The sequence below is a fragment of the Kordia sp. SMS9 genome, assembly GCF_003352465.1.
GTDB lineage: Bacteria > Bacteroidota > Bacteroidia > Flavobacteriales > Flavobacteriaceae > Kordia.
Window position 1 is genome coordinate 57,672 of record NZ_CP031153.1, and the last position, 55,992, is coordinate 113,663.

66 protein-coding genes (2 of these 66 running past the window's edge) are annotated in these 55,992 nt (G+C 36.3%); 16 read left to right on the plus strand and 50 right to left on the minus strand.

Annotated features, from left to right (window positions below; all coding sequences use genetic code 11):
• The 4 genes from KORDIASMS9_RS00195 to KORDIASMS9_RS00210 form a co-directional block, all read right to left on the minus strand.
• Positions 1-482, minus strand: the start of a protein-coding gene (locus KORDIASMS9_RS00195) for a leucine-rich repeat domain-containing protein (RefSeq protein WP_114900920.1). 6,838 nt of this gene lie to the left of the window's left edge; only the first 482 of its 7,320 coding nucleotides appear in the window; it begins with the start codon at positions 480-482; the stop codon falls past the left edge of the window.
• Positions 483-765: 283 nt separating this feature from the next.
• Positions 766-3,396 (minus strand): glycoside hydrolase family 9 protein, encoded by a 2,631-nt coding sequence (locus tag KORDIASMS9_RS00200; protein ID WP_114900921.1) that lies wholly within the window; start codon positions 3,394-3,396, stop codon positions 766-768.
• 178 nt (positions 3,397-3,574) lie between these two features.
• Positions 3,575-4,096, minus strand: coding sequence for a DUF350 domain-containing protein (locus KORDIASMS9_RS00205; protein ID WP_114900922.1), 522 nt, complete (start codon positions 4,094-4,096; stop codon positions 3,575-3,577).
• Between the two features lie 5 nt (positions 4,097-4,101).
• Complete coding sequence (locus KORDIASMS9_RS00210; RefSeq protein WP_162819690.1) at positions 4,102-5,148, minus strand: hypothetical protein; 1,047 nt, start codon at positions 5,146-5,148, stop codon at positions 4,102-4,104.
• Between the two features lie 192 nt (positions 5,149-5,340).
• Here KORDIASMS9_RS00210 and KORDIASMS9_RS00215 point away from each other — a divergent pair, with 192 nt between their 5' ends.
• A complete protein-coding gene (locus KORDIASMS9_RS00215) occupies positions 5,341-5,607 on the plus strand; it encodes a hypothetical protein (RefSeq protein WP_114900924.1) in 267 nt (88 codons plus the stop codon).
• A 64-nt stretch (positions 5,608-5,671) separates the two neighbouring features.
• Here the strand turns inward: KORDIASMS9_RS00215 and eno are convergent, their stop codons facing one another.
• The 35 genes from eno to rpsL form a co-directional block, all read right to left on the minus strand.
• Positions 5,672-6,961, minus strand: coding sequence for a phosphopyruvate hydratase (eno, locus tag KORDIASMS9_RS00220; RefSeq protein WP_114900925.1), 1,290 nt, complete (start codon positions 6,959-6,961; stop codon positions 5,672-5,674).
• Between the two features lie 154 nt (positions 6,962-7,115).
• Complete coding sequence (locus tag KORDIASMS9_RS00225) at positions 7,116-7,718, minus strand: hypothetical protein (RefSeq protein ID WP_162819691.1); 603 nt, start codon at positions 7,716-7,718, stop codon at positions 7,116-7,118.
• Between the two features lie 14 nt (positions 7,719-7,732).
• Positions 7,733-8,845 carry a glutamine-hydrolyzing carbamoyl-phosphate synthase small subunit gene (gene carA / locus KORDIASMS9_RS00230; protein ID WP_114900927.1) on the minus strand — a complete coding sequence of 371 codons (1,113 nt, stop codon included), beginning with the start codon at positions 8,843-8,845 and terminating at the stop codon, positions 7,733-7,735.
• 138 nt (positions 8,846-8,983) lie between these two features.
• Positions 8,984-9,454 (minus strand): 50S ribosomal protein L17, encoded by a 471-nt coding sequence (gene rplQ, locus KORDIASMS9_RS00235; RefSeq protein WP_114900928.1) that lies wholly within the window; start codon positions 9,452-9,454, stop codon positions 8,984-8,986.
• A gap of 60 nt (positions 9,455-9,514) precedes the next feature.
• Positions 9,515-10,507: a DNA-directed RNA polymerase subunit alpha gene (locus KORDIASMS9_RS00240; RefSeq protein ID WP_007094962.1), complete on the minus strand. Its 993-nt coding sequence runs from the start codon at positions 10,505-10,507 to the stop codon at positions 9,515-9,517.
• Between the two features lie 25 nt (positions 10,508-10,532).
• Entirely contained in the window at positions 10,533-11,138 is a 606-nt protein-coding gene (gene rpsD / locus KORDIASMS9_RS00245; protein ID WP_114900929.1) for a 30S ribosomal protein S4, read from the minus strand.
• Between the two features lie 81 nt (positions 11,139-11,219).
• On the minus strand, positions 11,220-11,609 hold the full coding sequence (gene rpsK / locus KORDIASMS9_RS00250) for a 30S ribosomal protein S11 (protein WP_114900930.1): 390 nt from the start codon (positions 11,607-11,609) through the stop codon (positions 11,220-11,222).
• Positions 11,610-11,708: 99 nt separating this feature from the next.
• Positions 11,709-12,083: a 30S ribosomal protein S13 gene (gene rpsM, locus KORDIASMS9_RS00255; protein ID WP_114900931.1), complete on the minus strand. Its 375-nt coding sequence runs from the start codon at positions 12,081-12,083 to the stop codon at positions 11,709-11,711.
• A gap of 2 nt (positions 12,084-12,085) precedes the next feature.
• Positions 12,086-12,202, minus strand: coding sequence for a type B 50S ribosomal protein L36 (ykgO, locus tag KORDIASMS9_RS00260; RefSeq protein WP_007094966.1), 117 nt, complete (start codon positions 12,200-12,202; stop codon positions 12,086-12,088).
• A gap of 4 nt (positions 12,203-12,206) precedes the next feature.
• The gene (infA, locus tag KORDIASMS9_RS00265) at positions 12,207-12,422 is read right to left on the minus strand and encodes a translation initiation factor IF-1 (RefSeq protein ID WP_007094967.1); all 216 of its coding nucleotides are present in this window, start codon (positions 12,420-12,422) and stop codon (positions 12,207-12,209) included.
• 2 nt (positions 12,423-12,424) lie between these two features.
• Positions 12,425-13,765, minus strand: coding sequence for a preprotein translocase subunit SecY (secY, locus tag KORDIASMS9_RS00270; protein ID WP_114900932.1), 1,341 nt, complete (start codon positions 13,763-13,765; stop codon positions 12,425-12,427).
• Positions 13,766-13,780: 15 nt separating this feature from the next.
• Positions 13,781-14,233: a 50S ribosomal protein L15 gene (gene rplO, locus KORDIASMS9_RS00275; RefSeq protein ID WP_114900933.1), complete on the minus strand. Its 453-nt coding sequence runs from the start codon at positions 14,231-14,233 to the stop codon at positions 13,781-13,783.
• A 15-nt stretch (positions 14,234-14,248) separates the two neighbouring features.
• Positions 14,249-14,428: a 50S ribosomal protein L30 gene (gene rpmD / locus KORDIASMS9_RS00280; protein ID WP_114900934.1), complete on the minus strand. Its 180-nt coding sequence runs from the start codon at positions 14,426-14,428 to the stop codon at positions 14,249-14,251.
• Positions 14,429-14,440: 12 nt separating this feature from the next.
• Positions 14,441-14,965 carry a 30S ribosomal protein S5 gene (gene rpsE, locus KORDIASMS9_RS00285; protein ID WP_114900935.1) on the minus strand — a complete coding sequence of 175 codons (525 nt, stop codon included), beginning with the start codon at positions 14,963-14,965 and terminating at the stop codon, positions 14,441-14,443.
• 6 nt (positions 14,966-14,971) lie between these two features.
• Entirely contained in the window at positions 14,972-15,325 is a 354-nt protein-coding gene (gene rplR / locus KORDIASMS9_RS00290; protein ID WP_114900936.1) for a 50S ribosomal protein L18, read from the minus strand.
• 9 nt (positions 15,326-15,334) lie between these two features.
• Positions 15,335-15,877, minus strand: coding sequence for a 50S ribosomal protein L6 (gene rplF / locus KORDIASMS9_RS00295; RefSeq protein ID WP_114900937.1), 543 nt, complete (start codon positions 15,875-15,877; stop codon positions 15,335-15,337).
• An 18-nt stretch (positions 15,878-15,895) separates the two neighbouring features.
• Positions 15,896-16,294: a 30S ribosomal protein S8 gene (gene rpsH, locus KORDIASMS9_RS00300; RefSeq protein ID WP_114900938.1), complete on the minus strand. Its 399-nt coding sequence runs from the start codon at positions 16,292-16,294 to the stop codon at positions 15,896-15,898.
• A 60-nt stretch (positions 16,295-16,354) separates the two neighbouring features.
• Positions 16,355-16,624: a 30S ribosomal protein S14 gene (rpsN, locus tag KORDIASMS9_RS00305; RefSeq protein ID WP_046756854.1), complete on the minus strand. Its 270-nt coding sequence runs from the start codon at positions 16,622-16,624 to the stop codon at positions 16,355-16,357.
• Between the two features lie 2 nt (positions 16,625-16,626).
• On the minus strand, positions 16,627-17,178 hold the full coding sequence (gene rplE, locus KORDIASMS9_RS00310; protein WP_114900939.1) for a 50S ribosomal protein L5: 552 nt from the start codon (positions 17,176-17,178) through the stop codon (positions 16,627-16,629).
• Positions 17,179-17,180: 2 nt separating this feature from the next.
• Positions 17,181-17,507, minus strand: a complete 327-nt coding sequence (gene rplX, locus KORDIASMS9_RS00315) for a 50S ribosomal protein L24 (RefSeq protein WP_114900940.1) — start codon at positions 17,505-17,507, stop codon at positions 17,181-17,183.
• Between the two features lie 12 nt (positions 17,508-17,519).
• Complete coding sequence (gene rplN / locus KORDIASMS9_RS00320) at positions 17,520-17,888, minus strand: 50S ribosomal protein L14 (protein WP_007094978.1); 369 nt, start codon at positions 17,886-17,888, stop codon at positions 17,520-17,522.
• 2 nt (positions 17,889-17,890) lie between these two features.
• Entirely contained in the window at positions 17,891-18,148 is a 258-nt protein-coding gene (gene rpsQ / locus KORDIASMS9_RS00325; RefSeq protein WP_007094979.1) for a 30S ribosomal protein S17, read from the minus strand.
• A gap of 18 nt (positions 18,149-18,166) precedes the next feature.
• On the minus strand, positions 18,167-18,358 hold the full coding sequence (gene rpmC, locus KORDIASMS9_RS00330) for a 50S ribosomal protein L29 (protein ID WP_114900941.1): 192 nt from the start codon (positions 18,356-18,358) through the stop codon (positions 18,167-18,169).
• A 12-nt stretch (positions 18,359-18,370) separates the two neighbouring features.
• Entirely contained in the window at positions 18,371-18,790 is a 420-nt protein-coding gene (gene rplP / locus KORDIASMS9_RS00335; RefSeq protein ID WP_114900942.1) for a 50S ribosomal protein L16, read from the minus strand.
• Between the two features lie 19 nt (positions 18,791-18,809).
• Complete coding sequence (rpsC, locus tag KORDIASMS9_RS00340; RefSeq protein ID WP_114900943.1) at positions 18,810-19,529, minus strand: 30S ribosomal protein S3; 720 nt, start codon at positions 19,527-19,529, stop codon at positions 18,810-18,812.
• A gap of 10 nt (positions 19,530-19,539) precedes the next feature.
• The gene (rplV, locus tag KORDIASMS9_RS00345; RefSeq protein ID WP_114900944.1) at positions 19,540-19,947 is read right to left on the minus strand and encodes a 50S ribosomal protein L22; all 408 of its coding nucleotides are present in this window, start codon (positions 19,945-19,947) and stop codon (positions 19,540-19,542) included.
• 9 nt (positions 19,948-19,956) lie between these two features.
• A complete protein-coding gene (gene rpsS, locus KORDIASMS9_RS00350; protein WP_007094984.1) occupies positions 19,957-20,235 on the minus strand; it encodes a 30S ribosomal protein S19 in 279 nt (92 codons plus the stop codon).
• A 3-nt stretch (positions 20,236-20,238) separates the two neighbouring features.
• On the minus strand, positions 20,239-21,063 hold the full coding sequence (gene rplB, locus KORDIASMS9_RS00355; protein WP_114900945.1) for a 50S ribosomal protein L2: 825 nt from the start codon (positions 21,061-21,063) through the stop codon (positions 20,239-20,241).
• A 13-nt stretch (positions 21,064-21,076) separates the two neighbouring features.
• Positions 21,077-21,367, minus strand: a complete 291-nt coding sequence (rplW, locus tag KORDIASMS9_RS00360) for a 50S ribosomal protein L23 (RefSeq protein ID WP_046745103.1) — start codon at positions 21,365-21,367, stop codon at positions 21,077-21,079.
• A gap of 8 nt (positions 21,368-21,375) precedes the next feature.
• On the minus strand, positions 21,376-22,005 hold the full coding sequence (rplD, locus tag KORDIASMS9_RS00365) for a 50S ribosomal protein L4 (protein ID WP_114900946.1): 630 nt from the start codon (positions 22,003-22,005) through the stop codon (positions 21,376-21,378).
• The gene (gene rplC, locus KORDIASMS9_RS00370; RefSeq protein WP_114900947.1) at positions 22,005-22,622 is read right to left on the minus strand and encodes a 50S ribosomal protein L3; all 618 of its coding nucleotides are present in this window, start codon (positions 22,620-22,622) and stop codon (positions 22,005-22,007) included. The genes rplD and rplC overlap by 1 nt, the downstream gene beginning before the upstream one ends.
• Positions 22,623-22,822: 200 nt before the next feature.
• Complete coding sequence (gene rpsJ, locus KORDIASMS9_RS00375) at positions 22,823-23,128, minus strand: 30S ribosomal protein S10 (protein WP_007094989.1); 306 nt, start codon at positions 23,126-23,128, stop codon at positions 22,823-22,825.
• Between the two features lie 10 nt (positions 23,129-23,138).
• A complete protein-coding gene (gene fusA, locus KORDIASMS9_RS00380; RefSeq protein ID WP_114900948.1) occupies positions 23,139-25,271 on the minus strand; it encodes an elongation factor G in 2,133 nt (710 codons plus the stop codon).
• Positions 25,272-25,289: 18 nt separating this feature from the next.
• On the minus strand, positions 25,290-25,766 hold the full coding sequence (rpsG, locus tag KORDIASMS9_RS00385; protein ID WP_114900949.1) for a 30S ribosomal protein S7: 477 nt from the start codon (positions 25,764-25,766) through the stop codon (positions 25,290-25,292).
• A 23-nt stretch (positions 25,767-25,789) separates the two neighbouring features.
• On the minus strand, positions 25,790-26,164 hold the full coding sequence (gene rpsL / locus KORDIASMS9_RS00390; RefSeq protein WP_007094992.1) for a 30S ribosomal protein S12: 375 nt from the start codon (positions 26,162-26,164) through the stop codon (positions 25,790-25,792).
• Between the two features lie 183 nt (positions 26,165-26,347).
• Here rpsL and KORDIASMS9_RS00395 point away from each other — a divergent pair, with 183 nt between their 5' ends.
• On the plus strand, positions 26,348-28,039 hold the full coding sequence (locus KORDIASMS9_RS00395; RefSeq protein ID WP_114900950.1) for a ShlB/FhaC/HecB family hemolysin secretion/activation protein: 1,692 nt from the start codon (positions 26,348-26,350) through the stop codon (positions 28,037-28,039).
• A gap of 61 nt (positions 28,040-28,100) precedes the next feature.
• Here the strand turns inward: KORDIASMS9_RS00395 and KORDIASMS9_RS00400 are convergent, their stop codons facing one another.
• Positions 28,101-28,376, minus strand: coding sequence for a hypothetical protein (locus KORDIASMS9_RS00400; protein ID WP_114900951.1), 276 nt, complete (start codon positions 28,374-28,376; stop codon positions 28,101-28,103).
• Positions 28,377-28,681: 305 nt separating this feature from the next.
• On the opposite strand from KORDIASMS9_RS00400, the gene KORDIASMS9_RS00405 reads away from it, so the two are divergent.
• From KORDIASMS9_RS00405 to rlmB, 8 genes are all read left to right on the plus strand, one after another.
• Positions 28,682-31,918 carry a SusC/RagA family TonB-linked outer membrane protein gene (locus KORDIASMS9_RS00405; protein ID WP_114900952.1) on the plus strand — a complete coding sequence of 1,079 codons (3,237 nt, stop codon included), beginning with the start codon at positions 28,682-28,684 and terminating at the stop codon, positions 31,916-31,918.
• A gap of 12 nt (positions 31,919-31,930) precedes the next feature.
• Positions 31,931-33,616 (plus strand): SusD/RagB family nutrient-binding outer membrane lipoprotein, encoded by a 1,686-nt coding sequence (locus tag KORDIASMS9_RS00410; protein ID WP_114900953.1) that lies wholly within the window; start codon positions 31,931-31,933, stop codon positions 33,614-33,616.
• Positions 33,617-33,627: 11 nt separating this feature from the next.
• Complete coding sequence (locus tag KORDIASMS9_RS00415; protein ID WP_114900954.1) at positions 33,628-34,530, plus strand: hypothetical protein; 903 nt, start codon at positions 33,628-33,630, stop codon at positions 34,528-34,530.
• A gap of 420 nt (positions 34,531-34,950) precedes the next feature.
• Complete coding sequence (locus tag KORDIASMS9_RS00420) at positions 34,951-38,064, plus strand: SusC/RagA family TonB-linked outer membrane protein (protein WP_114900955.1); 3,114 nt, start codon at positions 34,951-34,953, stop codon at positions 38,062-38,064.
• 15 nt (positions 38,065-38,079) lie between these two features.
• Complete coding sequence (locus KORDIASMS9_RS00425; RefSeq protein ID WP_114900956.1) at positions 38,080-39,501, plus strand: RagB/SusD family nutrient uptake outer membrane protein; 1,422 nt, start codon at positions 38,080-38,082, stop codon at positions 39,499-39,501.
• A gap of 19 nt (positions 39,502-39,520) precedes the next feature.
• Positions 39,521-40,336 (plus strand): hypothetical protein, encoded by an 816-nt coding sequence (locus KORDIASMS9_RS00430; protein WP_114900957.1) that lies wholly within the window; start codon positions 39,521-39,523, stop codon positions 40,334-40,336.
• 15 nt (positions 40,337-40,351) lie between these two features.
• Positions 40,352-41,236 (plus strand): hypothetical protein, encoded by an 885-nt coding sequence (locus KORDIASMS9_RS00435; protein WP_162819692.1) that lies wholly within the window; start codon positions 40,352-40,354, stop codon positions 41,234-41,236.
• A 67-nt stretch (positions 41,237-41,303) separates the two neighbouring features.
• A complete protein-coding gene (gene rlmB, locus KORDIASMS9_RS00440; RefSeq protein WP_114900959.1) occupies positions 41,304-42,044 on the plus strand; it encodes a 23S rRNA (guanosine(2251)-2'-O)-methyltransferase RlmB in 741 nt (246 codons plus the stop codon).
• On the opposite strand, the gene KORDIASMS9_RS00445 is transcribed toward rlmB, so the two are convergent.
• The gene (locus KORDIASMS9_RS00445; protein ID WP_114900960.1) at positions 42,045-42,806 is read right to left on the minus strand and encodes a rhomboid family intramembrane serine protease; all 762 of its coding nucleotides are present in this window, start codon (positions 42,804-42,806) and stop codon (positions 42,045-42,047) included.
• Between the two features lie 167 nt (positions 42,807-42,973).
• Here KORDIASMS9_RS00445 and KORDIASMS9_RS00450 point away from each other — a divergent pair, with 167 nt between their 5' ends.
• Together KORDIASMS9_RS00450 and KORDIASMS9_RS00455 are read left to right on the plus strand one after the other, a co-directional pair.
• Positions 42,974-43,819, plus strand: coding sequence for a hypothetical protein (locus tag KORDIASMS9_RS00450; protein ID WP_114900961.1), 846 nt, complete (start codon positions 42,974-42,976; stop codon positions 43,817-43,819).
• 153 nt (positions 43,820-43,972) lie between these two features.
• Positions 43,973-45,250 carry a replication-associated recombination protein A gene (locus KORDIASMS9_RS00455; protein WP_114900962.1) on the plus strand — a complete coding sequence of 426 codons (1,278 nt, stop codon included), beginning with the start codon at positions 43,973-43,975 and terminating at the stop codon, positions 45,248-45,250.
• 22 nt (positions 45,251-45,272) lie between these two features.
• Here the strand turns inward: KORDIASMS9_RS00455 and KORDIASMS9_RS00460 are convergent, their stop codons facing one another.
• The 7 genes from KORDIASMS9_RS00460 to radC all read right to left on the minus strand — a co-directional run bounded on the left by KORDIASMS9_RS00460 (position 45,273) and on the right by radC (position 51,597).
• Positions 45,273-45,833, minus strand: coding sequence for a hypothetical protein (locus tag KORDIASMS9_RS00460; protein WP_114900963.1), 561 nt, complete (start codon positions 45,831-45,833; stop codon positions 45,273-45,275).
• A gap of 45 nt (positions 45,834-45,878) precedes the next feature.
• On the minus strand, positions 45,879-46,697 hold the full coding sequence (locus tag KORDIASMS9_RS00465; protein ID WP_114900964.1) for a hypothetical protein: 819 nt from the start codon (positions 46,695-46,697) through the stop codon (positions 45,879-45,881).
• A gap of 67 nt (positions 46,698-46,764) precedes the next feature.
• Entirely contained in the window at positions 46,765-48,192 is a 1,428-nt protein-coding gene (locus KORDIASMS9_RS00470; RefSeq protein WP_205318020.1) for a DUF5723 family protein, read from the minus strand.
• Between the two features lie 14 nt (positions 48,193-48,206).
• On the minus strand, positions 48,207-48,761 hold the full coding sequence (locus tag KORDIASMS9_RS00475) for a hypothetical protein (protein ID WP_162819693.1): 555 nt from the start codon (positions 48,759-48,761) through the stop codon (positions 48,207-48,209).
• Between the two features lie 171 nt (positions 48,762-48,932).
• On the minus strand, positions 48,933-49,616 hold the full coding sequence (locus KORDIASMS9_RS00480) for a YjjG family noncanonical pyrimidine nucleotidase (protein WP_114900966.1): 684 nt from the start codon (positions 49,614-49,616) through the stop codon (positions 48,933-48,935).
• Complete coding sequence (locus KORDIASMS9_RS00485; RefSeq protein ID WP_114900967.1) at positions 49,600-50,895, minus strand: polysaccharide deacetylase family protein; 1,296 nt, start codon at positions 50,893-50,895, stop codon at positions 49,600-49,602. Before KORDIASMS9_RS00485 ends, KORDIASMS9_RS00480 begins: the two co-directional genes overlap by 17 nt.
• The gene (gene radC, locus KORDIASMS9_RS00490; RefSeq protein ID WP_114900968.1) at positions 50,896-51,597 is read right to left on the minus strand and encodes a DNA repair protein RadC; all 702 of its coding nucleotides are present in this window, start codon (positions 51,595-51,597) and stop codon (positions 50,896-50,898) included.
• Between the two features lie 166 nt (positions 51,598-51,763).
• On the opposite strand from radC, the gene KORDIASMS9_RS00495 reads away from it, so the two are divergent.
• Positions 51,764-52,219, plus strand: coding sequence for a DUF1569 domain-containing protein (locus KORDIASMS9_RS00495; RefSeq protein WP_114900969.1), 456 nt, complete (start codon positions 51,764-51,766; stop codon positions 52,217-52,219).
• Positions 52,220-52,221: 2 nt separating this feature from the next.
• Positions 52,222-52,827 (plus strand): FMN-binding negative transcriptional regulator, encoded by a 606-nt coding sequence (locus KORDIASMS9_RS00500; RefSeq protein WP_114900970.1) that lies wholly within the window; start codon positions 52,222-52,224, stop codon positions 52,825-52,827.
• Positions 52,828-52,876: 49 nt separating this feature from the next.
• Here KORDIASMS9_RS00500 and KORDIASMS9_RS00505 read toward each other — a convergent pair whose 3' ends face one another.
• Both KORDIASMS9_RS00505 and murC read right to left on the minus strand, forming a co-directional pair.
• Complete coding sequence (locus tag KORDIASMS9_RS00505; protein ID WP_114900971.1) at positions 52,877-53,530, minus strand: hypothetical protein; 654 nt, start codon at positions 53,528-53,530, stop codon at positions 52,877-52,879.
• A gap of 95 nt (positions 53,531-53,625) precedes the next feature.
• Entirely contained in the window at positions 53,626-54,981 is a 1,356-nt protein-coding gene (gene murC / locus KORDIASMS9_RS00510) for a UDP-N-acetylmuramate--L-alanine ligase (protein ID WP_114900972.1), read from the minus strand.
• A gap of 173 nt (positions 54,982-55,154) precedes the next feature.
• On the opposite strand from murC, the gene KORDIASMS9_RS00515 reads away from it, so the two are divergent.
• Together KORDIASMS9_RS00515 and KORDIASMS9_RS00520 are read left to right on the plus strand one after the other, a co-directional pair.
• Positions 55,155-55,655: a hypothetical protein gene (locus KORDIASMS9_RS00515; RefSeq protein WP_114900973.1), complete on the plus strand. Its 501-nt coding sequence runs from the start codon at positions 55,155-55,157 to the stop codon at positions 55,653-55,655.
• A 276-nt stretch (positions 55,656-55,931) separates the two neighbouring features.
• On the plus strand, positions 55,932-55,992 hold the start of the coding sequence (locus tag KORDIASMS9_RS00520; RefSeq protein ID WP_114900974.1) for a glycoside hydrolase family 2 TIM barrel-domain containing protein. Its footprint extends 1,742 nt past the window's final position; the window shows 61 of its 1,803 coding nt (coding positions 1-61); its start codon is at positions 55,932-55,934; the stop codon falls past the right edge of the window.

The window sequence follows — 55,992 nt, forward strand, 5'->3', positions numbered from 1 at the left end:
TCTGCTGGCAAACAAGAAACAGTTAAATCAACCGCTCCAATACTTGTTGGGTTGTATCCTGTTATTGTAATATAATATGTCGTTATTCCATCAGATTCAAAGGTTCCATACGAACGATATCCGGGCCCACATTGGCCTTCATTGTCATCATTTCCTGCCACCAAGGTTAAATTTCCAGAAGTTCCCGTGTATATTAAATACGAAGTATCGTATCCAGAAGCACATAAATCTAACGTAATGGTTTCAGGAATTCCATTACCTGTGTACGAATACCAAATATTTGGTGCATCTAAGTCTGCCCCAAAACCATCAGGCGCATTGTTTTCGTCTAACGTTGCTTCAGCTGTTGATGCTGTATAATTTCCTCCACAACTTACCGGAATAGCGTTTGCAAAGTTGTCGTTGGAAGGTGGCGGTGTTTCTGTAGTTGCCCAAATGATGTTTGTAAAAATCAATAATGCAAATAGTAGTCTTAATCTCATGTATAGGATTTAATCGGTTTGTAAAAATGCATGTAAAGTGTATCAACCAATTTTCAAAATACATGGTGACATACATTGAGTTCTTATTGTAAAATGAAGCTATTTTGAGCAAATTTGTCTGGGGAAGAATTTGCATTTGCTAAAGTACTTAACTTATATATTCTTGACGACTTTACACGGGGGAAATCACTCGTAATTTATAAATATCTATTAGTAATACTGAAAAGAGCCACTTTATGCCTGCATAAAATGACTCTTTTGTCTATAATTAACTTTTTTTTAGTTATCGAATGTTTACTTCTTTCGTGATAATATCATCGTCTAAGTTTATTTTTAAGATATAAATACCTTCCGTGAGCAAACCTGTTTCAATTTCAATACCGTTTTCAGCAAAGACGCCGTTTTGTTTGAAGTCTATTTTTCGTCCATTAATGTCGTACAACCATGCTTCGTTGAATGTACTATTGGATTGCCAGTTGACTCTAAATATTCCGTCATTCGGATTTGGATATATGACGAGTCGTTGTGTTTCATTAAAAGGATTTTCAGGAACATTCAAAATTAAATCTGGATTGAATATCGAATTAAGATATCCATAAAACATCATGCTTTGTATAGTATTTTGATGAATCGTAAATTCTGATTGTAAAAAGTAAACTCTAGCATCTAAGTTCATTTCCATATATGGCCAATCGGCAATTGGTGGCGACATGACAAAGTTTTCTTGTCCGTCCAAATGATGCGTATATAATGGAATTCCCGGAATTGCATTTCCTGCGTTGCTCATGGCTGCATCGTGCAATACTTCTCTGGAATACCGCTCTGCACCAAACAAATCGGCACGTGTAATGTATACTTTGTTTTCAGGATTTCCACCTAATAACATGTCGTTGCTTGACAACATTTTATTGAGTAATTGCGTGTCTTGTGTGTGATAGTGCGACATGATTTGCGGCATCAATTGCGGCGTAGAACCAGTAGTACCCAAAATTGGCGGTTGGTATTGCGATTTTATGAAACGAATTGGTTTTAGACTGATATCGTCTGTTCCCCAAACAGCACTCCAGTAATTGATGGCTTGAATTTGTGTGCTTTGCAAATTGATGGCAACTGCGTCAAAATTTCCCCATTTGTCTTGCGGAATCACGCTAAATATCCAGTTTGCTAACGATTCATCATATATTTGATATTGATAGAGTAAGGTTGTCGGCGTTGTGACTACCGAATTGTTGAGATAATAGTCCAAATATTCTTGCATACCTGTTAAACTGTATAAAGCTGCCGTTGCTGACAGTTTTAAATCTTTTACTTTTCCGGCGTAACTGATTCCTTGAAAAAATTGATCTAAATCTGCTATTGTGACATTGGCATTTGCCCAATTGTACGCGTTAATCGCTTCGTTTTTATACAAATCTGCTTGATTGTTTGCATCGCCAGCAACACTTAATGCTTGTGAAAACAAAGCTGCTGCCGTTGCATACACGTACGAAGCCGCAGGATCTTCTTTATATACATACCACATTTGCTCGGAAGAAGAATTTCCTGAACCATCGTTGTAAGATGGCCCGTAATAACCGTTGGTTTCTTTTCCACCACAAATTCCGCCTGTAGGTCCTTTGGTACGTCTAAAAAAATCAAGTGTCCATTGTACTTCGTCTAACACATCTGGAACATTATTATTATTTTCTGGAATGTTTAAATCGCCATCCAAGAAACCATTTGGTGCGAGTTGATATAAAAATGCACCGTAAATCGGTAAGTTTAAATGTTGAATGTACACATCAAAATCGCCTGCATCAAAATGTCCACCACTTCCCCATGGCATTGTATCTGGAGAAACCATCCAAGCAGTCGCATTTGTAGGGTTGACAGCCGTAGTAGCTTGTGCTGGTAATTGTATAAAGCTTTCGTCATCACCAAAATCTACATCCATACGTCTAAAGTTGGAATATGTAATTTCAAAACCATCAACACCAGGCACATGATCTACTGGTTTTACAAAAGGTGCATATTCGTTTCCGCGATCAAATCCGCTTCGTTGATATAGTAAACTGTTGGAAATGGTTTTATACACATCGTCATAGACTCTATCTGATATTTTAAAAGGAAACGAACTTCCAATGCCTTCAATGACAATTTTATATTCTTCATCATCACTTGTCGGAATGTTGATGCCAACAGTTGAAAAGTCAAATTCCCACACAGGAGAATTGTACCAATATTTCGTAGCAAAATCTTCTGAGTAATCTGCCAACGTATTTTCCATGCGAAACTGCAATCCGTTATTGCCTGTTCCTGTATAGATGATTTGATTGTCTGAAGCACGCACTACATGACAGGTTGCGCCAATAAAGTTTGTAAAATCTTCATAGTGACTGTTCGCTGCATTGTTTTTTCCCAGCCATTGCGATACGTAGGCAAATTTTTCAGTAGCACTTGCTATCATTCCCACTTGATTGACATGAATACTTTCCGAAAAGGTATTGAAGGTATCAAATGTGAGCGAAAAGGTGTTTTGTTGTGTGTTTATATTGGAAACATTTATGGTATATGTTTTGCCATTTTCCATCGCATTTGGCAATCGTACATATACATAATACTCTTGCAAAGCTACTTGTTCTTTTGATTTAAAAAACGTTGCTATAGCTTGTTGTGGCGTTGCATACAAAGCATCATCCAAACTTGTAATCGTAAAGTTTGCAGGAAGTAATGCTTGTGCTTCATCTATTTGTCCATAATAGCTTGCATTGGGCGCGCTGTAAACGTAGAATTCATCAAAGTTGGTGAAATCTTTTTCGCCTTCATCAAAACGCAATAAAATAGTGTTTTCACTTACGGGCGTGATGGAGATCAATTGCTGTGCTTGAAGCAATATGGGTATGAAGCATATTAGAAGTAGTGTAATTTTTTTCATGAGCTATCCTTTTCTTTTAAAGATACGAATAGTCTAATTTTTTGTAAAATGCTTTGGGTATATTTTAACTATAAAATTGATTATCAATATTATAAGTGATTTTTATGATGTTGATATTTTTCCTGTTTTTGTATACGTTTTGCTGATACTTTTCTGTTTGAGTAACCTCATATTCACACTACGCCGTATATTCCGTAACCACAGGTTGTGGTAAGAAGAGTTCAATCAAAAATACCAAACTGTCTTTGGCAATGATGGTAATGGAAATTAAAATGGTAGCGAGTAAAATCGCGACTGCTAAATTATTTTTTCTTAACTCACCAACTTCATCTACGTGTTTCGTCATAGATTTTGTCAACATAAATGCGCTAAAATGAATGACACCTGCCAATAAAAAACCAACAAATAATGATAAGGAAGAGTATTTTAAAACTTCTACAAATAGATTTTCTTTTGCATGCACTTTCAACATGCCAATCGCATTGATGATAGACGGAATGATTCCACTTAGCAAATACCCTGTACTAAAGATAATTCCTGAAAAGAAAATACTCAATGCCAAGTTGGAATCGTTTAAGTTTTCTTCTTTCAGTTTAAATATTTTGATCAGTATTTTATAGGAAATAAAGAAGATGACAATCGCCAAAAAGATAGAGAGTACGAGTTGACTAAGTGCTAAATAGAATACATCTGTGTTCATAAGTTTTATTTTTTATTGACTAATACAAAATTCCAATAGCCTACATTTGACACCTTTGCTGGCAAATTTCCTATTGTATAATTTTTTGCAGTCGTTTCTACGAAATAATATTTTTTTCTGTTACGTGTTTTGTATTTTCCTGTGGAAGGTATATTGATTCCCAGCACAGAATGTTTGTATTGATTGCTGTTTAAGATAGCGACATCATATTCAAATTTTGCTAATAATACAAATAGCAATACCGTTCGGGAGTCGCAATCGCCTTGCAAGCTGGCGCTGAATTCTACAGGTGCAAAAATTCCGAGTCGCACATTTCCCACACATGGAAATTCTTCACTTCCATCACAAGGTGACGATTTTATATAGTTGTATTGAATGTCTTGAATGCTGGTAATGATCAATTCGGCAAATTGTCTTCTGTTTAACTTTTTTTGTTTTTGAATTTTGCTAAAAGAATCGTACAAATGTTCCAATAGCGGTCGATCATGATCTGCCATGTGTTTGTAAAAAGTTCCCCAAGAAAAGTTACGCGTATAGCGAAAGCTGTGGCGATTTTTTTTAGATTTTTGCACGTTGTTTTCGGCTATTTTGAAATCCATCCGATGCCAATTGCCTGCAAAATCACGCCAAGATTGTTTGTTGACAATGTAGCGAATTTCATTTCCATTTTCGGTTGTAGTAACGATTTCTGTTTTGTCTGTATCGTTCTCTGTTTCTTTTATTGTTATTTTATTTCCTGCATTTTTTTCGAGAATTACCATAACAACAGAGAAAATGGCAAATACAATGATGATTCGGAAGAAGTCTGAAAAAACACCTTTTATTACTTGTTTGTTTGAAGTTGATTTTCGCTTTACTTTTTTCCAAATATAGCGCAGTACAAAGAAGCTACTTGCCGTGACCACCAATAAAGATATTCCCTCTATTTTTACATTATACGTTAAGTAAATGAGTACAATGATTAAAAATATGGTTGCCAAAATTGCCATTATTCCTGAAAAGAGCCGTTGAAAACTCACAAGACAGCCATTTGGTTTGTTGTTGTCGGTCATGTCATAAAGATATTATTTTTTTTCGTTTTTTTATTTTTTTGTTGATTCGTTTGTTTTAAAACTTCCACTAGTAATACCAATTTACACCTAGATTCTTTCAAAATACTGACCTATAACATATTAATTACGGAAAAACCGTAATTGACTCATTTTCTTTTTTTATAACTTACTCTAAATCAACACTTTTATATTATGAAAAAAAAGAATTTGAAGAGTTTAACGCTCCGTAAACAATCGGTAAGTAATTTGAATAAAACATTTGGAGGCAATGCCTCTATAGATGTGTCTGACGTCATCAATACGATTATCGACTTTACAGAAAAGTATACGAGAGTATTTTCGTATTGTCCGCATGTAACCTGTGGTTGCCCAGACCCAACCATACCGCCATTGACCGAAGGTATTTTAACGTGCAGAGCAACTGCTTGTGAAGAATTAACTTGTGTAACTTGCGCGTAAACTAAAAAAAGCGGTCGAATTTGTATGAAATTCGACCGCTTTTTTATTGTATGTGTGTGAAGTATTAGCTTATTTTAAAAGCTTTGTCTTGTGGATAGTATGCTACTTCTCCTAGTTCTTCTTCAATGCGTAACAATTGATTGTATTTTGCCATTCTGTCTGAACGTGACGCTGAACCTGTTTTGATTTGTCCTGTGTTTAAGGCAACTGCTAAATCGGCAATCGTATTGTCTTCTGTTTCCCCAGATCTGTGCGACATTACGGAAGTATATCCAGCGTTGTGCGCCATGTTTACCGCTGCAATGGTTTCTGTCAAGGTTCCAATTTGGTTTACTTTGATTAAGATTGAATTTGCGATGTTGTTTTCAATTCCTCGTGATAAACGTTCTACATTCGTTACAAATAAATCGTCTCCAACCAATTGTACTTTGTCTCCAATTTTTTCTGTTAGGTATTTCCAACCTTCCCAGTCGTTTTCGTCCATTCCATCTTCAATAGAAATGATTGGATAGTTAGCCGCTAATTCTGCTAAGTAATCTGCTTGTTCTTTAGACGTACGTACTTTTCCAGTTTCCCCTTCAAATTTTGCATAGTCATATTTTCCGTCTACGTAAAATTCCGCCGCAGCGCAATCCAACGCAATCATGACTTCATCCCCTAGTTTGTATCCTGCATTGGCAACTGCTTTTGAAATGGTGTCTAGTGCATCTTCCGTACCATCTAAGGTTGGCGCAAAACCACCTTCATCACCTACAGCGGTACTTAAACCCCTGTCGTGCAATACTTTTTTAAGATTGTGGAAAATTTCCGTTCCCATTTGCATCGCATGTGTAAAGTTTTTTGCTTTTACAGGCATCACCATAAATTCTTGAAATGCAATTGGCGCATCTGAGTGCGAACCTCCGTTGATGATATTCATCATTGGTACAGGTAAGGTATTTGCAGAAACACCACCAACATAACGATATAAAGGCATTCCCAATTCATTAGCGGCTGCTTTGGCTGCTGCTAAAGAAACACCTAAGATTGCATTGGCTCCTAAGTTTCCTTTGTTTGGAGTTCCATCCAAATCGATCATTGCTTTGTCGATATGATTTTGTTCAAATACAGAAACTCCAATTAAAGCATCTGCAATGGTTGTATTTACATTTTGAACAGCTTTACTCACTCCTTTTCCCATGTACGCGTCTCCGCCATCTCTTAATTCTACTGCTTCATGTTCTCCTGTGGATGCTCCTGATGGTACTGCGGCTCTTCCTAAGATTCCTGTTTCCGTTATAACATCTACTTCCACCGTAGGATTTCCTCTTGAATCTAATATTTGTCTTGCGTGAATGTTGATTATTCTGCTCATTTTTTTGTCTTTTTCTGTTGTTCTTCTAGGCTAATTTACGAAACTATATCAAGTTTTATAAGCTTTGCCGTTGCTTTTATGGATATGTTAGCGATGTTTGATTTTTGCCTTTTTTTATGAAATGCGAAAACGTTTTCCCTAAAAAATACTGCAACTATTTTCTCGTGAATAACACGATATTCTCTGTTGATTTGAACGCATACGAAAGCGATTTTTCCGTAAACGATTTGTCTGCATTGTAATTTACCAACGCTGCTGCGTTTGGTACTTCCAATTTCCATGCGCCTGATTTGGACAGTTTCCCTGGAATGATCATTGCGACTTGTCCGTAGGTTTCTGACATATCTATAGCAATGGTAGCGTTTCCGTTATTGGCGGCAGATTGTGCTTTTATCAAGACTTCTTGATTGCTAGCTTTTCCTAGTTTTGTCCACGAATTTGATCGTTTGACAATCGCCTGAATGCTATCATATACTTTGTATTGATCGTTTTCATTTTTAAAATCATCCAGCGAATAAAATTCAGAGATCATTTCTGTAATGCTGTTACGACAATCGTTTCTGTTGGTAGCTTCCGCTTTGCATTGCTTGAAATAGGCAATCGTTGTTGCTAAGAATTGTTCTTGATCTGTAGAAAGGTTCACTTCTACAACCTTGGTTATCTTTCCACTTTTAGAAGCTTCTTTTTCAGATTTTGAATCGTTTTTACAAGAAACTATCAATAGTAGCACACTTATAATCGAGAGAATTCGCTGCATATTGTTGATTGTGATTAAACCGTTTTTACTTTTTGAATGTTTTCTATAAATTGATCGAATAGATATTCTCCATCATGTGGTCCAGGACTTGCTTCAGGATGGTATTGTACCGAGAAGCAATTTTTGTCTTTGATGCGAATTCCTGCAACGGTATTGTCATTCAAATGTACATGTGTAATTTCTACATTCGGATTCGCTTCTGTTTCTTCTCTATTGATGGCAAAACCGTGATTTTGCGAGGTAATTTCTCCTTTACCTGTCAACATGTTTTTTACAGGATGATTGATTCCGCGGTGTCCATTGTGCATTTTATAGGTAGATATTCCGTTTGCCAATGCAATAACTTGATGTCCTAAACAGATTCCAAATAATGGCAAGTCGCGGTCAATAACTTCTTTTGCTACTTTGATGGCACTTTCTAACGGTTCTGGATCGCCAGGTCCGTTGGATAAGAAGTATCCATCAGGATTCCATGCGCTCATTTCTTGAAAGGTTGTATCGTACGGAAATACTTTGATGCATGCATCGCGTTTTGCCAAGTTTCGTAGAATGTTTGTTTTACAACCAATGTCTAACGCTGCAATTTTGTGTGTTGCGTTTTCGTCTCCGTATATGTATGGTTCTTTCGTAGATACTTTCGAAGCCAATTCTAAACCAGCCATGCTTGGCACTTTTGCTAGTTTTGCTTTTAATCCTTCAATATCGTCTACATTTGTTGAAATTACTGCATTCATGGCGCCATTATCTCGAATGTAACTTACCAATGCTCTTGTATCTACATCTGAGATTGCGAATAGATTGTATTTATCTAAGAAATCTTTTAGAGAACTGTCGGCCGCATGTCTAGAGAATTCGTAACTAAAGTTTTTACATATTAAACCTGCAATTTTTATACTATCCGATTCCATTTCGTCTTCTGCGGTTCCGTAGTTTCCAATGTGAACATTTGCTGTTACCATCAATTGTCCGTAATACGATGGATCGGTAAAGATTTCTTGGTATCCTGTCATTCCTGTGTTGAAACACACTTCTCCGAAAGCCGTGCCTGGTTGTCCAATTGCTTTTCCGTAAAAGATTGTTCCATCTTCCAAAAGTAATAGTGCTTTTTGTCGATTTTGGTATTTCATATTGCTATGCTATTTAGTTGTGTTAGTGTTGTATGTATCAGTTGACACTGATGTTACAAAAATATGGCTGTTTTGAGTATAAAAAAAGGGATAAACTTAAAAAAGTTTATCCCTTTATGTATAATGACTATATTTTCATTATTCTTCTTCGTTAGAAGCTTGAGTTTCAACTGGCGGAGTAGTTGTAGCTTTTTTACCACCTCTTCTACTACGTCTAGTTGTTTTCGCTTTCTTCTCAGTGTTGTACGTTTCGTTGTAGTCCACTAATTCGATCAATGCCATTTGTGCATTATCTCCTAAACGATTTCCTAATTTGATAATTCTTGTATATCCACCTGGTCTGTCTGCAACTTTTACCGCTACATCTCTGAATAATTCAGTGACTGCATATTTGTTTCTAAGTTTACTGAATACCAAACGACGATTGTGCGTTGTGTCTTCTTTTGACTTAGTTACTAATGGCTCCACAAATTGCTTTAATGCTTTCGCTTTTGCAACTGTTGTGTTGATGCGCTTGTGCTCGATTAAAGAACAAGCCATATTTGCTAACATTGCTTTTCTATGCGCCGTTTTTCTACCTAAGTGGTTTACTTTTTTTCCGTGTCTCATGACATTTGTTTTTTACCTTTATCTTGCTACAACTCGTTTGAGGAGCAAATTACAAAGGAATTAATCTTTATCTAATTTGTATTTTGATAAGTCCATTCCGAAACTTAAACCTTTTACGTTTACTAGTTCTTCTAGTTCCGTTAAAGATTTTTTACCGAAGTTTCTGAATTTCATTAAATCGTTTTTGTTGTAAGATACTAAGTCGCCTAAAGTATCTACTTCTGCTGCTTTTAAACAGTTTAATGCTCTTACAGAAAGGTCCATGTCTACTAATTTTGTTTTTAGTAACTGACGCATGTGTAATGATTCTTCATCATACGTTTCTGTTTGTGCAATTTCATCCGCTTCAAGAGTGATACGCTCATCAGAGAATAACATGAAGTGGTGAATTAACGTTTTGGCAGCTTCTGTCAACGCTTCTTTAGGATGAATAGATCCATCAGTGATGATTTCAAATACTAACTTTTCGTAGTCAGTTTTTTGCTCAACACGATAGTTTTCTATGCTGTATTTTACATTCTTTACAGGTGTATAAATAGAGTCTGTAAAGATTGTTCCTAACGGAGCATTTGATTTTTTGTTTTCTTCAGCAGGAACATATCCTCTACCTTTTTCAATGGTAATTTCCATGTTAATGTTCACACTAGCATCCATGTTACAGATAACTAAATCTGGATTTAACACTTGGAAACCAGAGATGAATTTTTGGAAATCACCGGCAGTCAATTGTTCTTTACCTGAAACAGAAATAGACACTGATTCGTTATCAATATCGTCTATTTGTCTTTTAAAGCGTACTTGCTTTAAGTTCAAAATAATCTCTGTTACATCTTCTACAACACCAGAAATCGTTGAAAATTCGTGATCTACTTTGTCTATTCGTACAGAAGTAATCGCAAAACCTTCCAATGATGATAGAAGTACTCTTCTTAATGCGTTCCCGATAGTTAGCCCATAACCAGGTTCTAAAGGACGAAATTCAAATTTGCCATCGAACTCAGATGAGTCAATCATGATAACTTTGTCGGGCTTTTGGAAGTTTAATAATGCCATATTAAGAATACTTTCTGATTTATTATTATTTAGAATATAATTCTACGATTAATTGCTCTTTAATGTTCTCAGGAATTTGGAGTCTTTCTGGAACAGATACATAGGTACCTTCCATTTTTTCTCCATTCCATGTGATCCACTCGTATACGTGGTTAGCATTTGCTAAAGATCTTTCTATTACGTCAAGAGATTTTGATTTCTCTCTTACTCCAACTACGTCACCAGCTTTTAGTGTGTAAGAAGGAATGTTTACTTTTTCTCCGTTTACCGTAATGTGACGGTGAGATACTAATTGTCTTGCACCGCTTCTAGTTGGTGAGATCCCCATTCTGTAAACAACGTTATCTAAACGAGATTCACATAATTGTAGTAAAACTTCACCAGTAATAGCCTTACTTCTATTTGCTTTTTCAAACAAGTTTCTGAACTGACGTTCAAGAATTCCGTAAGTATATTTTGCTTTTTGTTTTTCCATCAACTGGATTGCGTATTCAGATTTTTTTCCTCTACGTCTGTTGTTTCCATGTTGACCTGGAGGATAATTTCTTTTATCAAAAGATTTATCATCTCCGAAAATTGCTTCACCGAATTTACGGGCAATTTTAGTTTTTGGACCAGTATATCTTGCCATTTCTAATAGTTATTATGAGAGTGATTATGAATTAAGGCTGTCCTTCGAAATCGTTAGTCTCTCAATGTGAAAATTAATTAATTATACTCTTCTTCTTTTTGGAGGTCTACATCCATTGTGTGGTAATGGAGTAACGTCGATAATTTCGGTTACTTCAATTCCTGAATTATGGATGGTTCTGATAGCAGATTCTCTACCGTTTCCTGGACCTTTTACATAAACTTTTACTTTACGTAAACCTGCTTCATGAGCTACTTTAGATGCTTCTTCAGCTGCAGTTTGTGCAGCGTAAGGTGTGTTCTTTTTAGAACCTCTAAAGCCCATTTTACCAGCAGATGACCAAGAAATGACATCTCCTTTTTTGTTTGTAAGTGAAATAATGATGTTGTTGAAAGATGCAGTTACGTGTGCTTGTCCAACTGACTCCACTATCACTTTACGTTTTTTTGTACTCTTGCTAGATTTTGCCATACTTTTTGGTATTTAGATTTTAGCAGTTTAGTAGCATTGGATTATTATTTGGATAATAGAATTCCGCTACTTCTTACTAATTACTAACAGCTATTTTAATTATTTAGTTGCTTTCTTCTTGTTAGCAACAGTTTTTCTTCTACCTTTTCTTGTTCTAGAGTTGTTCTTAGTTCTTTGACCTCTTAATGGAAGTCCAGATCTATGACGAATTCCTCTATAACAACCGATGTCCATTAAACGTTTGATGTTTAATTGCACCTCAGTACGTAATTCACCTTCAATTGTATAAGTTCCAACTGCTTCACGAATTCTTCCGATTTCTTCATCAGTCCAATCTGATACTTTAGTGTCTTCACTTACTTTTGCATTGGCTAATACTTCTTTAGCTCTGCTTCTACCTACTCCAAAGATGTATGTTAATGCGATAACACCTCTTTTGTGTTTTGGAATGTCTACTCCTGCGATTCTTGCCATAACTATCCTTGTCTTTGTTTAAATCTAGGATTCTTTTTATTGATTACGTATAATCTGCCCTTACGACGCACAATTTTGCACTCGGGACTTCTCTTTTTTATTGATGCTCTTACTTTCATGAGTTTAGTATCTATAAGTAATTCTTGCTTTTGTTAAATCATACGGACTCATTTCTAGTTTCACTTTATCACCAGGTAATAATTTGATATAATGCATGCGCATTTTCCCTGAAATGTGAGCCGTTACGATGTGACCATTTTCTAATTCTACACGGAACATAGCATTTGATAATGCTTCTATGATTGTTCCATCTTGTTCTATTGCAGCTTGTTTAGCCATAATTATGCAACTACTTTACGGTTTTTACCAGTTTTCATTAAACCATCATAATGTCTATTCAACAAGTATGAGTTTATTTGTTGCATGGTATCTATGGCAACTCCTACCATAATTAGCAACGATGTTCCTCCAAAGAATAATGCCCAACTTGGCTGAATTCCCATGATGTTTCCAACGATAGCTGGAAATATTGCGATCAATGCTAAAAAGATTGATCCAGGCAGTGTTATTTGAGACATTATTTTGTCTAGGTATTCTCCAGTTTCTCCACCAGGGCGAATTCCTGGAATAAACCCTCCACTTCTTTTTAAGTCATCTGCCATTTTGTTCGTAGGCACTGTGATAGCTGTATAGAAGTATGTAAATATGATGATTAGAAATGCGAACAAGAGATTGTACCACAATCCAAATACATCTTGGAAATTAGCTTGCATCCATTGTCCTACTGTAGAGTCGGTTCCTAAACCTTGTCCGATAGCAGATGGAACAAACATTAACGCTTGCGCGAAGATGATTGGCATTACACCTGATGCATTTAATTTTAATGGAATAAATTGTCTTGCTCCAAACATATTTTTCTCATATCCTCCCGTTGCAGTTCTTCTGGCGTATTGTACTGGCACTTGTCGCACAGCCATGACCAGCATAACACTGGCAAGAATGATTGCTAACCATATTACAATCTCGATCAAAATAAGCATTGGTTTTGAGGAGTTGGAAGCAAATTCTTGAACAAACGCTACAGGCATTTGTGCAATAATTCCAACCATAATTAATAATGAGATTCCATTACCAATTCCTTTGTCCGTAATTTTTTCACCAAGCCACATTGCAAAGATGGTTCCTGTGATCAAAATGATTACAGATGGAACGATGAAATCTAATCCTTTTCCAACTGTGAATGCTTCGTCTGGAACACCTAAAGCTCCTAATCCCCATAAATAGAATGGTGCTTGCACCAAACAGATAAGGATGGTAAGCCATCTTGTGATTTGTGTGATTTTTTTACGACCACTTTCTCCTTCTTTTTGAAGTTTTTGTAGGTAAGGAATCGCAATTCCCATCAACTGAACTACAATAGAAGCAGATATATATGGCATAATTCCTAATGCAAATACAGAAGCCTTGGCAAAAGCTCCTCCAGTAAACATGTTTAATAGACCACCAAGTCCATCATCAAAATTACCAGTAAAGGCATCACCAAGTTTTGTATAGTCCATACCTGGAAGACTCACCTGCGCACCAAAACGATACACGAGTAAAAGTCCAAGAGTTACTAAAATCTTCGTTTTTAGTTCCTCAATTCCCCAAATACTTTTTATTGTGTCAATAAATTTTTTCATGCTTCTATGTAGAAATTATAAAGTTACTGCTTCTCCTCCTGCTGCTTCAATAGCTGCTTTTGCGGAAGCTGTAAATTTGTGAGCGGTAACTTTTAATTTTGATTTAAGTTCACCTCTTCCAAGGATTTTTACTAAATCAGTTTTTCTAGCTACTCTGTTAGCTATTAATATGTCTAAATCAACAGTGTCTGTGATTTTCCCTTCATCAACTAATTCTTGAAGTCTATCAAGATTTACACCTTGATATTCTTTACGGTTGATATTTGTGAAACCAAACTTAGGAACACGTCTTTGAAGTGGCATTTGTCCACCTTCAAATCCGATTTTCTTTGAATAACCAGAGCGAGATTTAGCTCCTTTGTGACCACGTGTTGCCGTGCCACCTTTTCCAGAACCTTGTCCTCTACCTACTCTTTTGTTATTACTTTGAACTGAACCTTCAGCTGGTTTTAAGTTACTTAAATCCATAACCAATTGTTATTATTAAGCTTCTTGAACAGAAACTAAGTGTTTAACTTTATTTATCATTCCAAGGATGTTTGGTGTATCATCGTGCTCAACAACCTGACCGATCTTTTTTAGACCGAGCGCTTCTAGTGTTCTCTTTTGATCTTGAGGACGACTAATTTTGCTTCTTACTTGTGTTACTTTAATTTTTGCCATTTTATCCTTGATTTATCCTTTAAATACTTTTTCTAAAGAAATTCCTCTTTGTCTTGCAACCATTCCTGCATCTCTTAATTGTAATAGAGCATCAAAAGTTGCTTTTACTACGTTGTGCGGGTTAGATGATCCTTGAGATTTTGATAATACATTGTGAACTCCTACAGCTTCTAATACTGCACGTACAGCTCCACCTGCGATAACTCCAGTACCCGAAGATGCTGGTTGAATGTATACTCTAGCTCCACCGTATTTTCCTTTTTGCTCATGTGGTAATGTCCCTTTTTGCAAAGGAATACGAACTAGATTTTTCTTCGCATCTTCAATTGCTTTTGCAATTGCAGTAGCAACGTCTTTAGATTTTCCTAAACCATGTCCTACAACACCGTTTTCATCACCAACCACTACGATTGCTGAGAATCCAAAGGCTCTACCACCTTTTGTTACTTTCGTTACACGTTGTACTCCTACCAAACGATCTTTTAATTCTAGTCCACCTGGCTTTACTAATTCTGCGTTTTTGTATTTCTGATACATAGTTTCTTAGAATTTAAGTCCTCCTTCTCTAGCACCTTCTGCTAATGATTTTACTCTTCCGTGGTATAAATATCCACCTCTATCAAATGCGATTGTTTCAACACCAGCTTTTAATGCTTTTTCAGCGATTGACTTCCCTACTAAGGCAGCTACTTCTGATTTTGTCCCTTGTGCTTTGATATCTTTATCTCTTGATGAAGCAGCAACAATTGTTGTACCATCTACATCATTGATAATTTGAGCATAAATTTCTTTATTACTTCTAAAAACAGATAATCTTGGTCTAGCTTCTGTACCGCCAACGATTTTACGAATTCTGTTTTTGATTCTTTGTCTTCTTTCAGTCTTTGATAATCCCATAGTTAATTATTAAGCTGATTTACCTGCTTTTCTTCTTAATACTTCTCCAACAAACTTAACTCCTTTTCCTTTGTAAGGTTCTGGCTTACGGAATCCACGGATTTTAGCCGCTACTTGTCCTACCAATTGTTTGTCGTATGAAGATAATTTTATAATTGGATTTTTACCTTTTTCAGATATTGTTTCAACTTTCACTTCAGAAGCTAAGTCTATAACAATATTGTGTGAAAATCCTAAAGCTAGTTCTAGTCTTTGTCCTTGGTTACTTGCTCTGTATCCAACTCCAACTAATTCTAACTCTTTTGTAAATCCTTTAGAGACACCTTCAACCATGTTGTTAAGTAATGCTCTATATAGACCGTGTTTTGCTCTATGATCTTTGCTTTCTGATGGGCGATCTAGTATTAATTGACCTTCTTCTTGTTTTACGGTAATTCCGTCAACTTGTTGTGTCAATTCTCCTAATTTACCTTTTACGGTTACTAAGCCATCTTTTATATCTACAGTAACTCCTGCTGGAATACTTACTGGGTTTTTACCTATTCTTGACATTTCTGCTAGCTTTTTTAATTAGTAAACGTAACATAAAACTTCTCCACCAACATTTTCACGTTGCGCTTGCTTTCCTGTCATTACTCCGTGAGAAGTAGATACGATTGCAATACCCAATCCGTTTAATACTCTTGGAAGTTCATTAGCTCCAGCATACTGGCGTAAACCTGGTGTACTGATTCTTTGAATTTTCTTGATTACAGGATCTTTGGTCATCTTATCGTATTTTAATGCGATTTTGATGCTTCCTTGTACAGTTGTGTCTTCAAACTTGTAGCTTAAAATAAATCCTTGATCAAATAAGATCTTTGTGATTTCCTTTTTAAGCTTCGAAGCTGGAATCTCCACAACTCTGTGTCCCGCTCTACTGGCGTTTCTAATTCTTGTTAGATAATCCGCTATTGGATCTGTATACATATGTATGAATTTGCGGTTTTGGTTTTCGACCGAAGTCGAACCTGAAACCAATTTATAATTTTACCAACTTGCTTTTTTAACGCCTGGAATTAATCCTTTGTTTGCCATTTCTCTGAACATTACACGAGAAATTCCAAACTGACGCATATACCCTTTTGGTCTTCCTGTAAGTTTGCAACGATTGTGCATACGAACTGGAGAAGCATTTTTTGGCAACTTTTGTAATGCTTCGTAATCTCCAGCTTCTTTCAAAGCTTTTCTTTTCTCAGCATATTTAGCAACCGTTTTAGCTCTTTTCACCTCACGGGCTTTCATTGATTCTTTAGCCATAATTAGTTCTTTTTAAAAGGTAAACCTAATTGTGTTAATAATGATTTCGCTTCTTTATCTGTCGATGCAGAAGTTACAAATGTAATATCCATTCCAGCAATTCTATTCACTTTGTCGATATTTATTTCTGGGAAGATAATTTGCTCAGTAACTCCTAAGTTGTAATTACCTCTTCCGTCAAAACCATTTGCTTTGATTCCATTAAAATCTCTTACACGTGGTAAGGCTGAAGTAACCAATCGATCAAGGAACTCATACATTTTCTCTCCTCTTAGCGTAACCTTTGCCCCAATTGGCATTCCTTTACGCAATTTGAAAGTTGCAACATCCTTTTTAGATATGGTAGCAATTGCTTTTTGTCCTGTAATTCTCCCAAACTCTTCGATAGCGTGGTCAATTAACTTTTTGTCAGCTACGGCACCACCAACTCCTCTACTTAAAACTATTTTTTCAAGTTTTGGAACCTGCATTACGTTTGCATAACTGAACTCTTCTGTAAGAGCTTGGATTACTCTCTCCTTATACTCTTTCTTTAATCTTGGAACATACCCCATAACTATAGTACTTCATTAGATTTTTTGGAAAACCTTACTTTCTTATCTCCTTCCATTCTGTAACCAACTCTTGTTGCTTCTCCTTTTGAAGTCATCAACGATAAGTTTGATATATGGATTGGAGCTTCTTTCTCTACAATTCCACCTTGAGGATTTTGAGCACTTGGCTTGGTGTGTTTCTTAACGATATTTACACCTTCCACAATTGCTTTGTTATCTTCACGTAGAACTTTTAATACTTTACCAGTTACTGGATTATCGGCAGTACCTTTATTAGCACCAGCAATAACTTTCACTGTATCTCCTGTTTTTATCTTTAGTTTTGTCATCTTAAACTTGTCTTAAAGCACCTCAGGCGCTAATGATACAATTTTCATGAATTGCTTATCACGAAGTTCTCTAGCTACAGGTCCAAAAACACGTGTTCCTCTCATTTCCCCAGTTGGGTTTAATAAAACACACGCATTATCGTCGAATCTGATGTAAGATCCATCTGGCCTTCTTACTTCTTTTTTAGTACGAACAACAACTGCTGTAGAAACTTGTCCTTTTTTCACACTTCCATTTGGAGTTGCGTCCTTTACAGTGACAACAATTTTATCTCCTACAGAAGCGTAACGTCTTTTCGTTCCTCCTAAAACACGGATCGTTAAAACTTCTTTAGCTCCCGTATTGTCTGCGACTTTTAATCTTGATTCTTGTTGTACCATAATTATTTAGCTCTTTCAATGATTTCAACTAATCTCCAACATTTGGTTTTACTTAATGGACGTGTTTCCATTATTTTAACTGTATCTCCAATATTGCAATCGTTCTTTTCGTCGTGCGCAACATATTTTTTTGTTTTTAACACGAACTTACCGTACATCGGGTGCTTCACTCGTTTTACTTCAGAAACCACAATTGATTTCGTCATTTTATTACTGGTAACGACACCTATACGCTCTTTTCTTAAATTTCTTTTTTCCATCTGTCAGTAGAATTCAATTTATTGTAATTCTCTTTTAGTTAGTTCAGTAGCTACTTTCGCAACCGTTCTTCTTACTGAACGCAACTGAATTGGATTATCTAAAGGAGAGATAGCATGTGCTACTTTTAAGTCTGAGTAGTTCTTTTTTAACTCCTTTAGTTTTTCTTGTAACTCAGCTACAGATAATTCTTTAATCTCTGATTGTTTCATTCTTCCTAAAAATTAAGCTTCGTAATCGCGAGCTACAATAAACTTCGTTTTAACTGGTAATTTTTGTGCTGCAAGACGCAATGCCTCTTTAGCAACATCCATTGGCACTCCACCAACTTCAAAAATAATTCTACCAGGTTTTACAACAGCTGCCCAGTATTCTGGAGCACCTTTACCTTTACCCATACGTACTTCAAGTGGCTTTTTTGTAATTGGCTTGTCTGGGAAAATCTTGATCCATAATTGACCTTCTCTTTTCATGTATCGAGTTGCCGCAACACGTGCTGCTTCGATTTGACGAGATGTCAAGAAATTTGAATCTAATGATTTGATACCAAACATACCGTTAGAAAGTAAGTATCCTCTTCCGGAGTTTCCTTTCATACGCCCTTTCTGTACTTTACGATATTTTGTTCTTTTTGGCTGTAACATTTTCTTTTACTTTAAAAAATTACTTTCTACGACGAGATTTTCCTTTTCCTGCTGAATTACCACCTTTTCCAGACTGCTTTTTAGACATTCCTACAAGTGGAGATAATTCTCTCTTTCCATAAACCTCACCTTTCATTACCCATACTTTCACTCCTAATCTACCGTAAGTAGTATGAGCTTCATGTAAAGCGTAATCGATATCTGCTCTGAAAGTTGATAAAGGAATACGACCATCTTTGTATGATTCTGAACGTGCCATTTCCGCACCATTCAAACGACCAGAGATTTGAATCTTGATTCCTTCAGCATTCATACGCATTGCAGCCGCAATGGCCATTTTAATAGCTCTTCTGTATGAAATTCTGTTTTCAATTTGACGTGCAACACTCGCTGCGATCAAATTAGCATCAAGTTCAGGTCTCTTAATTTCAAAGATATTGATCTGTACTTCTTTACCTGTAATTTTCTTAAGCTCTTCTTTTAACTTGTCTACCTCTTGACCGCCTTTACCAATGATGATACCTGGACGCGCCGTAGTGATAGTAACGGTTACAAGTTTAAGCGTACGCTCAATAATTACTCTAGAAACACTAGCTTTAGATAAACGAGCATGGATATACTTTCTGATTTTATCGTCCTCAGCAAGTTTATCTCCGTAGTCATTACCTCCGTACCAGTTAGATTCCCATCCTCTGATAATACCAAGGCGATTTCCGATTGGATTTGTCTTTTGTCCCATACTTCCTATCTTAACTTTGTGTATTGTTATTAGCTCCTAACACCAATGTAACATGGTTGGAACGTTTTCTGATTCTGTGTGCACGACCTTGTGGTGCTGGACGCAGTCTTTTCAACATACTTCCTCCATCCACGCGGATCTCCTTTACAAATAATTCAGCATCTTCAATGCTTGCATCTTCGTTTTTAGCTTGCCAATTTGCAATAGCAGATAATAACAATTTCTCTAAACGACGAGAAGCTTCTTTTTGACTGAATCTTAATATATGAAGCGCTTTTTCTACTTTTTCACCTCTTACTAAATCCGCTACTAAGCGCATTTTTCTTGGCGAAGTAGGGCAGTTATTCAACTTTGCAAAAGCTATGTTTTTCTTAGCTTCTTTGATTTGCTCTGCTCTTTCTTTTTTACGAACTCCCATAGCTTCTTATTATTTTTTTCCTTTATTTTTTGCACCAGCGTGACCTCTAAATGATCTTGTTGGTGAAAATTCTCCTAACTTATGTCCTACCATGTTTTCTGTAACATATACAGGAACAAACTGACGACCGTTATGAACAGCGATAGTCTGACCAACGAAATCTGGAGTAATCATAGACGCTCTTGACCAAGTTTTGATCACAGCTTTCTTTCCTGACTCAATATTTTGTTGAACTTTTTTATCTAAACTATAGTGAACGTAAGGTCCTTTTTTTAATGATCTTGCCATGTCTTATTTCTTTCTACGTTCTATAATATATTTATTACTCGCTTTCGTTTTAGACCTTGTACGGTATCCTTTAGCTGGTATTCCGTTTCTAGATCTTGGGTGACCTCCAGAAGATTTACCTTCTCCACCACCCATTGGGTGATCGACAGGGTTCATTACTACTGGTCTTGTTCTTGGTCTTCTACCTAACCATCTACCTCTACCTGCTTTACCAGATACTAGTAATTGGTGGTCAGAGTTAGAAATGGCTCCGATTGTCGCTAAACAATTTGCCATAACCATTCTTGTTTCACCAGAAGGCAATTTGATCGTAGCGTATTTTCCATCACGTGCCATTAATTGCGCAAATGCACCTGCACTTCGAGCCATTACAGCTCCTTGTCCTGGGCGCAATTCTACACAAGAAATAATGGTTCCTAATGGAATGTTACTTAAAGGCATGGAGTTTCCGATTTCTGGAGCAACTTTTTCTCCTGAAATTACGGTTTGACCTACTTTTAATCCGTTTTGAGCGATGATGTAACGCTTTTCCCCATCCGTGTATTGAACTAATGCGATAAAAGCAGTTCTGTTTGGATCATACTCAATAGTTTTCACTTCCGCAGAAACATCTTTACGATCTCTTTTGAAATCAATAATACGGTATCTTTTCTTATGACCACCTCCGATGTAACGCATGGTCATTTTACCTTGATTGTTTCTACCACCAGATCTCTTTTTCGGTGCGAGCAAGCTCTTTTCCGGCTTATCAGTAGTGATGGCATCGAATCCATTGACTACTCTAAAACGCTGAGCTGGTGTAATTGGTTTTAATTTTCTTACTGACATTTTTTGTCTTTACTTATATATTGCTATAAAAATCAATAATATCTCCTTCCGCTACATCAACGATTGCTTTTTTCGTAGCATTCGTTTTCCCATGCTGGATTCCAGTTTTGGTGTAACGTACTTTTCTATCTGGTCCGTAATTCATAGTACGAACTTTCTCTACAGAAACCCCATAAGTAGCCTCTATAGCTTTCTTAATCTCAACTTTGTTAGCTTTTACATTCACTAAGAAAGTATATCGATTATTTAATTCACTATCAGCGGTAGCTTTTTCAGTTACAACTGGTTTAATTAAGATGCTCATTTGGTTTCTTATTTACTTAAGTTTGATTCAATTCCCTCTAATGCACCTTCACAAAGCACTATTCGATTTGCGTTAACAATTTTGTAAGTGCTTAATTCTGAACTAGTTAACACCTCTGAGGTTTTCAAATTACGTGACGACAAATATACATTATTATTTGAATCACCCAACACAAATAGCGATTTTTTACTATCTAACCCTAAAGCTTTCAATACATTGATGAAATTTTTAGTCTTAGGAGCGTCAAAATTAAAGTCTTCAAGAACGATAATTGACTCGCTTTTTGCCTTTAATGTAAGTGCTGATTTTCTAGCCAACTTCTTTACATTTTTGTTCAATTTTTGAGAATAGCTTCTTGGTCTTGGACCGAAAACTCTACCTCCACCTTTGAACAAAGGGTTTTTAATACTACCAGCACGTGCCGTACCTGTACCTTTTTGTTTCTTGATCTTACGTGTACTACCTACGATTTCTGCTCTTTCTTTAGCCTTGTGCGTTCCTTGTCTTTGATTTGCAAGATATTGCTTGACATCTAAGTAAACTGCATGATCGTTAGGCTCAATAGCGAAAACAGCATCAGAAAGGTTTGCCTTTCTACCTGTTTCTTTTCCGTTTATATCTAAAACTGCTACTTCCATTACTTCTGAACGATTACATAAGAATTTTTATGTCCAGGAACACATCCTTTGACAACTAGTAAGTTCTTCTCAGGAACAACTTTTAAAACTCTTAAATTTTGAACTTTCACTTTATCTCCACCCATTCTTCCTGCCATCTTCATTCCTTTGAAGACACGTGCAGGATACGATGCAGCACCAATAGATCCTGGCGCTCTCAAACGGTTATGTTGTCCGTGTGTTGCTTGTCCAACACCAGCGAAACCGTGACGTTTTACAACACCTTGAAAACCTTTACCTTTTGATGTTCCAGCAATATCAACGAATTCACCTTCTTCAAAGTGCTCTACCGTGATACTGTCTCCTAAATTATACTCTTTTTCAAATCCTTGGAATTCAACAACTTTGTATTTAGGCGAAGTACCTGCTTTTTTAAAGTGACCATTAGCCGCTTTTGAAGCACGTTTTTCTGCCTTGTCATCGAAACCAAGTTGAAGAGCTTCATACCCGTCAACCTCATTGGTTCTGACTTGGGTAACAACGCATGGTCCAGCTTCGATCACGGTACATGGAATGTTTTTTCCATTCTCGTCAAAGATGCTTGTCATGCCGATTTTTTTTCCGATTAACCCAGACATTTTGATTTTAGATTGTGGATTTTAGATTTTCTGAATTTGGCAACTCCCAAATTTGCAATCTTTTATCCGTTATTAATTAATTTACTTATTTAAAAAAATTCAGGGCGAAAATACCTTTCAACCCTGAATTGTATTTTTACCGTTTTTCCTTTGCTCGCAGCTCCGGACATTTTATTTTCGCTAAGCGAAAAGTGTTTTTATCACACCTTGATCTCTACTTCAACACCACTTGGCAATTCAAGCTTCATAAGTGCATCAATTGTCTTTGAAGAAGAACTATAGATATCTAATAGTCTTTTGTAAGAACTTAATTGAAATTGCTCTCTTGATTTCTTGTTTACGTGTGGAGAACGCAATACAGTAAAGATTTTCTTGTGCGTTGGTAATGGAATTGGCCCTGTTACCACAGCTCCAGTAGTTTTTACTGTTTTTACGATTTTTTCAGCTGACTTATCAACTAAGTTATGATCGTATGATTTTAATTTTATTCTAATTTTTTGACTCATTTTCTTAGTTTTAAGCAGTTACACCTTTAGATTTCGCGATTACTTCTTCAGAAATGTTAGAAGGAGTTTCTGCGTAATGAGAGAATTCCATCGTTGAAGTTGCTCTACCAGATGATAATGTTCTTAATGACGTTACATATCCGAACATTTCAGATAATGGCACTGTTGCTTTTACAACTTTAGAACCAGCTCTATCAGACATATCAGATACTTGTCCACGACGACGGTTTAAGTCACCTACAATATCTCCCATGTTTTCTTCTGGAGTTAATACTTCTAATTTCATAATTGGCTCAAGGATTTTAGCTCCAGCTGCTTTTGCTGCTGATTTGTATCCCATTTTTGCTGCCAATTCGAATGATAATGCATCAGAATCCACAGGGTGGAAAGATCCATCTTTTAAAACAATCTTCATAGAATCCATTTCGAATCCTGCCAAAGGCCCATTCAACATTGCTGCTGCGAATCCTTTTTCAACTGAAGGAATAAATTCTTTTGGAATACGTCCACCTTTAATTTGATCGACAAATTGCAATCCAGTTCCTTCAAAATCTTCATCCACTGGACTCATTTCGAAAACAATGTCTCCAAATTTACCACGTCCACCAGATTGTTTCTTGTATGTTTCTCTGTGTTCTGCTAGTTTCGTTAACGCTTCTTTATACTCAACTTGAGGCTCACCTTGGTTTACTTCAACTTTAAATTCACGTCTTAAACGATCTACAATAATGTCTAAGTGAAGCTCTCCCATTCCTGAGATGATCGTTTGACCTGACGCTTCATCCGTTTTTACGGTAAATGTTGGATCTTCTTCCGCTAATTTACCTAAAGCGATTCCTAATTTATCAACATCTGCTTTTGTCTTAGGCTCTACCGCGATACCAATTACTGGATCAGGGAAGTCCATAGATTCTAAGATAATTGGATTCTTCTCGTCAGATAAAGTATCTCCTGTTTTGATACTTTTAAATCCTACAGCAGCTCCAATATCTCCAGCTTCAATAAAATCAATTGCATTTTGTTTGTTAGAGTGCATTTGGTAGATACGCGAAATACGCTCTTTTTTACCTGAACGATTATTTAATACGTAAGAACCTGCATCTAATCTTCCAGAGTATGCACGGAAGAATGCCAAACGACCTACGAAAGGATCCGTAGCGATCTTAAATGCTAATGCAGCGAAAGGATCTTTTGCATCTGGCTTACGTTTAACTTCTTCTCCTGTATCAGGATTAGTTCCAACGATATCATCTTTATCAATTGGTGAAGGTAAGTAACGACATACTGCATCTAACAAGAATTGAACTCCTTTGTTTTTGAATGCAGAACCACAAATCATAGGAATGATTGCCATGTCCATTACAGCAGCTCTTAATGCAGCGTGTACTTCTTCTTCAGTGATAGAGTTTTCATCTTCCATGAATTTCTCTAACAAGTTTTCATCATACGTTGCCACTTCTTCAATTAAGTGTGCACGTGCTTCAGCAGCTTCTTCTTTTAATTCTTCTGGAATATCAATAACGTCAAAAGTAGCTCCTTGTGTTTCATCATGCCAAACAATAGCACGGTTCTTCACTAAGTCAACAATACCTTTAAAGTCCATCTCTTCTCCAATCGGTAATACAATTTGTACAGCGTTAGAACCTAACATTTCTTTCACCTGCTTACAAACCATTGAGAAGTTAGAACCTTGACGGTCCATTTTGTTTACAAATCCAATTCTTGGAACTTTGTAATTATCTGCAAGTCTCCAGTTAGTTTCAGATTGTGGCTCTACACCATCCACTGCACTAAATAAGAAGACTAATCCGTCTAATACACGTAATGAGCGATTTACCTCTACTGTAAAGTCAACGTGACCTGGAGTATCGATAATATTGAAGTGATATCCTTTCGCATCTGAAGTTGGTTTTCCGTTTTCCGTTGGAAATTGCCATGTACATGTTGTAGCAGCAGATGTAATCGTAATACCACGCTCTTGCTCTTGCTCCATCCAGTCCATTGTAGCAGCACCATCGTGCACTTCTCCAATTTTGTGACTTACACCTGTGTAGTATAAGATACGCTCTGTTGTAGTTGTTTTACCAGCATCAATATGAGCAGCGATACCGATATTTCTAGTATATTTTAAATCTCTAGCCATTTTTATAGTTGTATCTGATTAAAATCTAAAATGCGAGAATGCTTTGTTAGCTTCCGCCATCTTGTGCGTGTCTACTCTTTTCTTAACTGCTGCACCTTCTTCTTTTGCTGCTGCTAATACTTCTGAAGCTAATTTTAAAGCCATTGATTTCTCATTTCTCTTACGAGAATAGCTAATTAACCATTTCATCGCCATCGATACTTTTCTATCTGGTCTAATTTGCATTGGAATTTGGAAGGTAGCTCCACCAACTCTGCGCGAACGTACTTCTACGTGTGGCATAACGTTAGATAATGCATCTTTCCATAATTCTAAAGCTGTTTTTTCTTCGTCTGTTATCTTTGACTCAACAATATCCATTGCGTCATAGAAAATCTTGAATGCTACAGACTTTTTACCATCCCACATTAAGTTGTTCACAAAACGTGTTACCAACTGATCGTTAAATCTTGGATCTGGTAAAAGAGGTCTTTTTTTCGCCTTTCTTTTTCTCATGTCTTTACATTAAAAGTTTTTAATTACTTCTTTGGGCGTTTTGCACCATACTTAGATCTACGTTGCGTTCTTCCTTCAACACCAGCGGTGTCTAAAGCTCCACGAACAATGTGATATCTAACTCCTGGTAAATCTTTTACCCTTCCACCTCTAACTAATACTATCGAGTGCTCTTGTAGATTGTGTCCTTCTCCTGGAATATACGCATTCACTTCATTACCATTTGTCAAACGAACCCTTGCAACTTTACGCATTGCTGAATTCGGTTTTTTTGGTGTTGTCGTGTATACACGCGTACAAACTCCACGTCTCTGAGGACAAGAATCTAAAGCAGCCGATTTACTCTTCTTAGTTATTTTGGCTCTTCCTTTTCTTACTAATTGTGAAATTGTTGGCATCTATTATTAAATATATTTTGATGTTAAAACCCTCTTTAGAGGGCGGCAAAGGTAAGTATTATTTCTAATTATTCAAATCTTAACGACTTAATTTTCAAGAAGATTAATTTTTTAAAGTGATTCCACATAGTATTTCCTGTTTTTTTACGTTATTTTGAAGCCGCATCGCATTCAATTTTTAGCTTGAAAAAATCAACACTACATATTTTACTTTTATTTTTTGCACTTTTTTGCACTTTTTCCGTCAGCGGACAAACGTTGCAAATTAATGGCAATTCTGACGATGAACAACAAGTTATTGATGCTACCAATTATAAAAGATCGCACGAAAATATAAAATCTGTAGTAGACGAACTCGCTTCTTTGCAAAAAGCACTCTTTGCCGTTGGTTATTTTGATGCCTCCTATACCAAACTTGAGAAAGTGAGTGATTCTGTGTATCAAAGTACGTTCAGCCTAAACACAAAGTATACTTCTTTAAACATTACATACAACAGCGACACTTTAGACGAAAGTCTTTTAAAAGTTTTTAATTTACAGTATACCGATAGCACCTTCATCATTACACCTGAAAACTTGACCCCTTTTTTAGAAGCCATTGTAGCGAATTTTCAAAATACCGGAAATCCTTTCGCAGAAGTGCAACTTCAAAATATTTTGAAATTAAAAAATGAACAAACCATCAAAGCAGATTTAGGAATTGTCGTTATTGAAAAACGCCGTTTGGATAAAGTGATTATTAAAGGATACGAAAAATTCCCAAAATCTTACACTAAAAATTATTTACGATTCACCTCCAAAGTTTTTAACAAGGAAGAGATTACCAAGCAAGCCAAACGCATTGATCAATTGCCGTTTGCACGACAGCTTAAAGATCCTGAAATTCTGTTTACAAAAGATTCTACCATATTATATGTATATATAGAAAAGGTGAAGAGTAATTTTTTTGATGGTTTTATAGGATTTAATTCTGATGAAGATACTGGCAATTTGAAGCTGAATGGCTATCTCGATTTGAAATTGATGAATAATTTGAATGCAGGCGAACAATTTAATCTTTTATGGAAGAATGACGGAAACGGGCAAACGAAGTTTTTAGCGGATTTGCGAATTCCATATATTTTTAATTCACCAATTGGTATTAATGCTGGTTTGGACATTTTTAGGCGCGATTCTCTTTTTAATATTGTCAATACGAAGTTGAACACTTTTTATCAGATCAATCAAAACAATCAAGTTCATGTGGGAATTCAGCAAACGGAATCCAACAATCTTTTAGAAAACGACATTAACCCTACAATTGATGATTATACTAGTTTTTTTACGACTGCTGGTTATACATTTACGAAACGAAATAATGCTTTTAGTATTTTTCCTAGTAAAGTTTTTGTTGGACTAGAAGCACAACTTGGAACACGAACGAATGACGCTGAAAGGAATGAACAAACCAAGTTTTCCTTTACGGGAAATTATTTATGGGAATTGAACAATCGGAATTTTATTTACGTCAATAATACTTCAGAAGCGTTAATTTCCGACCAGTATTTAACGAATGAAAAGTTTCGCTTGGGCGGAATTCAGTCAATCAGAGGATTTAACGAGAATAGTTTAGAGGCGACTTTATATAGCACCATCAATACGGAATACCGCTATATTCTTTCGCGAAATTCCTATGTGCATTCTATTATTGATTTTACCTATTTACAAGACGAATTGACACAAACTGACGCAAAATTGTATGGTTTTGGTTTTGGACTTGGTATTCGATCGAAATCAGGACTTCTAAAGATCAATTATGCCGTTGGAAAAGTAGACAACGCTGCGATAAAATTATCAGAATCAAAAGTACACATTAGTTTGGCTACTTCTTTTTGATAAAAAAATCGCCTAGTTAAAAACCAAGCGATTCACATTATAATACTTAATTGAGTGTTTTTTACGCACAAACTTGATTGGACTGACACGTATCTGGCACTGTTCCCGAACCGCAGAATGACAAATCTACTGACTCCAATGTACACGTAGGCGCTTCAGAGACTGGCGTTGATGTACATCTTGCTTTTGTCTTTTTGCAATCTAAGGTACAACCTACATCTCCCGAACCACACACACATTGTGAAGCCCCAATAGTATTTCCTCCCAATAATTGAGATGTTCCTAGATTAGAAATTTTTCTTTTGTTTAAATCTAAACTTAACTTTTTCTTTTTCATGATTTTTTATTTTAATTATGAAGTAAAATTAAATCCAATACCCACAGATTTTTTAATCAAAATCACAATTAACGTGCATTTAACAACAAAACTCAAATTTTAATTTTGGTAATCACTCACACTATTTATATTTAAAAAACGTGGTAAACTCTCTAAAATTAAGACATATACAGTTTTCACACTCCATTTCAACACTAAGCTTCACATTACTTTTCATAAAAACTGGTCACTTTTTTCTTTAAAAAAATAGGAATATTAACATATTATTATGATTTTTGGGATAGCTAATTCAAATAATTAACACAATGAGAACAAAGTTTAATGGAATGTTAACGCTGTTACTGGCGTTGATGGTGCAACTTGCGCTTGCACAAGAGAAGACAGTCAAAGGTACTGTTTCCGACGAATCTGGAATTCCGCTACCTGCGGCCAGTGTAGTCGTTAAAGAAACAAATTCAGGTACGACTACTGATTTTGATGGAAACTACTCCATCCAAGTAAATCAAGGTCAAACACTTGTATTTAGTTATGTTGGTTACAAAAAGAAAGAAATAGTCGTTGGAGGAAACAACACTATTGATACTTCTTTAGAACCCGACAACCAACTAGAAGAAGTAATTATTACTGCACAGGGTATTAAAAAGGAAAAGAAAGCCTTAGGTTATGCCGTAACCACCGTAGATAGTAAAGACTTAGAGCAGAAAGCTGACACCGATATCGGTAAGATATTACGCGGTAAAGCATCTGGTGTACGTATTACAGGTTCTGGAGGTGTGTCTGGTAGTGGATCTAACATTATTATTAGAGGACAGTCTTCTATTACTGGTGGAAACCAACCTTTATTTATTGTAGATGGCGTTCCATTTGATGGATCTTCTGGTAGTGCCAACCAATCTGCAAGTTCAGGAGCTTTCCAATCGGGTAACGTTGCCAGTAGATTTGCTGACATCGATCCAAACAACATTGAAAGCGTAAGTATCTTAAAAGGTTTAAGTGCAACTGCTTTGTATGGAGGTGAAGGACGAAATGGAGTAATTTTAATTACTACAAAATCTGGAAAAGATGCAAACAAGAAAATGGAAGTTACTGTGAATCAGTCAATTTTCTTTAACGACATCATTTTACCAGACTACCAAAATACTTGGGGTAACGGTTTCCAAAATGTATATGGAGCCTTCTTTAGTAACTGGGGAGCGCGTTTTGACAGTCAAGCAACAATTGACAACGCATTTAGAACGTCTATTTTAAATAATTTTGGTGTGGAACCATCTGTTTTATTTCCAAACAGACCTGAATTAGACAATCCAAATGTTACATACAGAGCGTATGATAGCCAAGAAGCATTCTTTAAAACAGGAACTATTGCAAGTACTTCTGTAAATGTTGCTGGTTCTTTTGGAGACAAAGGAAGCTTTAATGCTTCATATGCACATGTGGACGACCAATCATTTATTCCAAACAACAGCTTACGAAGAGATAACTTCTCTGTAGGGGGAACATTTAAGATGTCTAACAAGTTTACTTTATCTGGTAAAATTAGTTTAGCAAAAACAGACATTAGAAGTCCATTTACAGATGCTTCAACAGGTAGTGACGTAACATCGTCTACTGCAGGTACTGGAGGTATTGCTTCTATTTGGAATATTTTGTATTTACCACGAAGTGTTGATATTACTTTACCAAACCAACACCCTATTACAGGAGAAAGTATTTGGTATCGTGGTGGAAATGACCGTACAAACCCAGCTTGGGCGTTAAACAATACACAAGACAAGCAAAGTACAGATCGTGTATTTACTAATTTTGTAGCGATGTATGAAGCTGCGGATTGGTTAAACATTAGCTACCGTTTAGGTATTGACAGTCAAAACACAAAAGGAAGACGTGTAATTAATAAAGGATCTAATGATGGTTTACATCCTAATGGATACTTACAAACAACGTCACAAAGATTTACAATTTGGGATCAGTCTTTATTAATTGGTATTGACAAAGAACTTTCAGAAGACTTTGGTTTACAAGCAACAATTGGTGCTACTACAAAACGTCAAATTTTTGAGCGTGATGGTTCTGAAAGTAGAGATCAAATTATTTATGGTCTATGGAATCACTTAAACTTCAGTAACTCAAGTACAATTATTGAAGGAACTGTTTTTGCTGATAACAATACAACATATCAAACATTTAGCGAGCAAAATAACGTTGCAGCTTATGTTTCTGGAACACTTTCATATAAGAATTTCTTATATTTAAATACTTCTTTAAGAAATGAGTGGAACTCAACATTAGAGCAAGAAAACAGATCTCAGTTTTCTCCTGGTGTAAGTATGTCATTCATTCCAACATCTGCATTTGAAGGATTGCGTTCTAAAAATTTAAACTTCTTAAAGCTTAGAGCTGGTTATGGAACATCTCCAGGATTCCCTGGTCCATACACCACAAGAAGTGTAATTTCGTTAGTGCCAAACATTTTTCAAACTGCTGGTGGAAATTCTACAACAACTACTAGTATTCCTAATTTCTTACCAAACCCTGACTTAAAGCCAGAGCTTTCTAAGGAATTTGAAGTAGGACTTGAAGCTAGATTATTAGACAACAGAATTGGATTCGATTTTACGTACTACAACAGAGATACTGAAAATCAGATTATCCAAAGACCTTTAGCTCCTGAAACAGGATATACGAGTACATTTACTAACATTGGTAATGTAATTAATGAAGGTTTTGAAATTGGATTTGACATCACACCAATACGAACGGAAGATTTTGAATTTAAATTGACTGGTAGCTTTACACAAAACGAAAGTTCTGTAAAAGGATTGGATGATGGAGAGCAAATTCAATTTGGAGGTCTTTTCAGCGGAACAACTAATGCCGCTATCAACGATCAGCCTTTAGGTGTAATTGTTGGTGGACAAATTTTAAGAGACGCAGACGGAAATCGTTTAGTTGACGAAAATGGATACTGGATTCAAGATCCGAACAATGGTATCATTGGAGATCCAAACCCAGATTGGTTTACAACTGTAAATACAGGAATTACCTGGAAAAACTGGACTGTTAATATGCAGTGGGAATACCAACAAGGTGGAGACATTTATGCAACTACTGTTGGTGCATTAGTAGGTAGAGGACTTGTAGAAGATACAGATTTTGACAGAACGCAAAGTATTGTATTGCCAGGTGTTCGCCAATCTACAGGACAACCAAACGACATTCAAGTAACCGCTACGGAAGCATATTTCAACAACATTGGATTTGGAATTGACGAAGTACTAATTTATGATGCTACACATGTCAGATTAAGAGAAGCTTCTATAAGCTATAGACTTCCTAAAAAGTGGCTAGACAAAACCCCTTTCGGAAATGTGTCATTGACACTTTCAGGTCAAAACTTATTCGTAAAAGCATTCAATACTCCTGACAGTGTAAACTATGATCCTGAATTAAACAGTTTAGGTGTTGGTAACTCTCAAGGATTTGATTACTTGACTTCTTGGAACTCAAGAAGATACGGTATGAGCGTAAAAGTAACTTTCTAAAAAAAAATAACAATGAAAATAAAACATAACAAATTATTTTGGTTGCTAGGTCTAATACTTGTATTCTCTTGTGAAACAACAGAATTAGATTTACTAGTAGATCCAAATCTTCCCGCTCCAGATGCCTTGGATGCGGATACAAATTTAAATTTCATCCAATTCCAGTTAGCTGAATTCTTTGAGGACGCTACTGAATCTGGAGGAGAAGCTGTACGTTTAGAGTATATGTTTGATACATATGCCATAAACTTTAACAACACAAACGCTAGTAATAGCGGAATGTGGACTACTGCATATGCAAATATCTTAAACGAGGTTGAAGCATTAATTCCAATTGCAACTACCGCTGGACGTGTTAGACACATTGGTGTGGCTCGAATTATTAGAGCTTACACTATGATGACTATGGTTGATTACTTCGGTGATGTTCCTTACTCAGAAGCATTACAAGGTGATGTTGGAGTTGTTTTCCCTGCTGTAGATGCTGGTTCAGATGTATATGATGCTGCATTTGCTGAAATTGATCAAGCTTTGGCTGACTTTGCTAGTATTGATGGAAATACTCCTGGCTTCAATGACTTATACTATGGCGAAAACAATAGTACTACAATGAGCAATTGGACAAAGTTTGCAAACACTTTAAAGCTTAAATACTACTTAAACAGAAGATTGATTGACCCAACAGGTTCAGCTGCTGGAATCAATGCCTTACTTGGAAGTGGAGATATCATTACTTCAAGTGCAGAAGACTTTAAATGGTCTTCAGGAACATCGATAAACCCACAAAGTAGACACCCATATTTTGTTGAAGAATATTTGGCTGCCAATACTGGGGAATACATTCCTAACTATTTAATGTGGACTCTTGGAGTAGAAAAAGGTGCAGACGATCCACGATTAAGATACTACGTATACAGACAAGTTAGTTCTTTCCCAACAGATGAAGCTACTTTAAACAATGAAATTGATTGCTGGAACAATCCTAGACCTGCATCCTATGCAACAATAGATGCTATGCAAGTTGTTCCACTACCATTCTGTTCTTTATTTGGACGAGGTGATGGATATTGGGGTAGAGACCATGCAAATGCAGATGGTATTCCACCAGATAACAACAAAAGAACAACATTCGGTGTATATCCTGTCGGAGGTCGATATGATGATGATGATGCAGACACCATCGATGATAATGATGGATTACAAGGAGCTGGTATTTGGCCAATCATGATGGATTCATTTGTATACTTCATGAGAGCAGAAGCTGCACTATACTTAGGTACTTCTGATGATGCTGCCGCTATGTTAGAGCAAGGAATTAGATCATCTTTAACAACAGTAACTTCATTCTTACCTAATCCAGGAGACTTTACAAACACTGCTTCTGCAACAGATATTGATGACTACGTAAATGGTGTAATGGCATCATACATGGCTGCTACATCAGATGACGATAGAATGGACATCATTGGTAAAGAATACTGGATCGCTATGTATGGTAACGGTGTAGAAGGTTACAACCTTTACAGAAGAACTGGCGCTCCAGGAAACTTACAACCTACTTTATTAGGTACAGGTTCGTTTCCAAGATCATTCCTGTATCCAAATGTTACAGTTGACAGAAACATAAACATCTCTCAGAAGCCTGGACTTACTGTACAAGTATTTTGGGATAACAATCCTGCTGAGTTTATTCAATAAAAAAGAGAATTATGAAAAATAAATTTTTAAAAACCATTGTAGCTATAAGTGCTGTTTGTATAGCATTTTATAGTTGTAAAGACGACGATACGTTGCCTGTAGATTTTGATGAATTAATCAACACAGGTGTGCCTTTTGCTGCTGAACTTGCAACAAATGGATCAACTAACGTAAATAAATTAGACCCAAGCAGTTCTAGCTTTTCAAAAGACTATCAAATCATTTCTCCTTCTGGAGGAACTGATGTTACGAGAGTTGATGTATATGTAGGGCTTACAGGACAAAACCTTACTACAGATGAAGCGCTTTTAGCTACTATTGAATCATCTAGCTTTACAAATTCTGACGGAGGATATCCCGAAGTAAGTGTGGCTTTTGATGGAGCTTCAATCATTAATGCTTTAGGAATCGATCCATCTGCTTTAGAAGGTGGTGATACTTTCAACTATAGATTGGCATTGACAAATCCACAAGGAACATTTTCAGATGTAAGTGCTAACTTTGACAATCAATCTGCCGATCACACATTTGCTTCTACAGTAGTTTGTGACTCACCTACTTTACCTGCTGGTGACTGGACAATTGATATGCAAGATTCTTATGGTGATGGATGGCAGCCTACTACCAGCGGTGGTGGTGGACCTGGAATCACAGTTACATTAAGTGATGGAACTGTATTCGAAATTGGACTTTGTACTCCTTATGAAGATCCAGGATACGCATGTACTGCTGGATCAAGTGCTGGTACTGTAGTAATCACTATTCCTGCTGGAGTTAGTGGCGACTGGGTTTTTAATGGTGATTTCTGGGGAGAAATGTCTTTCCAAATTACAGGACCTAGTGGAAGTACTGTTGCAACTGCAACCGCAGGATCATCTGCTGGACCAATAGCATTAAACTTATGTAATGAATAAATCGTTATGTAAATTATAAATCTATACCAAATAAAAGACTGCCTTCAAATACGTTTTGAAGGCAGTTTTTTTTATGTCAATAGCAAAAAATAAAATCGTCTTCTAACATTACACAAACTTGAATTTTGAATTGTAAAGTTTCTTTTATAAAAACCAAAAAAATTGAAAAGTCACCACATTCTCATCAAAATCTTATCAATCCGTTAAATTATTTAACAAAACTATCTCATTTTGATAATTTTACGATTTAACACAACGCATTGCCCTCATTTCTACACCTATACCTTGATAAATAAGCATAAAATAACCCTCATTTTTTAAAAAAACTTAGTCTATCAATGCATTTTTAAGAAAAAAAAATTGGATTATTAACATATAATTAGGATTTTTGGCGATAGCTAATTCAAATAAATTAAAAAAATGAGAACAAAGTTTAGTGGAATTCTAACGCTATTCCTAGCGTTATTTGTGCAAATACTCTTTGCACAACAACAGACTGTCTCAGGTACAGTTACCGATGACACCGGTATGCCGTTACCAGGAGCAACTGTTTCGATTAAAGGTACTACTTCAGGAAAGACTACTGATTTCGACGGAAATTATTCTATTCAAGCTAATAACGGGCAAACGCTTGTATTTAGTTATGTAGGATATACTGCTCAAGAAATCAAGGTTACGTCTACTACTATCAATGTGCAATTAAAACAAGGTGAAGCTTTAGAAGCTGTAACAGTAGTCGCTTATGGCGGAGCTGTAAACAGTGCAAAAGTAGCATCTTCTATTGCTACAGTTGATGGTTCAACAATTGAGCAGGTTCCAATTAACTCTTTAGACCAAGTACTTCAAGGTGCTGCGGCAGGGGTTAACGTGAACACAGGTTCTGGTCAACCTGGTCAATCAGCAACAATTATTATTCGTGGTCGTGGATCTTTAAATGGAGACATTGAGCCATTATTCGTAATTGATGGTGTACCAGTAGATCAAGATAACTTTAGAAGTTTAAACCAAAATGACATCGAAACTTTATCAGTTTTAAAAGATGCGGCAGCTACAGCAATTTATGGAAACAGAGGTGCTGGAGGTGTAGTTATCGTAACAACGAAAAAAGGTAAGAAAGGATCTGGAGTAAACATTCAGTACAGAGCACTTTATGGTGTAGCTGTAAAGCCTAAAACAAGATTTCAGGTAATGAATACTACACAGCTTTTAACTTGGCAAAGAGATTTATTACCAGGTACACAATTTGGTGATGGTCAATCTGATGCGCAAATTGCTAGAATTGCTGGACAAGCAAATACTAATTGGGAAGATATTTTCTTCCAACAAGGAACTACGGTTTCACACGAATTAAGTATTTCTACAGGTAATGAAAATACAAGTTCATATACATCTATGCAATACTTCAAGCAAGAAGGTATTACTTTAGGTAGTGATTTAACACGTTTCTCTTTCAGAAATAACTTTAATGGAAGTTCTGAAAATAAGAAATTTAACTATGGAACTACATTAACGTTGAACCGTTCGGTAAGTAACTTTATTGTAGATGCTGCCAGAGGAAACAACACAGGTGGTCAGTTAGACAACCCGTTCATTGTACCTTACATTGGTAATCCATACATGAGCCCATACAATCCTGACGGAAGTTTAAACATTTTCGGTACAAGACGAAGTGGAGCTTTAAATGATGATGGTACTGTAGGAGATCCTAATGGATTCTTAAACACGCCTTTCTTAGCATTAAACACTGCACGTTTAAATACTGACCAAGAAACTGAATTTAAAGCAGTAGGTAGTATCAATGCAGATTACAACTTTGCAAAGAACTTGACTATTGGAGGACAAATTGGTATTGACTACACGAATATTGAGTTATTACAAATTACTGCTCCAGGAAGTATTAGAGGTTTAATTACTCCTAACCAAGGATCTGAAGTAAAAGGTGATCAAGCTGAAACATACTTTAGAGATGCTAACTTCATCTTAAATGCTTATTTAAGATACCAAAATGATATCACTGACAAATTGAGCTTATCTGCTTCTCTTTATGGTGAGTACAACTATTCAAACACTCAATCTGCTGGATTTAGAGCATTTGGTTTGAATCCTGCATTACCAACTTCATCTGCTGGTTTTACTAGTGGTAACACACAAGAAGGTGAAGACGAAAACGGAGATGGAATTTTAGATGCTGCTACAGAGCTTGCATTGAACTATGTGCCAACTGTATTTTCATCTGAAAGCGAACTAGCATTAGCATCTATCTTTGGTACGTTAGATTTAGATTATGATGGTAAGTATGGTTTCTCTGGAACAATTAGACGTGACCAAACTTCACGTTTCCCTAAAAACCCTACAGGTACATTCTGGTCGGTTGCTGGTCGTTGGAATATTGACAGAGAAGATTTTATGAGCGATGTTGATATTATCAACGCTTTAAAAATTAGAGCTAGTTACGGAGTTGTAGGTAACCAAACAGTTGGTGGACGTTATCAAGGACTTCAAACAGTATTTGCTGATCCAACAAGTTACCAGTTAGGAACTGGGTACGGTTTAGGAGGATTAGTTGATGAAGAAATTCAGTGGGAAACAACAAACCAATTGAACGTTGGTTTAAGTTTTGGACTTTGGAATAACAGATTATCTGGTGAATTTGATTACTATGACTTCTTAACAGATAGATTATTTTCAGACGATGCGCCTTTATCTGTTGCACAAACTGGGTATAATACAGTAATTACAAACATCGGTAGTATGAGAAACTCTGGTGTTGATTTACAACTTGCATATGACGTATTAAGAAAGTCACAAACAAACCCTTGGGCTATTACTGTTCGTGCAAATGGTAACTACAACAAAAACAGAGTGGAAGAATTACCAGTTGGATTTACAGGAAACACACTTCGTGTAACTGAAGGTCGCCAAGCATTTACTTGGTTCGACGTAAGATGGGCTGGTGTAGATCCTTCAAATGGTCAACCACTTTACTACGATATCGACGGAAATATTACAAACGTATTTGATCCAAGCAATGCAGTGTATTTAGATAAAAACTTTGATCCAACATATACTGGAGGTTTTGGAGCTGATATTTCATACAAAGGTTTTGCATTAAATGCTTTATTTTCTTTTGCTGCTGATAGATGGAGACGAAATGGTTCTTTAGCTATTGTTGAAGATGCTTCGTTAGCAGGATTTGCGAATCAATCTGTTACGATGTTAAATGCTTGGACAACTCCAGGACAAGTAACTGATATTCCTAGATTATCTTTCCAAGGACGTGCAGAAGTTGGAGATCGTTACATTGAAGATGCATCTTTCTTACGTTTAAGAAACCTTTCTTTATCATACACAGTTGATTCTAAAATTTTAGAAAAAACAAATGTCTTTTCAGGAATAAGAGTTTTTGTACAAGGTACTAACCTAGTTACATGGACTAAATGGAGAGGATTTGACCCAGAAGGTAACCAATCTGGAGGATTCTTTGACTATCCTGTACCAAGAACATTCTCTTTAGGATTTGACTTAAACTTTTAAAAAATAAAAAATAAAATGAAAAAATATTTTCTAATACCAATTATTGTCACCTTACTATTTACAGTAAGTTGTGATGATCAATTAGAACGTTTTCCCGTAGACACTTTAGTGGAAGAGACTGCTTTTCAAAGTGTATCTGACTTAGAAAACGGGCTTCGCGGATCCATCAATAGTATTAACCGTGGCGGTGGACAAGGAAGTTTACTTGCCTTTAACTCTATTTTTACAGACAATTGTAAAGTTGGTGTAGACAATGGTGGACAACAGATCGCTACTATCAACCAAATCTTAAATTCACAAGGTGGTGATCAAGGTACATGGACTGATAGATATAACGCTATTAACAACTTTAACCGTCTTTTAGCTGCAGCTAGCACTATTGCTCCTGGAGTTGGAGAAGAGTTTTCTTATGATAACATCTTAGCTCAAGCGTATGCATTTAGAGCTTATCTACACTTCAACTTATTAGAGTATTATGCAGAAGATTTGATGAATGATTCATCATTAGGTGTATATTATCAAAATGTAGTAGCTACTTCTGGATTCCCAGCAAGACAAACTGTTGGCGAAAATTTAACAGAAATTGAAAATGATCTTACATTAGCAGCAAGTTTAATGCCTTCAAGTGCAATAGACCCTAATTATGCTACACAAGAATTCATTACATTCTTACGAGCTAGAATTGCATTATATACTGGTGATTACAATACCGCTATTGCAAATGCAACTGAATTAATCAATACCAATACATTAGCAAATCAAACACAATATGCTGCTATGTTTGCTGGAGACGGTGATAGTACTGAAGTAATATTTAAATTTGATAATGTACAAGGAAACAATGCTTCTATCGCTTTCAACTGGATCTTTACAGGTACAGGTGGTAGCTTTATGGAAATGTCTAACGGATTATTCCAAGCATTCTCTCCTGGTGATATTCGTCGTGCTGTAAATGTAGATCCTGAAAGTAATCCTGGTGATAGTCCAGCTTTACTAGTAATTGGGAAGTATCCGCCAAACGCTGATACTAACTACATCAACGATTACAAAGCGATGAGACTTTCTGAGATGTACTTAGTTAGAGCAGAAGCACATGCTAGAAAAGCAGCTCCTGATTTTGCTGCTGCTGCTGCTGATATCAGTACACTTAGAACTGCTAGATTTGGTTCTACACAAAATGTAGCTACATATTCTTCAGTAACGGATGCTATTACGAACATCAAAGCTGAAAGAAGAATTGAATTATGTTTCGAAGGTTTCAGATATTTAGATATTAAGAGATACAGAAATATTTTAAATACAGGAGTTGAAAGACTTCCTGTTGATTGTGAAACTGTTCCATGTTCATTGCCTGTTTCTTCTGAGAAATTTACATTCCCAATTCCTCAATCTGAAATCAATGCAAATCCTAATATGGAGCAAAACTCTGGATACTAATAAATTAAAAAAAATATAAATGAAAAAATTTGCAATATTATTTATTGGAGCTCTTTTTCTACTTACTTCATGTGAGGAAACAGAATCACCAATATACGATCAAGGAAGCCAGCAAACGCTCGTGAGTTGGGGAAGCCCTTCAACTAGCGTTGGTGTATTTCCTGGTCAGACAGTAAATACTACTATTGAAATCAATGCTAGTAGACAATCAACTGTTGAAAGAACTGTAACGATATCTGTAAGTGAAGAATCATCTTCAGCAGCAGCAGAAAACTATATTATTCCTACATCATTTACAATCCCTGCAAACACATACTTTGCATCATTTGATGTAACTATTACGGATGCTTCACTAGGATTAACACCAAGTACAATTGTTTTGAACTTGGATACTGTTGACGATGGAGGAAATACAACAACGAACATACATACAATTAGTGCGTTTGAATTAGCTCCATTAACTGGAGAGTACCTAATTGAGCAAACATCAGCATTGATTGATGGTCCTACATTAGCTACAGGAACAGTTGTAGAAGTAAATTATGTATCTTCTACACAACGTTCTTTTGATACTGCTAACTATCCTAATTATTGTAGTACACCTAACACATTTACATTTGACTTAGTTGGAGGTGTTACTGGAGAGATTGTTGTTCCTGTACAAAATAGTAACTGTCCATGTTCAAGTGGTGCTAACTGGTTTGGACCTGCTGATGGACCAAACGAAACGTACGACTTAAATGATGATTCAGTATTCTTTGTAACGTTTGCAGATGATGTACAAGAAGACTGTGGTGCTGTAGCTGACACAACTTATAGATTTACTAAACAATAATAATTTTTAATAATTATGAAACATATTTTTAAAATAATATACTCAACGGTCATTATTGCAATAGTGATGTCGAGTTGTGCCTCAGATTCGGAGACTTCAAGATTCCAAGACAATCCGGAAACAGGTTGGGTAGAATTTAGAGCTGCTGCAACTACAAGTGGACAAACTGTGACAAACCTTCAAATTCCTGTATCAATTGAAGTTCCTGTATATCCAGAAGGATTTAGCATTAGCTATTCTTTTGAAGCAGTACAAGGTGATTTTACACAATTTGTACTAAATACTACACCAGCGCCATTATTTATTGATCCATTAGAAACCACTAGATCTCCAAATATTTCTATTGATTTAATCAATATGAATATTGGTAGAGATTTCGTAACATCTTTTGATATTGTAATGACAGCAGTAGATAAAACTGGAATCACTTTAGGAAACGGTGAAGAAAGTATTTTGAGACACACGGTTACGATTCCTTGTTCTAATCCTCCTATAACTCCTAACAACTACTATGTTGGAGATTATACAATAGCAGATGTTAGTGCAACAATCGGACCTGGAAACGGAACTGAAAACTTTGCTGGTGGTACAGTAACGTTAGCAGTTGATCCAACAAACCCTAACAGAAGAATCTTTACTGTTGGAGCTTTGCCTGCGTTTAACGGACAGTTAGAGCAAGTAGTAATTGAATTTACTACGGACAATGTTGCTATCTTAGCAGAGGTTGTTGATCCAAGTTTAGCATGTAGTGCTGCTGGCCCATACATCTTTACAACAGATGCAGCTGGAGTACCATGGGATATTTGTAGTGATCAAACAATTACTATTCCTTACACAGAAGATCCAAATTCATCTTGTGGAGGACCATTCCCAGCTTCTTTTAGCTTGACTAAGAATTAATCATAGATTAACGCTATTATACTTAAAAACCACCCAATTGGGTGGTTTTTTATTTTATATTTGCCCCATGCAAAGTAATAACACACAAATTTTTGGTATAAGAGCTATTATAGAGGCGATAAACTCTGGTAGCACCATTGACAAGGTTTTTATTCAAAAAGGGCTTAGAGGTGACTTATTTAATGAATTGGACCAGCTTTTGCGTAAAAACGCAATCAGCACATCCTTTGTTCCACCAGAAAAACTAAACAGACTCACAAAAAAGAATCATCAAGGTGTGATTGCCTTGATTTCTCCTGTTGAATTTTATGACCTTGATTCTCTAGTGTTATCTGTCATAGAATCAGGAAAAACACCCACCTTTCTAATTCTTGATCAACTTAGTGATGTTCGTAATTTTGGAGCCATTATTAGAACCGCTGAATGCACAGGAGTTGATGGAATCATCATTCAGAAAAAAGGAGGCGCACCTGTTAACGCAGACGCCGTAAAAACTTCTGCAGGTGCCATCTTTAAAATACCAATTTGCAAAGTAGATCACATCAAAGATGCTATTTACCATTTGCAAAGTTCAGGCATACAAATTGTCGCAGCCACTGAAAAAACAGAACACAACGTATATGATGTCAATTTTACAGTTCCAGTAGCAATTGTGATGGGTTCTGAAGGAAAAGGCGTTTCACCCTCTATCCTAAAAATTGTAGATCACAAAGCAAAATTACCTATGTATGGTGAAATTGCTTCCTTGAATGTTTCTGTGGCGTGTGGCGCGTTTTTATATGAAATTGTACGACAACGTTTGGACTAATTATTCTTCCTCAGAAGATGTCGTGCTACTTACATAAATATAATTTACTTTGATAGTAGGTTGCAAAACAGGCTGCTCCACTACTGCTTCATCCTCAGGTAATGTTTCCATAAAATTTCCGTTTTCATCAAAATGACGCATAAATGGATCATCATCTGGCACAAACTCCTTTTTCTCCCATTCGTAGGTTTCTTTGGCATACACGACAGGAAGAAAAACTGCCAATAAAAATCCTGTGATGAATCCTCCCAGATGCCCTTCCCAAGAAATATGTGGTTCTATCGGAAACAAATACCACAACATTCCGCCATATACAAACATAATGATCAATGAAACTGCCACAAAACGATAATATCCTGTAATAATTCCCTTGAAAAAGATAAAACTCATCAACACATAAATAAAACCACTGGCACCAATATGATTGGCTTCTCTTCCTATCAACCATGTGATGATTCCTGAACCGAACAACCCCACAATAAAAATAGTCCAACGTTGCGATCTGTAAAAATAAATAACAGCCGCACTGAGTAAAAACAACGGAATGGTATTATTCCACAAATGATTCAAACTTCCGTGAATAAATGGGCTAAAAATGACACCGCGCAAGCCTTTTAATGTTCTTGGGTACACGCCGTAATCATTGAAACGAAATCCAAAACGTACTTCACTCCAATACACCAACCAAATTGAAAAAATAAAAATAAATGGAAGTAACACCACTGCTGGTGTGAAAATAAAAGGGTGTTTTTTAGAACTCATAGCAGTTATTAGTCAAAAAATTAGCCAAGATTCGTTTGCATGAAAAATTGTCATAGCCACGATTCTGTTGCTATTATTAAGGTTTTTCCTCAAAAATACTATGGCGAACGCATATAACTATCTGATTATTAATAACTAACTTAAATACAACTTAAAAAACCAACACCATGAAAACACAATCAACACTTACAGTTTTACTATTGCTTTTACTTTTTTCGTGTAGTCCCGAAGAAAATACAAGCGATAAAATCATTCAAGGAAATAATGTGAAAACCTTATATGATTTTGACAATTATGGCATATCTCATAACCTAGCGATGGATCATATTGCTACGATGCCAAACTTTAATACTGCATCTTTGGAAGATATTTTCTACTTTGCTGATACGTATACCGATGCCTATTTGGATAATTCTTGCCAATGCAATGATTGGCAAACACATGAAACACAAATGGACATGATAGAACAGCTACAGGAAAACATGAACAGTGCTTCCAGTATTCTTGTAAATATGAATGTCATCACACCACAAGAAGTACCACTAACGGATATGCTCTTTACCATTTTTGACAATGCAGTTTCTCTTCAGAATAATTCCTATAAAAGCATTCAAGAATTTACTGCCGAAATTGAAGCTCTTGAAAATTTTGTCTTCAACAATTACACGATAATATATGATCCTGTTGCAAAAACTGGAAATTATGCGGCTACTATTTTAGGAGCATGTAGCATTGCCAAAAATAGTTACAGCTATTGGGTCACTGCAACACTTAATAGCGCTCATTCGTGGAACTATCGCTTAACACAATTAAATCCAGCTACTAGAAACGGCAATACCATATCGCCAATACAAAAAGGTATTTTTGGTGATATCTGGCGTGGTATAAAAAGAGCTGGAGCTGACGTTGGAGGTTTTATAGTAGGTGGAGATTGCGGCGGTATCTTAGATGGAAGAGATTTAGGATGCGCAATAAAACACGCCAAAAAGAAATCTTCAGGCGTACGCAGATAGCATCATAATTTAAAAAAGCACATCAGTCAACTACTTCGGGGAAAGCATCGGAGCATTTAAATCTCGATTATCGAGTAACTTGTTTTTTTGTAGTTGCAATATCTTCTGGATACTTCTAATGCATAGTTTGGATAATTGCCTTATTTTTACAGCATGAGTGAACCACTAGCTGAACGCATTCGTCCAAAAACATTAGAAGACTACATCAGCCAAGAACATTTGGTTGGAGAAACTGGTGTGCTTACACGCCAAATACAACAAGGAATCATTCCTTCGCTCCTGCTTTGGGGACCGCCAGGAACAGGCAAAACAACGCTGGCAAATATTATTGCCACCACTTCGGATAGACCTTTTTATACGCTTAGCGCGATTAGTTCTGGAGTAAAAGAAGTTCGGGAAGTCATTCAGCGAGCAAAACAAGACAATGGTTTATTTACCACCAAAAACCCAATTCTTTTTATTGATGAAATTCACAGATTCAGCAAATCGCAGCAAGATTCGTTGTTAGGAGCCGTTGAAAAAGGTTGGGTAACATTAATTGGAGCTACGACCGAAAACCCCAGCTTTGAAGTCATTCCTGCATTATTGTCGCGCTGTCAAGTATATGTATTGAATCCTTTCGGGAAAGAAGATTTGGTAAAATTGCTACAACGCGCCATCAAAGAAGATACAGCACTTTCCAAGAAACAAATTACACTCAAAGAAACAGAAGCACTTTTGAAACTTTCTGGCGGTGACGCACGAAAACTATTGAATATTTTTGAACTATTAATCAACTCCGAAGGAACTGACGAAGTCACCATTACAAATGAATTAGTGCTAAGTCGTGTGCAAAAAAACACGGTTTTATATGACAAAACGGGCGAGCAACATTACGACATTATTTCAGCATTTATCAAATCCATTCGTGGAAGCGATCCTAATGGAGCTGTCTATTGGTTAGCACGGATGATTGAAGGCGGCGAAGATGTAAAGTTTATTGCACGGAGAATGCTTATTTCTGCGAGTGAAGACATCGGAATTGCCAACCCAACAGCTTTGGTGATTGCTACGAATACGTTTCAAGCAGTTTCTATCATTGGCTATCCAGAAGCGCGTATCATTTTGAGTCAATGTGCAGTATACTTAGCGACTTCTGCTAAAAGTAATGCTTCGTACATGGCAATTAAAAAAGCGCAAGCTTTAGTCAAAGAAACTGGCGATTTGTCGGTTCCGTTACACTTGCGAAATGCGCCAACAAAGTTAATGAAAGATTTAGGCTATGGCGAAGATTACAAATATTCACACGATTACAATCATAATTTCGTAGCACAAGAATACTTGCCTGATGAAATTTCCAACACAAAAATATATGATCCTGGAAGCAGTCCACGAGAAAAAAGTCTCCGCGATTTCCTGAAAAACCGCTGGAAAGATAAGTATGATTACTAAAGTACTATCATGACTGCAACACTTATCCTTTTTTGTGTAAACTTAATTGTTGTATGACAATTTTATCATCATCTTTTCTAGATAATTCGAGTTCAATTGCTAGTTTTAAACTATCTTGAAGTGTCCAAACAAATGTTCTGCCATAAAACCCACTAGAAAAAACTAAATCACCTTCTCCAATCTTATTTTTTAGTTCCTTGAATGTATCTCGATACTGCAATCCAAAGGGTAGTTTCCCTTTAAAAGATTTGTGTTGCCAACTCTCTTTTTTATAATTATTAAGAAAAATTACATCAATAATACCCAGACTATCAATTCTAATTTGAATTCCATCGTCTTCATATACATAATCTTTTTTTTCTTTCGAGAAATCTCTAATTTCTAATTTGCCTAACTCTTTACTATATGTCCGTACTTTTTTAGAATTGATATCAACACCAATAAATTCATACAGATTTTGATTGATAAACTTTTCACTTTTAGTCGTTTGTACATCAGTGTTCTTGGAAGAAGTTAAGGTTGTTCTCGTTTTTTGTGTACACGACAAAAATATACATAGCAAAAAGAGGTGTAAATATTTCATTACATAAAGAGTTGATTACTTACTATTGCCTTTTCAAAAAATACTTTAAAACTTAACATTCAACACCTTCTTTTTAGTGCCGTTGCCTGACGTTTTTGACAAAATCCATTTGCCATTTTCTTTGTACACCGTAGCGTCTTGCCCTTTGACCAAATACACATTAGGAACGCCCGATTTTAATAAAATCATCACCACTTTTGGTGTACTATCTACCAATTGATAGCCGTTTTCAATTGGTTGCGCATACAAAACATCTTTTTTACTTTCAGTAGTTGCCATTTCTTTTTCCTCAACTTCCTGAACTTCTACCACTTCTTCATCTCCTTCTTTGAACGTAACTGGTTCCATAGATGTTGGATCTGATACTGTCACTTTCTCGGAAGTTTCTTCGACAACTACTGGCGGTGGTGGTGGCGGAATAACTTTCTTTTCCTTTGGTTGATAAGAATAATTCTTAGCTTCAATCGCTTCAAAAGCACTGCGTATCGTTAAATTATACGCCTTTGCATATTCCTTCACTTTAGTACGTCCAAAAGGTGTTTCCAACACTATTTGATTGGAACAATCGCGCAAAACAATGGACGTTTTGGTCATAAAAATACTAGACTCATTGTTGATATCAGCGTATAAAGCCATACAGCGATCGTTTCCTAATTCCGCAGGAAAATCTTCATTATCATACAATACCTCAAAACCTTCTTTTTTAAATAAGTGACGCACCAACGTATTTACGCGGTATTTATCGTGTTTTTTTAAAAAGTCAAATTTATACGGAACAACTACATATTTATATTGATTCAATTCTTGTGAAAAACAAGAACATGTGATAAAAAGGAAAAGAACACTCGCCAAAAAACGTTTCATCTGTGTATGGTATTAGGTTTTGTTTATCTATAATTATGCTCCAAATTAAGAATTTTATTGGAATACGCTACTTTTTCTCCATCGGAATGACATAATTGAAGCCTAATTGTACAGAAGCGTAATTAGATTGCGCCAAATTTTGATATTCCAAAAGATTATCTGCCATAATGTAAAAGTTGATATTTCCAATATGTGAAGACAATCCTACTCCAATATTTGTTCGTGAAAAACCATCTACTGTATACGTCACTTTTCCACTTAAAAAAGGAAACAATCGTCGGTAATAAAAGGCAGAAAGTGACAATTGCGGTCTGCGCGAACGTCCAATCGCAAATAATTGCATCCCAACTTCGTTTAAATAATCGCCATCATCCGCAGTACAATTGCATTCTTTGTCCATTTTTTTTCCATAACGATACGATGCAGAACCATTGATTTTTGGCGAACGCCAAGCGATGTAATTATTGGAAATGGTATCTAATTCGAATAAATCTTCAAAATTATCCGTAATTTCTTGCCAGTATTCGTCTGCCGTTTGTCCAGAACCATTGTTGGGAAAGAGCGGGTTGACACCTTCAAAGGTATATTCGCCTTTTAGGGTATAGGTTTCCACATCTTTGGTGTGATAAATAAAGCCGAGATCTTGTATGCTTCCCGTGATTGTCCATTGTTCTTTGGGATGATATGTAAATCCGAAATCGGCTCCCAAACCTAAATTTCCACCAAAAAGTACGCGTTTGCGCAATTCTTTCACTGCTTCTCGGTTCCAATCGTTTTGTCCGTCGTTATCCAAATCAATTAAAGACGCATAGCCAGAGGTTTGGAGCTCTAAATCCAAATCAAACGTATGGTCGTAAAAGTTATTGGTTCCTTCTGTAGTGATGAAACTTCCCCTGTTATTGGTCGATTTAAAATTGAGCAAACTCGAATAGATTTTCCCACGAAAACCATAGGTCCACTTTTCATTCACTTTGGTTGTAAGCCCAACATGCAATACCGAAAGCAATTCGCCTTTCCCATTCAAATCACTCAAATCAAATTCGCGACCAATATTACTTTGATTTCCTTCATACGCCAAAATTGCATAATCTCTCGGATAGTAAAAATGAACATCCAATTCTTGATACAAACCAAAAGACACATATTTATTGGGCGCATACGAATTTCCATACGCAAATCCGCCACTCAAAATTTCCAATTGTTGATTGATGGTGAAATAATCATTTCGATCCAAATTAAACACCACACGACGCAACTTTTCATTAAAATTGACACCATTATCGGCAAACAAATCATACACGGTAACGCCAGAAGCGCCAGCACTTGCATGAATGTGTGACAACAACGGAACGCCTACATGCCATTTGTAGTTTACTTCCGCGCCAGGATTGAGTAACAACGATTGCGGAATGTCTGTAAAATTATAGAGCAATTGTTTGTTTTGCGCAACAATTACACACGAAAATAATAGCAATATGAAACTGAGTTTTTTCAAAGACTGCGCACGTATTATTCGTTATCAATTAAAAAGAAAAGCGTTGCTTTTGAACGCATACCAATAGCTCCAAGACTGTTATCATCTAACGGAATTCCTGAGGCACTTGGAAACATACTCAACACCAATTCAAGTCGTACAGTACTTTTGAGTTGTTCTAGCAGCACATCTTCAAAGATTTCAGTATGTGTGGTAACGACTTCAGTATTGCCGTCTGGTATCACATCAATTGCAAACGCATAGGTAACTTGATCGTTTTCATCAAACATGATGATATCTGCTCGAAATGTACGATCAATAGAATTGGTGACTTCAAAAAAGAATTCAGTTCGTATTAGGTTATCGCGCAGAAACTCGTCATTAAAAACATCCAACTCCAAATCGTCACCAACGGTAACAATGGCAGTTCCTGTAGGTTCTGAAAATTCGGAAGCATCAAAGTCAAAAAAGATCAAACTTGATTCTACAACGGGCGAAATGGCAATGTCTTCTGCTTGTTCAAAATCTACATCTTCTACACAAGAAACCAACACACATAGCATTAGCAATAAAGAGAATTTTTTGAACATAGCGCGACCGATTTAGTTTTATGTATTGAATTCGTTTACACTTTTTTAATGTACTAAAAGTTTATGCGAAATCATTGAATAATGGAGTATTTTTCAATACCTAAGAAAAGAAAAAAGATTCTTTCTCTAATAACAACTGTTTCTTAAAAAAACGACACTTTTGCGGTTTTATTACAGATATTTTTCAATTTCAGTCAAATCATGTACCAAAGGACAGAGCAAATGTGTGTATTTCTTGTCAAAATCAACATGAATCACATTCATATGTACCTTTAATGCTCCTAAAACATCAGCTTCCAAACTATCTCCTATCATCATCGCGTTTTCAGGAGCAACGTTTGCCAAATCTAAGGCATGTTCAAAAATCTTTGGGTTGGGTTTTTTCACATGCACACTTTCCGAATCCACAATATGTTCAAAGTAGGATAAAATTCCAGAAGCTTTTATTTTTTTGTGTTGCACTTCTCGGAAACCGTTGGTAATGATATGAAGATTGTATTTTTCTTGGAGATTTTTCAACAATTCTTCAGCATATTCAAAAAGATGATTAAAGCTGGATAAATACTGAATGTATTGCTCAGAAAGTGTATTGATCAATTCGTCAGATACTTCAAAATTAATCGCTTGAAACGTTTTCGCCAAACGCTGGTATCGCAATTCTTTTTTCGAAATTTTTTCTTCTCGGAACAATCGCCAGTATTCTAAATTTACGGGCACATACACCGCAAGAAAGCGATCATGATCGACCTCAACCTTGTTTTCGGCTAGTATTTTTTTGAACGTTAACGCGGAGTTTTTTTCAAAATCCCAAAGTGTGTGATCTAAATCAAAGAAAATATCAGTGATGTTCAGCATTGTTATATTTTTTTAACAAATTGATATATAGCTCTTTCCAATCCATACTGCGCTCTGCAAGTACTACATTGTGAAATACCGCTGCAAAAATACCATTTACTTTTTGGACTTCCACTGCCATTTTCATGATTTCATCGGTAAAAACTTCCGCTTCTAAATACCCTGTAAATTCCAAACAAAACGGATGTACGCGCAACGGTGTTTGTATTTCCATGCCAATGTCATAAAAGTAAAACGGATTGCAGGTTCCTGCACGAAATCCAAGCGCATCACGATAGCCCATGGAATAATCTTCTGAAAATTCTAAATCAATTAAGTTTCTGTAGAATTGCGGTACATTCAACATGTTGTGATGTTGTCGCACACGTTTTACAGGTTTGTTGATCGTAGTATTGAGTCGCTTCTTTTCTTTTTTCAATTTTTTGGCTTCGGAAAAAGAAGCATACGATGCCAACAGTCCAACTTTGCTATAATCCGACACATTTTTAATCAAGCGAATGAACTCATTTTTATAGATCGATACATTGTGATCGTTCGTAGAATAATCGCCAATTTGAAAGAAATAATACGCTTTTGTGTTGTATACTTTGTGCAGTGCAATTAGCTCGTCAAAATTGTTGAATGGATCGTCGCGCATACCTAGTAATACCGCGAAACGTTCTATGAAACGTGAAAATTTAAACCGAACAATATCTGTAGCAAATCCACCAAGCGTTCGTAGAATTCCACGTTTTTTATATGCATACGCTACCGGAACATTGATCATGGGTGTGTATGTGAATTCACGCTCTTCGGGAACTACGTCTGGAAAGCGATCTGAAAAGATTTTTAAAAACTTCTGACACCAAATATCTACGACAGGAATGGTGAGAAAACCGTGTTTGTATGCCAAACTTTCTGCGGCAGTGTAGCGTCCGTGTTCGTCTTTTACATACGGTAAATATTCTTCGTAGCGACTCAACATGTAGAAACTTGCTGCAAAAATGTCAAAAGGCACTGTACTTTTTTCTCCTGCGGGAAAGAAACAAGGAACTTCATCCCATTGTTGAATCGTAATGTCTACTTCTCCAATACCTTGCTCAAATAGTAAATCGTGACTTCGTACCGAAAATTCGTCGCCCAAAGGCTGCTTTACGTACGACATTTTAACTTCGTTGTGCGCAATAAAGGTTTCTATTTTCGTGGTAAAATCAATAGGAATTCCCAGAATACGTGTCAGTACATGTTTAAATGTATACCGAAGTCTTGGTGTAATTTTTTTGGTGTATACTAACAGCATTTAGAGTAAGTTTTCATCAGCGAAACTAAAATACTCTTTTTCTGTGATAATTAAATGATCTAATACTTTTATATCTATATTTTCCGCTCCCATGCGTAATTTTTTGGTAATTGCTTTGTCAGCTGCACTTGCTTTTAAGGTTCCTGATGGATGATTGTGCGCCAAAATAATGGCAACAGCACCTACTTCTAACGCCGTTTTCAATACGAGACGGATATCGACCAACGTTCCTGTAATGCCGCCTTTACTCAAACGTAATTTTTTTAGCACTTTGTTGGAATTGTTGAGGTACAGAATCCAAAATTCTTCGTGTGGCAATTCGCCAATAATCGGCTGCATGATGTCAAATACCATTTTGCTCGACGTTATTTTTTGGCGTTCTACTTTGGTTTCTATTTGCCTACGTTTTCCGAGTTCTAACGCTGCAATAATCGTAATTGCTTTGACCAAGCCAATGCCTTTGAATTTCTTGAGTTGATCCGAAGATAGTCTTCCTAGTTCGTTCAAATTTCCATCAACAGAAGCTAAAATTCGTTTGGAAAGCGACACCGCACTTTCGTCTTTGCTGCCCAAACGAATTAAAATGGCTAACAATTCCGCATCACTCATTGCTGTTTTTCCTTTGAGTGCTAATTTTTCACGTGGACGATCGTCTTCTGACCAATATTTTATGGATTGAAGGTTTGTCGTATTGTCTTTCATTTCTGATACTATTTCTTTAAAGCTAGTCTTTTTTTGGTTTGAATAGTCAAACGAGTTTGTAAGCGTTGAAAAAAATGTGTGAACGTTATTTTTTGGGAATTATTTTTAGGTTTCCCACGATTGCAGTACCTTTAGATCACACCTAATTTTTATACATACAACAGCTATGAAATCATTATTTGATGACGCCGTACGTGAAGAAGTTTTACAGCGAATTGATAGTTTAACACCAGCATCTGTTCCTTCTTGGGGAAAAATGTCAGTAGGACAAATGTGTACACATTGCCAAAAACCTTTGGAATTGTCTATGGGGAAAATTGCCTTGACTGGAAAAAAAGCGGGTTTTATGAAACGCTTGGTGTTTAAGATTTACAAACCCTTGATGTATAATGACAAACCTTGGACGCAGAATTTGCCAACCGTACGCGATTTTTTGATTACCGATGCACGCGAATTGGCTACCGAGAAAGCGAAATTAGCGGAATTGGTTACAGAGTTTCACAATTACAAAGAAGCGACAGAATGGCCAACGCATCCAATGTTTGGAAAGTTTACACATGAACAATGGGGAAAAATGCAATACAAACATTTACACCATCATTTAAGTCAATTTGATGCCTAATTATGAACTATCCTCCAAAACACCATCAAGAAACGGATTTTAAGAATATTGTAGAAACGATCAAAAAGTATCCGTTAGCGACGTTGATTTCTGCCAAAGACAGCGAAATTTTCACCACACATGTTCCCTTGATTTATAACGCTTCTGGCAGAGAATTCGGTACGTTGATTGGACATATTGACAAGTTCAATCCGCATATTGAATTGCTACAAGAGCACATTCCCGCGCAAGCGATATTTCACGGACCTAACTGCTATATTTCTCCGAACGTGTACAGCACGCCACAATTCCCCACATGGAATTATGTCAAAGTACATATTTCGGCGAAAGTCACACGCATTCCTGCTAATGAAAAAGTACTAGATTCTATTGCGAATATGACCGCTTTTTTAGAAACTTCGGCACAACCGTTTGTCTTAGACACTGAAAGTCCGAGAGCGCAAACACTTGCCGATTATATTGTGGGAATAAAGTTAGAAATTACTTCGTGGGAAGGAAAGTTTAAGTTATCACAAGATAAATTACCTAAAGACACCAAACTCGCAAAAGAGGAATTAATACAAGAAAGCCGCAAAGATATTACGGCTTTTCTCGACAACATAGTGTAAATTATACTAAGTTTTACAGGATGTTTTTTAACGTAAGTTTTAGTTTGTTTTATTGCAACTCGTACGATATGAGTCGTTTTTCTATGGTGTGTAGTGGTCTACTTGCCCATGATGATGTGGTAAATACTTCGCCTACACCGTCCATTCGGTAGTATTTACTAGTTCCTATAGAACGTTCATCTTCAGCATTTGTTCTTGTATATAAATTCATATAATAACAATCAAAATCGCCAGCAGGTGTATTGATCATCTCACTTGCATCAGAACGTTGAAAAATAAGTCGATCATTGGTATACATCTGTAAAATATGTTCTGTAGTATCGCCCACAGGAGCAAATTGCACTTTCCCACTATCATTAATCAAATACCCAAGAGAATCTCTCAAATATTCAAAGTGTTCCCCATTTGGTGAACAAAAGGCAATATTGGATTCATTACCTGAAGTACGTCTTCTAAATTTAAAGAATACATTCCCGTTAATTTCCTCTGTCCCAACAATGTTTACAGAGTCAATGACACTGACATCATTGAACACTTCTGATTGTGGATTTTCCCTTTCAAAATGGTGATACACCCAAGAGTTTCCAACTTTTAATGCATAAATGCCGCCATCGTCTTCAACGACGGTGGTATCATCATCATTGGAACAAGAAGTACAACATAGAAAGATTGCTAGACACGCTAGTAGAAATGGTTTTTTCATAATTAATTGGTTTTAGTAATTTAAAAAAAGTAATTATGAAATATGCGCGCTCGGTTTTATGGTTACTTATTTTCAGAAACGCAAATTCTTACAGTTTAGTGTATGTGTGCTGAAAATTCTTCAAAATCAAGTCCGCCATAGTTTCCTGAGCTCATCAATAACACTGCGGTATTGTTTAAGTTTTGATTATATAAATAGGCTTTGAATTCGGCTGGATCGGTGTAAATTACCAAATCGTCTCGTTGAAAAGCAGCGGCAATTTGCGCTTCCGAAACTTCTTCCAATTGTTTTATTTTTACTGCGTGCGGCGAATAGAAAACCACGGCTTTGTCTGCCGCGTCCAACGCGCCTTCGTATTCTTTTAAAAACTCCGCGTTTAAACTGCTGTATGTGTGCAATTCCAAACATGCCAATACCGTACGATCTTGATATTGCTCTTTCACGGCTTTTGTCGTTGCTTTTACTTTACTTGGCGAATGTGCAAAGTCTTTGTACACTACCGTAGCATTGTTCGCTGCGATTTTTTCCAATCGTTTGCTCGCACCTTTAAAAGTAGAAATAGCTTCGTAGAAATCTTCTTCGTCCACTCCAATATGTTGGCAAATCCATTTCGCGCCAGCGAGATTATTGAGGTTATGCTTCCCGAAGATTTCAATTGGCATAAAACCATCAGGCGTTTCTAAGAGCGTTTCTCCATTTTCAATGGTATAATTAGGGGTTTTGTAGCTTAGCTTACGAATCGGATTCTCGGAAGCTTCCACTACTTTCACAACTTCTGCATCTTCTTCGTTGTAATTGATGCTTCCGCCTCTGGTGATGGAATCGACAAATATTTGAAATTGTTCCACATAATTTTCAAACGTTGGGAACACGTTGATATGATCCCACGCAATTCCGCTCAGCAAGGCAATATTTGGTTTGTATAAGTGAAATTTAGGTCTGCGATCAATTGGAGAAGATAAATATTCGTCGCCTTCTAAGATGATAAAATCATTTTCTTCCGTCAAATGCACCATCGTGTCAAAACCTTCCAATTGCGCGCCCACCATATAATCGACGGCAATATCATGGTAGTTTAATACGTGTAAAATCATCGAAGTAATCGTCGTTTTTCCGTGACTTCCACCAATGACAACGCGGGTTTTGTATTTGGATTGCTCGTATAAAAATTCTGGATACGAATAAATAGTGATACCTAATTCTTGCGCTTTTAGCAATTCGGCATTATCAGGTTTGGCGTGCATTCCTAAAATAATGGCGTCCAAATCTGTCGTGATTTTTTCAGGAAACCAACCAAACGTTTCTGGCAGCAAGCCTTTGGCGTTCAATCGTCCTTTAGATGGTTCAAAAATAACATCGTCACTTCCTGTAATTTGGTATCCTTTTGCGTGCAACGCAAGTGCTAAATTGTGCATGGCACTTCCGCCAATGGCTATAAAATGTATTCGCATCGTATCTAAAAATTCTGAAAGTGTAAAGATAAACCGCTTTTTTGTTTTTTGGGAATTTAATTTTAATGGAAAAACGGGACTTTTTTCGGATGAATCGACAAGTTTTCCCTGAAATTTCTTACTTTTAGATCGTAACTTTTATATAAAACCTATTACCAATACCAATAAAACTTATGAACAACGAAAAAATCAACGCGTTCTTTAATGACATTTTCATCGACAAGTTTTTAGTCAACTTCGTTCCAGGACTCATCCTATTTTATGCACTCTATTCTTTTATCAGCTTTTCTACAGGAGATGGACTGCTGTCTTTACTAATCATTACAATAATCTCATGGATATTGGGATTATTATTAGAAATGGTTTTTTATGGAAAGACCTATAAAAATCGTCGTGTAGGTATTGCATTTACTATAGATGATAGCTTGCGTTTACTATTTAGTAAAATTGGTCTTAGCATTATCATTGCAGTGTTTATTTCTATTTTTATGCCTGAGATTTTGCAACAAATTACGAAAACCGAAATACGTCCATTTGAGACAAGCTTTTTTGAACGAAAAGAAGCCGATTTAAGAATCGTTTTTATGTTTATAAAAGGCTTCGCTTTTATAGCTGTCGGAATGTATTTATATCTACGCTATCCAAATAAAAATCCTGACAAAATAGAAGAATAAGGCATGAAAAAAATTATCAATTTCCTTAAAAACAACTAGACTTTATACGCTAGCTTATTCATAACTATAGCTTATACCTTGACTAAATTATATAGTAAAAGCCAGATTTAGTATTTCAGATGTACTAATTACTTTTTTTGTAAGCTTATTTGTGGTTTGGTCATTTATTAAAGCACCAAAGAAAACTCAGCAATAAATCGTATTTTTATAGGAATGAAAAAGTTACGGAGTGTATTTTGCATACTTCTGTTCCAAATTGCTATAAAAAAACGATCTATGAAAACCTTTGTTAGTACACTCCTACTCTGCTGTGTTGCATTCTGTAACGCACAAGTAA

What these genes read in the sequence shown, in the direction of transcription:
- KORDIASMS9_RS00200 (WP_114900921.1), bottom strand. Translation starts at nt 3,396, where the DNA reads ATGAAAAAAATTACACTACTTCTAATATGCTTCATACCCATATTGCTT.
- KORDIASMS9_RS00205 (WP_114900922.1), bottom strand. Translation starts at nt 4,096, where the DNA reads ATGAACACAGATGTATTCTATTTAGCACTTAGTCAACTCGTACTCTCT.
- KORDIASMS9_RS00210 (WP_162819690.1), bottom strand. Translation starts at nt 5,148, where the DNA reads ATGACCGACAACAACAAACCAAATGGCTGTCTTGTGAGTTTTCAACGG.
- KORDIASMS9_RS00215 (WP_114900924.1), top strand. Translation starts at nt 5,341, where the DNA reads ATGAAAAAAAAGAATTTGAAGAGTTTAACGCTCCGTAAACAATCGGTA.
- eno (WP_114900925.1), bottom strand. Translation starts at nt 6,961, where the DNA reads ATGAGCAGAATAATCAACATTCACGCAAGACAAATATTAGATTCAAGA.
- KORDIASMS9_RS00225 (WP_162819691.1), bottom strand. Translation starts at nt 7,718, where the DNA reads ATGCAGCGAATTCTCTCGATTATAAGTGTGCTACTATTGATAGTTTCT.
- carA (WP_114900927.1), bottom strand. Translation starts at nt 8,845, where the DNA reads ATGAAATACCAAAATCGACAAAAAGCACTATTACTTTTGGAAGATGGA.
- rplQ (WP_114900928.1), bottom strand. Translation starts at nt 9,454, where the DNA reads ATGAGACACGGAAAAAAAGTAAACCACTTAGGTAGAAAAACGGCGCAT.
- KORDIASMS9_RS00240 (WP_007094962.1), bottom strand. Translation starts at nt 10,507, where the DNA reads ATGGCATTATTAAACTTCCAAAAGCCCGACAAAGTTATCATGATTGAC.
- rpsD (WP_114900929.1), bottom strand. Translation starts at nt 11,138, where the DNA reads ATGGCAAGATATACTGGTCCAAAAACTAAAATTGCCCGTAAATTCGGT.
- rpsK (WP_114900930.1), bottom strand. Translation starts at nt 11,609, where the DNA reads ATGGCAAAATCTAGCAAGAGTACAAAAAAACGTAAAGTGATAGTGGAG.
- rpsM (WP_114900931.1), bottom strand. Translation starts at nt 12,083, where the DNA reads ATGGCAAGAATCGCAGGAGTAGACATTCCAAAACACAAAAGAGGTGTT.
- ykgO (WP_007094966.1), bottom strand. Translation starts at nt 12,202, where the DNA reads ATGAAAGTAAGAGCATCAATAAAAAAGAGAAGTCCCGAGTGCAAAATT.
- infA (WP_007094967.1), bottom strand. Translation starts at nt 12,422, where the DNA reads ATGGCTAAACAAGCTGCAATAGAACAAGATGGAACAATCATAGAAGCA.
- secY (WP_114900932.1), bottom strand. Translation starts at nt 13,765, where the DNA reads ATGAAAAAATTTATTGACACAATAAAAAGTATTTGGGGAATTGAGGAA.
- rplO (WP_114900933.1), bottom strand. Translation starts at nt 14,233, where the DNA reads ATGGATTTAAGTAACTTAAAACCAGCTGAAGGTTCAGTTCAAAGTAAT.
- rpmD (WP_114900934.1), bottom strand. Translation starts at nt 14,428, where the DNA reads ATGGCAAAAATTAAAGTAACACAAGTAAGAAGCAAAATTAGTCGTCCT.
- rpsE (WP_114900935.1), bottom strand. Translation starts at nt 14,965, where the DNA reads ATGTATCAGAAATACAAAAACGCAGAATTAGTAAAGCCAGGTGGACTA.
- rplR (WP_114900936.1), bottom strand. Translation starts at nt 15,325, where the DNA reads ATGGGATTATCAAAGACTGAAAGAAGACAAAGAATCAAAAACAGAATT.
- rplF (WP_114900937.1), bottom strand. Translation starts at nt 15,877, where the DNA reads ATGTCAAGAATAGGTAAAAACCCAGTAAGTATTCCAGCAGGAGTTACT.
- rpsH (WP_114900938.1), bottom strand. Translation starts at nt 16,294, where the DNA reads ATGTATACAGATCCAATAGCGGATTATCTAACAAGAATTAGAAACGCC.
- rpsN (WP_046756854.1), bottom strand. Translation starts at nt 16,624, where the DNA reads ATGGCTAAAGAATCAATGAAAGCCCGTGAGGTGAAAAGAGCTAAAACG.
- rplE (WP_114900939.1), bottom strand. Translation starts at nt 17,178, where the DNA reads ATGGGGTATGTTCCAAGATTAAAGAAAGAGTATAAGGAGAGAGTAATC.
- rplX (WP_114900940.1), bottom strand. Translation starts at nt 17,507, where the DNA reads ATGACAAAACTAAAGATAAAAACAGGAGATACAGTGAAAGTTATTGCT.
- rplN (WP_007094978.1), bottom strand. Translation starts at nt 17,888, where the DNA reads ATGGTACAACAAGAATCAAGATTAAAAGTCGCAGACAATACGGGAGCT.
- rpsQ (WP_007094979.1), bottom strand. Translation starts at nt 18,148, where the DNA reads ATGGAAAAAAGAAATTTAAGAAAAGAGCGTATAGGTGTCGTTACCAGT.
- rpmC (WP_114900941.1), bottom strand. Translation starts at nt 18,358, where the DNA reads ATGAAACAATCAGAGATTAAAGAATTATCTGTAGCTGAGTTACAAGAA.
- rplP (WP_114900942.1), bottom strand. Translation starts at nt 18,790, where the DNA reads ATGTTACAGCCAAAAAGAACAAAATATCGTAAAGTACAGAAAGGGCGT.
- rpsC (WP_114900943.1), bottom strand. Translation starts at nt 19,529, where the DNA reads ATGGGACAAAAGACAAATCCAATCGGAAATCGCCTTGGTATTATCAGA.
- rplV (WP_114900944.1), bottom strand. Translation starts at nt 19,947, where the DNA reads ATGGGAGTTCGTAAAAAAGAAAGAGCAGAGCAAATCAAAGAAGCTAAG.
- rpsS (WP_007094984.1), bottom strand. Translation starts at nt 20,235, where the DNA reads ATGGCAAGATCATTAAAAAAAGGACCTTACGTTCACTATAGTTTAGAT.
- rplB (WP_114900945.1), bottom strand. Translation starts at nt 21,063, where the DNA reads ATGTCAGTAAGAAAATTAAAACCAATTACACCAGCTCAGCGTTTTAGA.
- rplW (WP_046745103.1), bottom strand. Translation starts at nt 21,367, where the DNA reads ATGAGCATCTTAATTAAACCAGTTGTAACTGAAAAAGCTACCGCTGAT.
- rplD (WP_114900946.1), bottom strand. Translation starts at nt 22,005, where the DNA reads ATGGAAGTAGCAGTTTTAGATATAAACGGAAAAGAAACAGGTAGAAAG.
- rplC (WP_114900947.1), bottom strand. Translation starts at nt 22,622, where the DNA reads ATGTCTGGGTTAATCGGAAAAAAAATCGGCATGACAAGCATCTTTGAC.
- rpsJ (WP_007094989.1), bottom strand. Translation starts at nt 23,128, where the DNA reads ATGAGTCAAAAAATTAGAATAAAATTAAAATCATACGATCATAACTTA.
- fusA (WP_114900948.1), bottom strand. Translation starts at nt 25,271, where the DNA reads ATGGCTAGAGATTTAAAATATACTAGAAATATCGGTATCGCTGCTCAT.
- rpsG (WP_114900949.1), bottom strand. Translation starts at nt 25,766, where the DNA reads ATGAGAAAAAGAAAGGCGAAAAAAAGACCTCTTTTACCAGATCCAAGA.
- rpsL (WP_007094992.1), bottom strand. Translation starts at nt 26,164, where the DNA reads ATGCCAACAATTTCACAATTAGTAAGAAAAGGAAGAGCCAAAATAACT.
- KORDIASMS9_RS00400 (WP_114900951.1), bottom strand. Translation starts at nt 28,376, where the DNA reads ATGAAAAAGAAAAAGTTAAGTTTAGATTTAAACAAAAGAAAAATTTCT.
- KORDIASMS9_RS00405 (WP_114900952.1), top strand. Translation starts at nt 28,682, where the DNA reads ATGAGAACAAAGTTTAATGGAATGTTAACGCTGTTACTGGCGTTGATG.
- KORDIASMS9_RS00410 (WP_114900953.1), top strand. Translation starts at nt 31,931, where the DNA reads ATGAAAATAAAACATAACAAATTATTTTGGTTGCTAGGTCTAATACTT.
- KORDIASMS9_RS00415 (WP_114900954.1), top strand. Translation starts at nt 33,628, where the DNA reads ATGAAAAATAAATTTTTAAAAACCATTGTAGCTATAAGTGCTGTTTGT.
- KORDIASMS9_RS00420 (WP_114900955.1), top strand. Translation starts at nt 34,951, where the DNA reads ATGAGAACAAAGTTTAGTGGAATTCTAACGCTATTCCTAGCGTTATTT.
- KORDIASMS9_RS00425 (WP_114900956.1), top strand. Translation starts at nt 38,080, where the DNA reads ATGAAAAAATATTTTCTAATACCAATTATTGTCACCTTACTATTTACA.
- KORDIASMS9_RS00430 (WP_114900957.1), top strand. Translation starts at nt 39,521, where the DNA reads ATGAAAAAATTTGCAATATTATTTATTGGAGCTCTTTTTCTACTTACT.
- KORDIASMS9_RS00435 (WP_162819692.1), top strand. Translation starts at nt 40,352, where the DNA reads ATGAAACATATTTTTAAAATAATATACTCAACGGTCATTATTGCAATA.
- rlmB (WP_114900959.1), top strand. Translation starts at nt 41,304, where the DNA reads ATGCAAAGTAATAACACACAAATTTTTGGTATAAGAGCTATTATAGAG.
- KORDIASMS9_RS00445 (WP_114900960.1), bottom strand. Translation starts at nt 42,806, where the DNA reads ATGAGTTCTAAAAAACACCCTTTTATTTTCACACCAGCAGTGGTGTTA.
- KORDIASMS9_RS00450 (WP_114900961.1), top strand. Translation starts at nt 42,974, where the DNA reads ATGAAAACACAATCAACACTTACAGTTTTACTATTGCTTTTACTTTTT.
- KORDIASMS9_RS00455 (WP_114900962.1), top strand. Translation starts at nt 43,973, where the DNA reads ATGAGTGAACCACTAGCTGAACGCATTCGTCCAAAAACATTAGAAGAC.
- KORDIASMS9_RS00460 (WP_114900963.1), bottom strand. Translation starts at nt 45,833, where the DNA reads ATGAAATATTTACACCTCTTTTTGCTATGTATATTTTTGTCGTGTACA.
- KORDIASMS9_RS00465 (WP_114900964.1), bottom strand. Translation starts at nt 46,697, where the DNA reads ATGAAACGTTTTTTGGCGAGTGTTCTTTTCCTTTTTATCACATGTTCT.
- KORDIASMS9_RS00475 (WP_162819693.1), bottom strand. Translation starts at nt 48,761, where the DNA reads ATGTTCAAAAAATTCTCTTTATTGCTAATGCTATGTGTGTTGGTTTCT.
- KORDIASMS9_RS00480 (WP_114900966.1), bottom strand. Translation starts at nt 49,616, where the DNA reads ATGCTGAACATCACTGATATTTTCTTTGATTTAGATCACACACTTTGG.
- KORDIASMS9_RS00485 (WP_114900967.1), bottom strand. Translation starts at nt 50,895, where the DNA reads ATGCTGTTAGTATACACCAAAAAAATTACACCAAGACTTCGGTATACA.
- radC (WP_114900968.1), bottom strand. Translation starts at nt 51,597, where the DNA reads ATGAAAGACAATACGACAAACCTTCAATCCATAAAATATTGGTCAGAA.
- KORDIASMS9_RS00495 (WP_114900969.1), top strand. Translation starts at nt 51,764, where the DNA reads ATGAAATCATTATTTGATGACGCCGTACGTGAAGAAGTTTTACAGCGA.
- KORDIASMS9_RS00500 (WP_114900970.1), top strand. Translation starts at nt 52,222, where the DNA reads ATGAACTATCCTCCAAAACACCATCAAGAAACGGATTTTAAGAATATT.
- KORDIASMS9_RS00505 (WP_114900971.1), bottom strand. Translation starts at nt 53,530, where the DNA reads ATGAAAAAACCATTTCTACTAGCGTGTCTAGCAATCTTTCTATGTTGT.
- murC (WP_114900972.1), bottom strand. Translation starts at nt 54,981, where the DNA reads ATGCGAATACATTTTATAGCCATTGGCGGAAGTGCCATGCACAATTTA.
- KORDIASMS9_RS00515 (WP_114900973.1), top strand. Translation starts at nt 55,155, where the DNA reads ATGAACAACGAAAAAATCAACGCGTTCTTTAATGACATTTTCATCGAC.